Source organism: Lentzea sp. NEAU-D7 (assembly GCF_026242055.1).
Lineage (GTDB): Bacteria > Actinomycetota > Actinomycetes > Mycobacteriales > Pseudonocardiaceae > Lentzea.
The window spans coordinates 1-56067 of sequence record NZ_JAPJDL010000005.1; the positions used below are offsets into that span (position 1 = coordinate 1).

At 71.0% G+C, this 56067-nt stretch carries 58 protein-coding genes and 1 pseudogene (1 of these 59 only partly in view); 28 read left to right on the forward strand and 31 right to left on the reverse strand.

Annotation, left to right across the window (positions count from 1 at the left end):
- The first annotated feature begins 235 nt into the window (after positions 1-235).
- Positions 236-1084: an SGNH/GDSL hydrolase family protein gene (locus ORI60_RS12440; RefSeq protein WP_266037297.1), complete on the forward strand. Its 849-nt coding sequence runs from the start codon at positions 236-238 to the stop codon at positions 1082-1084.
- 160 nt (positions 1085-1244) lie between these two features.
- Complete coding sequence (locus ORI60_RS12445) at positions 1245-2198, forward strand: class I SAM-dependent methyltransferase (RefSeq protein WP_266037299.1); 954 nt, start codon at positions 1245-1247, stop codon at positions 2196-2198.
- A 24-nt stretch (positions 2199-2222) separates the two neighbouring features.
- Here ORI60_RS12445 and ORI60_RS12450 read toward each other — a convergent pair whose 3' ends face one another.
- Entirely contained in the window at positions 2223-2834 is a 612-nt protein-coding gene (locus tag ORI60_RS12450; RefSeq protein WP_266037301.1) for a TetR/AcrR family transcriptional regulator, read from the reverse strand.
- Positions 2835-2905: 71 nt separating this feature from the next.
- Between ORI60_RS12450 and ORI60_RS12455 the strand changes: the two genes are divergently transcribed.
- The 3 genes from ORI60_RS12455 to ORI60_RS12465 are packed head-to-tail and all read left to right on the forward strand — an operon-like array spanning position 2906 to position 6331.
- Positions 2906-3763 (forward strand): metal-dependent hydrolase, encoded by an 858-nt coding sequence (locus ORI60_RS12455; protein ID WP_266037303.1) that lies wholly within the window; start codon positions 2906-2908, stop codon positions 3761-3763.
- Positions 3764-3818: 55 nt separating this feature from the next.
- Entirely contained in the window at positions 3819-4715 is an 897-nt protein-coding gene (locus ORI60_RS12460) for a PDR/VanB family oxidoreductase (protein WP_266037305.1), read from the forward strand.
- 2 nt (positions 4716-4717) lie between these two features.
- Positions 4718-6331, forward strand: a complete 1614-nt coding sequence (locus ORI60_RS12465; RefSeq protein ID WP_266037307.1) for an SDR family oxidoreductase — start codon at positions 4718-4720, stop codon at positions 6329-6331.
- Here ORI60_RS12465 and ORI60_RS12470 read toward each other — a convergent pair.
- From ORI60_RS12470 to ORI60_RS12495, 6 genes are all read right to left on the reverse strand, one after another.
- Entirely contained in the window at positions 6317-6757 is a 441-nt protein-coding gene (locus tag ORI60_RS12470) for a tetratricopeptide repeat protein (protein WP_266037309.1), read from the reverse strand. The genes ORI60_RS12465 and ORI60_RS12470 overlap by 15 nt on opposite strands.
- Positions 6754-8229 carry a carboxylesterase/lipase family protein gene (locus ORI60_RS12475; protein WP_266037311.1) on the reverse strand — a complete coding sequence of 492 codons (1476 nt, stop codon included), beginning with the start codon at positions 8227-8229 and terminating at the stop codon, positions 6754-6756. Before ORI60_RS12475 ends, ORI60_RS12470 begins: the two co-directional genes overlap by 4 nt.
- A gap of 55 nt (positions 8230-8284) precedes the next feature.
- Positions 8285-9253, reverse strand: coding sequence for an NAD(P)-dependent alcohol dehydrogenase (locus tag ORI60_RS12480; RefSeq protein ID WP_266037313.1), 969 nt, complete (start codon positions 9251-9253; stop codon positions 8285-8287).
- Positions 9254-9334: 81 nt separating this feature from the next.
- Complete coding sequence (locus ORI60_RS12485; RefSeq protein ID WP_266037315.1) at positions 9335-9931, reverse strand: VOC family protein; 597 nt, start codon at positions 9929-9931, stop codon at positions 9335-9337.
- Positions 9928-11271, reverse strand: coding sequence for a dihydrolipoyl dehydrogenase family protein (locus tag ORI60_RS12490; RefSeq protein ID WP_266037317.1), 1344 nt, complete (start codon positions 11269-11271; stop codon positions 9928-9930). The genes ORI60_RS12485 and ORI60_RS12490 overlap by 4 nt, the downstream gene beginning before the upstream one ends.
- Entirely contained in the window at positions 11271-11717 is a 447-nt protein-coding gene (locus tag ORI60_RS12495) for a VOC family protein (RefSeq protein WP_266037319.1), read from the reverse strand. The genes ORI60_RS12490 and ORI60_RS12495 overlap by 1 nt, the downstream gene beginning before the upstream one ends.
- 106 nt (positions 11718-11823) lie before the next feature.
- On the opposite strand from ORI60_RS12495, the gene ORI60_RS12500 reads away from it, so the two are divergent.
- Together ORI60_RS12500 and ORI60_RS12505 are read left to right on the forward strand one after the other, a co-directional pair.
- A complete protein-coding gene (locus ORI60_RS12500; RefSeq protein ID WP_266037321.1) occupies positions 11824-14481 on the forward strand; it encodes a helix-turn-helix transcriptional regulator in 2658 nt (885 codons plus the stop codon).
- Between the two features lie 514 nt (positions 14482-14995).
- Positions 14996-16132: a S1 family peptidase gene (locus tag ORI60_RS12505; protein WP_266037323.1), complete on the forward strand. Its 1137-nt coding sequence runs from the start codon at positions 14996-14998 to the stop codon at positions 16130-16132.
- A gap of 80 nt (positions 16133-16212) precedes the next feature.
- On the opposite strand, the gene ORI60_RS12510 is transcribed toward ORI60_RS12505, so the two are convergent.
- The 3 genes from ORI60_RS12510 to ORI60_RS12520 all read right to left on the reverse strand — a co-directional run bounded on the left by ORI60_RS12510 (position 16213) and on the right by ORI60_RS12520 (position 19029).
- Positions 16213-17181, reverse strand: a complete 969-nt coding sequence (locus tag ORI60_RS12510; protein ID WP_266037324.1) for a hypothetical protein — start codon at positions 17179-17181, stop codon at positions 16213-16215.
- A 152-nt stretch (positions 17182-17333) separates the two neighbouring features.
- Complete coding sequence (locus ORI60_RS12515; protein ID WP_266037326.1) at positions 17334-18080, reverse strand: SDR family oxidoreductase; 747 nt, start codon at positions 18078-18080, stop codon at positions 17334-17336.
- Between the two features lie 82 nt (positions 18081-18162).
- Complete coding sequence (locus ORI60_RS12520; protein WP_266037328.1) at positions 18163-19029, reverse strand: RNA polymerase sigma-70 factor; 867 nt, start codon at positions 19027-19029, stop codon at positions 18163-18165.
- 177 nt (positions 19030-19206) lie between these two features.
- Here ORI60_RS12520 and ORI60_RS12525 point away from each other — a divergent pair, with 177 nt between their 5' ends.
- From ORI60_RS12525 to ORI60_RS12565, 9 genes are all read left to right on the forward strand, one after another.
- On the forward strand, positions 19207-19713 hold the full coding sequence (locus tag ORI60_RS12525) for a DinB family protein (RefSeq protein WP_266037330.1): 507 nt from the start codon (positions 19207-19209) through the stop codon (positions 19711-19713).
- 257 nt (positions 19714-19970) lie between these two features.
- On the forward strand, positions 19971-20258 hold the full coding sequence (locus ORI60_RS12530; protein WP_266037332.1) for a muconolactone Delta-isomerase: 288 nt from the start codon (positions 19971-19973) through the stop codon (positions 20256-20258).
- Between the two features lie 46 nt (positions 20259-20304).
- Positions 20305-21075 carry an LLM class flavin-dependent oxidoreductase gene (locus ORI60_RS12535; protein WP_323055907.1) on the forward strand — a complete coding sequence of 257 codons (771 nt, stop codon included), beginning with the start codon at positions 20305-20307 and terminating at the stop codon, positions 21073-21075.
- Positions 21076-21147: 72 nt separating this feature from the next.
- On the forward strand, positions 21148-21519 hold the full coding sequence (locus ORI60_RS12540; RefSeq protein WP_266037334.1) for a YciI family protein: 372 nt from the start codon (positions 21148-21150) through the stop codon (positions 21517-21519).
- Positions 21516-22709 carry an RNA polymerase sigma factor gene (locus ORI60_RS12545; protein ID WP_266037336.1) on the forward strand — a complete coding sequence of 398 codons (1194 nt, stop codon included), beginning with the start codon at positions 21516-21518 and terminating at the stop codon, positions 22707-22709. Before ORI60_RS12540 ends, ORI60_RS12545 begins: the two co-directional genes overlap by 4 nt.
- Entirely contained in the window at positions 22709-23500 is a 792-nt protein-coding gene (locus tag ORI60_RS12550) for a hypothetical protein (protein WP_266037338.1), read from the forward strand. Before ORI60_RS12545 ends, ORI60_RS12550 begins: the two co-directional genes overlap by 1 nt.
- A gap of 66 nt (positions 23501-23566) precedes the next feature.
- The gene (locus ORI60_RS12555) at positions 23567-23902 is read left to right on the forward strand and encodes a VOC family protein (RefSeq protein WP_266037340.1); all 336 of its coding nucleotides are present in this window, start codon (positions 23567-23569) and stop codon (positions 23900-23902) included.
- Between the two features lie 70 nt (positions 23903-23972).
- A complete protein-coding gene (locus ORI60_RS12560; protein ID WP_266037342.1) occupies positions 23973-24386 on the forward strand; it encodes a MarR family winged helix-turn-helix transcriptional regulator in 414 nt (137 codons plus the stop codon).
- 208 nt (positions 24387-24594) lie between these two features.
- The gene (locus ORI60_RS12565; protein ID WP_266037344.1) at positions 24595-24759 is read left to right on the forward strand and encodes a hypothetical protein; all 165 of its coding nucleotides are present in this window, start codon (positions 24595-24597) and stop codon (positions 24757-24759) included.
- 34 nt (positions 24760-24793) lie between these two features.
- Here the strand turns inward: ORI60_RS12565 and ORI60_RS12570 are convergent, their stop codons facing one another.
- Positions 24794-25177 carry a winged helix-turn-helix transcriptional regulator gene (locus ORI60_RS12570; RefSeq protein ID WP_266037345.1) on the reverse strand — a complete coding sequence of 128 codons (384 nt, stop codon included), beginning with the start codon at positions 25175-25177 and terminating at the stop codon, positions 24794-24796.
- Positions 25178-25263: 86 nt separating this feature from the next.
- On the opposite strand from ORI60_RS12570, the gene ORI60_RS12575 reads away from it, so the two are divergent.
- The gene (locus ORI60_RS12575) at positions 25264-25653 is read left to right on the forward strand and encodes a RidA family protein (protein WP_266037346.1); all 390 of its coding nucleotides are present in this window, start codon (positions 25264-25266) and stop codon (positions 25651-25653) included.
- Between the two features lie 140 nt (positions 25654-25793).
- On the opposite strand, the gene ORI60_RS12580 is transcribed toward ORI60_RS12575, so the two are convergent.
- Both ORI60_RS12580 and ORI60_RS12585 read right to left on the reverse strand, forming a co-directional pair.
- Positions 25794-26159 (reverse strand): hypothetical protein, encoded by a 366-nt coding sequence (locus ORI60_RS12580; RefSeq protein ID WP_266037347.1) that lies wholly within the window; start codon positions 26157-26159, stop codon positions 25794-25796.
- Between the two features lie 41 nt (positions 26160-26200).
- Complete coding sequence (locus ORI60_RS12585; protein ID WP_266037348.1) at positions 26201-26968, reverse strand: Tat pathway signal sequence domain protein; 768 nt, start codon at positions 26966-26968, stop codon at positions 26201-26203.
- A gap of 171 nt (positions 26969-27139) precedes the next feature.
- Here ORI60_RS12585 and ORI60_RS12590 point away from each other — a divergent pair, with 171 nt between their 5' ends.
- Together ORI60_RS12590 and ORI60_RS12595 are read left to right on the forward strand one after the other, a co-directional pair.
- On the forward strand, positions 27140-28171 hold the full coding sequence (locus tag ORI60_RS12590; RefSeq protein WP_266037349.1) for an NAD(P)/FAD-dependent oxidoreductase: 1032 nt from the start codon (positions 27140-27142) through the stop codon (positions 28169-28171).
- Between the two features lie 228 nt (positions 28172-28399).
- On the forward strand, positions 28400-30136 hold the full coding sequence (locus ORI60_RS12595; RefSeq protein ID WP_266037350.1) for an AfsR/SARP family transcriptional regulator: 1737 nt from the start codon (positions 28400-28402) through the stop codon (positions 30134-30136).
- Positions 30137-30212: 76 nt separating this feature from the next.
- Here the strand turns inward: ORI60_RS12595 and ORI60_RS12600 are convergent, their stop codons facing one another.
- From ORI60_RS12600 to ORI60_RS12635, 8 genes are all read right to left on the reverse strand, one after another.
- Positions 30213-30620, reverse strand: coding sequence for a peptidase inhibitor family I36 protein (locus ORI60_RS12600; RefSeq protein WP_266037351.1), 408 nt, complete (start codon positions 30618-30620; stop codon positions 30213-30215).
- Between the two features lie 70 nt (positions 30621-30690).
- Positions 30691-31119 carry an LIC_13387 family protein gene (locus ORI60_RS12605; protein ID WP_266037353.1) on the reverse strand — a complete coding sequence of 143 codons (429 nt, stop codon included), beginning with the start codon at positions 31117-31119 and terminating at the stop codon, positions 30691-30693.
- Positions 31120-31213: 94 nt separating this feature from the next.
- Positions 31214-31858 (reverse strand): DedA family protein, encoded by a 645-nt coding sequence (locus tag ORI60_RS12610; RefSeq protein ID WP_266037355.1) that lies wholly within the window; start codon positions 31856-31858, stop codon positions 31214-31216.
- A gap of 186 nt (positions 31859-32044) precedes the next feature.
- Positions 32045-34759: an AbfB domain-containing protein gene (locus tag ORI60_RS12615; protein WP_266037356.1), complete on the reverse strand. Its 2715-nt coding sequence runs from the start codon at positions 34757-34759 to the stop codon at positions 32045-32047.
- A gap of 7 nt (positions 34760-34766) precedes the next feature.
- Positions 34767-35738: an ABC transporter permease gene (locus ORI60_RS12620; protein WP_266037357.1), complete on the reverse strand. Its 972-nt coding sequence runs from the start codon at positions 35736-35738 to the stop codon at positions 34767-34769.
- A complete protein-coding gene (locus tag ORI60_RS12625; protein ID WP_266037358.1) occupies positions 35735-36706 on the reverse strand; it encodes an ABC transporter permease in 972 nt (323 codons plus the stop codon). Before ORI60_RS12625 ends, ORI60_RS12620 begins: the two co-directional genes overlap by 4 nt.
- Positions 36663-38177: a sugar ABC transporter ATP-binding protein gene (locus ORI60_RS12630; RefSeq protein ID WP_266037359.1), complete on the reverse strand. Its 1515-nt coding sequence runs from the start codon at positions 38175-38177 to the stop codon at positions 36663-36665. Before ORI60_RS12630 ends, ORI60_RS12625 begins: the two co-directional genes overlap by 44 nt.
- Positions 38167-39207, reverse strand: a complete 1041-nt coding sequence (locus tag ORI60_RS12635; protein WP_266037360.1) for an ABC transporter substrate-binding protein — start codon at positions 39205-39207, stop codon at positions 38167-38169. The genes ORI60_RS12630 and ORI60_RS12635 overlap by 11 nt, the downstream gene beginning before the upstream one ends.
- Before the next feature lie 123 nt (positions 39208-39330).
- On the opposite strand from ORI60_RS12635, the gene ORI60_RS12640 reads away from it, so the two are divergent.
- Positions 39331-40320: a LacI family DNA-binding transcriptional regulator gene (locus ORI60_RS12640; protein ID WP_266037361.1), complete on the forward strand. Its 990-nt coding sequence runs from the start codon at positions 39331-39333 to the stop codon at positions 40318-40320.
- Positions 40321-40390: 70 nt separating this feature from the next.
- On the opposite strand, the gene ORI60_RS12645 is transcribed toward ORI60_RS12640, so the two are convergent.
- The 5 genes from ORI60_RS12645 to ORI60_RS12665 form a co-directional block, all read right to left on the reverse strand.
- Positions 40391-40888, reverse strand: a complete 498-nt coding sequence (locus ORI60_RS12645) for an O-acetyl-ADP-ribose deacetylase (RefSeq protein WP_416234396.1) — start codon at positions 40886-40888, stop codon at positions 40391-40393.
- Between the two features lie 13 nt (positions 40889-40901).
- On the reverse strand, positions 40902-42167 hold the full coding sequence (locus tag ORI60_RS12650; protein ID WP_266037362.1) for a tannase/feruloyl esterase family alpha/beta hydrolase: 1266 nt from the start codon (positions 42165-42167) through the stop codon (positions 40902-40904).
- 11 nt (positions 42168-42178) lie between these two features.
- Positions 42179-42547, reverse strand: a complete 369-nt coding sequence (locus tag ORI60_RS12655; RefSeq protein ID WP_266037363.1) for an STAS domain-containing protein — start codon at positions 42545-42547, stop codon at positions 42179-42181.
- A 73-nt stretch (positions 42548-42620) separates the two neighbouring features.
- Entirely contained in the window at positions 42621-43529 is a 909-nt protein-coding gene (locus ORI60_RS12660) for a helix-turn-helix transcriptional regulator (RefSeq protein ID WP_266037365.1), read from the reverse strand.
- A 94-nt stretch (positions 43530-43623) separates the two neighbouring features.
- Positions 43624-44493 carry an SGNH/GDSL hydrolase family protein gene (locus tag ORI60_RS12665; RefSeq protein ID WP_266037366.1) on the reverse strand — a complete coding sequence of 290 codons (870 nt, stop codon included), beginning with the start codon at positions 44491-44493 and terminating at the stop codon, positions 43624-43626.
- 179 nt (positions 44494-44672) lie between these two features.
- On the opposite strand from ORI60_RS12665, the gene ORI60_RS12670 reads away from it, so the two are divergent.
- Positions 44673-45161: a nucleotidyltransferase domain-containing protein gene (locus ORI60_RS12670; protein ID WP_266037367.1), complete on the forward strand. Its 489-nt coding sequence runs from the start codon at positions 44673-44675 to the stop codon at positions 45159-45161.
- Between the two features lie 17 nt (positions 45162-45178).
- Entirely contained in the window at positions 45179-45901 is a 723-nt protein-coding gene (locus ORI60_RS12675; RefSeq protein ID WP_266037368.1) for a class I SAM-dependent DNA methyltransferase, read from the forward strand.
- A gap of 40 nt (positions 45902-45941) precedes the next feature.
- Here ORI60_RS12675 and ORI60_RS12680 read toward each other — a convergent pair whose 3' ends face one another.
- On the reverse strand, positions 45942-46337 hold the full coding sequence (locus ORI60_RS12680) for a nuclear transport factor 2 family protein (protein WP_266037369.1): 396 nt from the start codon (positions 46335-46337) through the stop codon (positions 45942-45944).
- Between the two features lie 58 nt (positions 46338-46395).
- Between ORI60_RS12680 and ORI60_RS12685 the strand changes: the two genes are divergently transcribed.
- Positions 46396-46968: a PadR family transcriptional regulator gene (locus ORI60_RS12685; RefSeq protein WP_266037370.1), complete on the forward strand. Its 573-nt coding sequence runs from the start codon at positions 46396-46398 to the stop codon at positions 46966-46968.
- A gap of 15 nt (positions 46969-46983) precedes the next feature.
- Entirely contained in the window at positions 46984-47292 is a 309-nt protein-coding gene (locus ORI60_RS12690; RefSeq protein ID WP_051770467.1) for a hypothetical protein, read from the forward strand.
- Here ORI60_RS12690 and ORI60_RS12695 read toward each other — a convergent pair.
- Entirely contained in the window at positions 47289-47681 is a 393-nt protein-coding gene (locus ORI60_RS12695) for a GNAT family N-acetyltransferase (RefSeq protein WP_266037371.1), read from the reverse strand. The genes ORI60_RS12690 and ORI60_RS12695 overlap by 4 nt on opposite strands.
- Before the next feature lie 72 nt (positions 47682-47753).
- Between ORI60_RS12695 and ORI60_RS12700 the strand changes: the two genes are divergently transcribed.
- From ORI60_RS12700 to ORI60_RS12715, 4 genes are all read left to right on the forward strand, one after another.
- Entirely contained in the window at positions 47754-48266 is a 513-nt protein-coding gene (locus tag ORI60_RS12700; RefSeq protein WP_266037372.1) for a hypothetical protein, read from the forward strand.
- Positions 48267-48328: 62 nt separating this feature from the next.
- Positions 48329-49624 (forward strand): PepSY-associated TM helix domain-containing protein, encoded by a 1296-nt coding sequence (locus tag ORI60_RS12705; protein WP_266037373.1) that lies wholly within the window; start codon positions 48329-48331, stop codon positions 49622-49624.
- A 129-nt stretch (positions 49625-49753) separates the two neighbouring features.
- Positions 49754-50773: a YbaB/EbfC family nucleoid-associated protein gene (locus tag ORI60_RS12710; protein WP_266037374.1), complete on the forward strand. Its 1020-nt coding sequence runs from the start codon at positions 49754-49756 to the stop codon at positions 50771-50773.
- A 54-nt stretch (positions 50774-50827) separates the two neighbouring features.
- Positions 50828-52159, forward strand: coding sequence for a M28 family peptidase (locus ORI60_RS12715; protein WP_266037375.1), 1332 nt, complete (start codon positions 50828-50830; stop codon positions 52157-52159).
- Between the two features lie 6 nt (positions 52160-52165).
- Here ORI60_RS12715 and ORI60_RS12720 read toward each other — a convergent pair.
- The 3 genes and pseudogenes from ORI60_RS12720 to ORI60_RS12730 form a co-directional block, all read right to left on the reverse strand.
- Positions 52166-53091: pseudogene (locus ORI60_RS12720) on the reverse strand (alpha/beta fold hydrolase).
- Positions 53092-53154: 63 nt separating this feature from the next.
- The gene (locus ORI60_RS12725) at positions 53155-55650 is read right to left on the reverse strand and encodes a helix-turn-helix transcriptional regulator (protein WP_266037376.1); all 2496 of its coding nucleotides are present in this window, start codon (positions 55648-55650) and stop codon (positions 53155-53157) included.
- Between the two features lie 41 nt (positions 55651-55691).
- A protein-coding gene (locus ORI60_RS12730; RefSeq protein ID WP_266037377.1) for a DUF5829 family protein crosses the window boundary here: on the reverse strand, positions 55692-56067 show its 3' end. The gene runs 485 nt beyond the window's last position; 376 of the gene's 861 nt are visible here — the last part of the coding sequence; its start codon lies beyond the right edge, outside the window; the stop codon is at positions 55692-55694.

Sequence of the window (56067 nt, forward strand, 5' to 3'; positions counted from 1 at the left end):
CTACGCAACAGGCAGCCGCCCAACGCAACAGGCGTGCCATCAACCCACGCACGGCGCGGGCCCCCTGATCAGATTGCCGGGGGTCTGGGGGCAGCGCCCCCAGGGGAAGCACGCAAGGCGACCAGGCCGCCCGCAAGGTGACCACCCGCAAGGTCGCACCCCCAGGCTGACAGCACCCTAACGACCACTTACGTACCCTCAGCACACCACTCCCCAGCCAGAAGAAGGAGCCCCCGTGCCGAGGCCAGCACTGATCCTGACGCTACTGCTGGCGTTGGGCGCGTGCTCCTCCCCCGCACCCACCCCGCTCCCAGCCCCACCCCCGACCTCAACCAAGCCCTCCACCCCACCACAAGAACAGGTCCACATCTCCATAGGCGACTCCTACGCCACAGGCTTCGGCCCGAACGGCACAGCCGAGAGCTTCGCCCAGATAGTCGCCAAGCAGTCGAACCTCAAACTGATCAACCTGGCCTGCAACGGCGCCACCTCGGCAGACCTGGCCTCCAAGCCGGCCTGCGGCCCGGACGCCGGCGGCAGGACCCAGCTGGACGCCGCCGTGGACGCGCTGCGCGGTGGAAAAGCCGGTCTGGTCACGGTGGTGATCGGCGGCAACGACCTGGCGCCGTGCGCGCTGTCGCAGGAACCGCTGGAGTGCGCGACGAGGACCGTCGCCGACATCCAGACCAACGTCGCCGGCACGCTCGCCGAGCTGCGGGAGGCGGCGCCGGACGTGAAGATCGTCGGGCTGACCTACCCGGACGTGTTCCTCGGTGCCTGGGTGAACCCGTCGTTCCCGAACGGCAAGAACCTCGCCCGGCTGTCGGTCACGATGTTCCAGGACTTCAACACCAGGATCGCGGCGCAGTACGGCAGGTTCGGCGCGAAGTTCGCCGACGTCACGAGCTCCACCGGCGGCTACGGCGCGCTGACCGAGCTGACCCAGGACCCGAAGTACGGTCAGGTCCCCGCCTCGGTGGCCAAGGTGTGCGCGCTCACCTACTTCTGCGACCGCACCGACGTGCACCCGACGCCCGCCGGTCATCAGGCGATCGCGGAGGCCGTCGCCGCGGCGAGCCGCTAGGCCGTCGTCTGCGGCGGAGGCCGGGCGTCCGGCTCTCGTGCGTCCGGGTGTTCCTCCGCGAACCGGGGCGGGGTTTTCCGCGTATTACCCGAAAGACTCTGTTGATCAGCCGCTCGGCCTGACAGTCTCTGGAACCGTTGCCGCACCGAGGAAGTGGTTGATGACCGTGCTCCCGCACAGCACCGACGTCCTGCACCGGCTGAACGACGCCGTCGACGGCTTCCTGCGCAGCGAGAAGGAGTTCGACCTCGCGGATCCGTCGGCGCACATGCTGGTCGGTGGCCGTTTCCGCACGCTCAGCGCCCAGATCGGCGCCAGCGTGCTCGCGGGCGTGCCGGACGAGGACGTCGCCGCGATCGTCCAGCCCGCGCGGTCGAAGTGTTCGCGCTCGCCCTTCACGCGCGACGAGAACGAGTGGGCGCGCGGCTACCCGAGCGACTTCCAGCTGGTCGAGCACGTGATGGCGCAGGCCAACAACTCCACGCCGGGCACGCTCGGCTGGCACGTCGAGGCGCACCTGCAGGGCTCCGCGATCGCCCAGCAGCAGCGCAACCGGGTGATGCACCAGGCGCGGCTGATCAGCGACGCCCTGACCGCGCCGCGCAACGGCCCGCGTTCGGTGCTGCTGATCGCGTCCGGCGCCGCCCCCGACCTGAGGCTCATCCCGCCCGGCATCATGCGGCCCGGTGACAGGTTCGTGCTCACCGACGTCGACCCGGACGCGCTGGAACTGGCCCAGAAGCGGCTCGGGCTGCTCAACGAGGCCACGACCGCGGTCCCCGGCAACGTGTTCCGGGCGATTCCGAAGCTCGCCGAGCTCGGGCCGTTCGACCTGGTGCTGGTCAACGGCCTGTACGACTACCTCAACGACCGGGCGGCCGTGCGGCTCACCGAGGCCGTGCTGACCAGGCTCTGCCGTCCCGGCGGCACGTTCTACTTCTCCAGCAGCACGACCGGGAACCCGTTCCGGTGGGCGCTCGAGTACCTGATGGACTGGTCGGTGGTCGAACGCGACGAGCGCGCCGTCCGGGCGTTGCTGCCGGGCTGCGACGTGTCGGCGGGGCTCGATCCGACCGGGCTGGCGCTGCTCACGCACGTCCGCACCAGGCGGTGACGACGCCCCGGACGCGGACGGTGCTCAGCGCAGGCCGTGGGCGATCCGGGTCACGAAGGCGACCAGCCGGTCCGGCGTGAACCTGTCCGGGTCGGTGAGGACGAGCCGCCCGGACATCTCGGCGAGGGCGAGCATCGCGTGGCCGAGCAGGGCCGAGTCGAGGTCGTCGAGGCGGCCGAGCTCCTTGAGGCCCAGCGCGGCCAGGTCCTCGATCTGGGCCAGCACCCCGGCGCGGACCAGTTCCACCTGGTCGCGGAACTCGTGCGGGGTGCCCTCCGGCGGCAGCAGCACGAGGCGCCAGCGGTCGGGGGCCTCGACCACGGCGTGCACGAAGACCCGGACGGCGTCGGCGAAGGCGTCGTCCGGCGAACGGGTGGCGAAGTCCGTGGGCAGGGCGGCCAGGACCTGCTCGGTGGCGCGGCCCGCCTCGCGTTCGAGCAGGGCGCCGATGAGCTCGCCCCGGTTCGCGAACAGGTCGTAGAGCACGGGCTTGGTGACCTCGGCCCGTTTCGCGACCGACTCCATCGTGACGGTGTCGAACCCGGCCGGGATCAGGCTCAGAGCGGCGTCCAGCAGCTGCTCGCGGCGCTGCTCCGGCGGCAGGCGGCGGGCGTACTTGCGACGCGTTGTGCTCACCCGACCATATTGCTACGGTGGCGTAGCTTTCACAAAGCTACGCAGGCGTAGTAATTGGCGGAGGTACTGCGATGGAGCCGGACAACCTCGTTCTGCAGCCGCGTGACGTGCAGTTCGACTGGTCGACCCTGCCGATGCACTGGGTCCCGGACGAACCGGTGGCCACGCACGTCATGAACGTCCTGCACCTGCTGCTGCCCGAGGGCGAGCGGTGGTTCGTGCGCACCTTCCAGCAGGCGGTGCCGCTGATCACCGACGACACGCTGCGCGAGGACGTGCTCGGGTTCATCGGGCAGGAGGCGATGCACGCCGAGGCGCACAGCGAGGTCCTGGACCACCTCCTCGCCAACGGGCTCGACCCGCGGCCGTTCACCCGGCAGATGGAACACGTCTTCCAGCGGATCCTCGGCCCGAAGGCCGGGCTGACGGAGGAGCAGGCACGCGAGCAGCTGATCGAACGGGTCGCGATCGTCGCCGCCGTCGAGCACTTCACGGCGTACCTGGGCGACTGGATGCTGAACGCCGGCGCGCTCGACCGGGCGGGCATCCACCCGGTGATGCTGGACCTGCTGCGCTGGCACGCCGCCGAGGAGGTCGAGCACCGCAGCGTCGCCTACGACCTGATGTGCCACCTCGACCGCCGGTACGTGCGGCGGGCGCGGACGATGCTGCTGGTCGCGCCGGTGCTGTTCTGGCTGTGGGTGCGCGGGGCGCGGTTCATGGTGCGCGCGGACAGGACCACGAGGGTGCGGCTCACCTGGCGGGAGACGATGAGGGCCGGGCGGCGCGGCCTGCTGCCGAAGCTGTCGGAGATCTTCCGCGCGTTCCTGCGCTACTTCCACCCCGCCTACCACCCGAGGCAGGAGGGGTCGACGTCGCAGGCGATCGCCTACCTCGCCTCCTCCCCCGCCGCTCGTGAGGCGCACTGATGCGCCGCGGCTCGATCGCGGCCGTCCACTCCACGCCGCACGGAGAGGCGGTTCGATGCTGCGGGGCCTGACCCGGTTCGGGAACCTCTACGACGCCGCCGTCACCCGGTTCGGCGGCCGGGCACGACCAGGTGCCGCACGCGACGCGTTGTGGCTCGACGTCGTCGACCGCTCCCAGGTCGCGGACGGCGTGGTCGCCCTCCGCTTCGGCGGCCCGGCGCTGCCCGCCTGGCAGCCCGGCTGCCACCTCGACCTGCACCTGCCGTCCGGGCTGCGCCGCCAGTACTCGCTGTGCGGTGATCCGGCCGAGAACACCTACCGGATCGCGGTCCGCGAGGTCGGCGCCGGTTCGCGCGAGGTGCAGGCGTTGCGGGTCGGCGACCGGATCCAGGTGCGGGGGCCGCGCAACGCGTTCCCGTTCGCCGGGATCGGGCCCGTCGTGTTCGTGGCGGGCGGCATCGGGATCACCGCGATCCTGCCGATGGTGCGCGCGGCCGCGCGGGCGGGCCTCGACTGGCGGCTCGTGTACTGCGGGCGGTCGATGGCGGCGATGCCGTTCCTGGACGAGCTGCCGGTCGGCCGCGTCGACGTGCGGATCGGACGCGGACCGGCGCTGCTCGCGGAGGCGACGCCGAGTGCCGCGGTGTACTGCTGCGGGCCGGCGTCGATGCTCGACCAGGTGCGGGCCGAGTTCGCGTCGCGCTGGCTGCACTTCGAACGCTTCAGCCCGCCGCCGATCGTCGGCGGCCGGCCGTTCGCGGTCGAGCTGCGGCGCAGCGGGGTGACCCTCGACGTGCCGGCCGACCGGTCGGCGCTCGACGTGATCAGGGACTTCCGGCCGTCGGTCGCCTACTCCTGCCGGCAGGGGTTCTGCGGCACGTGCGACGTCGGCGGCGTGCGGATCTGCGTGGACCGGCCCACCGGTGACCGACTCGTCTTGGAGGATCTGTGAAGGTGCGTTCCGGGGAAGTCGAACTCGCGGTGCAGGTGCGCGGCACGTCCGGGCCGACGGTGGTCCTCGTGCACGGGTATCCGGACACGCACGAGGTCTGGGACCGCGTGGCCGCCCTGCTGGAGAAGGACTTCCGCGTCGTCACGTACGACGTGCGGGGTGCCGGCGAGTCCTCGGCGCCGTCCACCGAGGACGGCTACCGGCTCGAACGGCTGGCGGCGGACCTGTTCGCGGTGATCGACGCGGTCAGCCCGGACGAGCCGGTGCACCTGGTCGGCCACGACTGGGGCTCGATCCAGTCCTGGGAGGCGGTGACCACGCCCGGCGCGCGGATCGCCACGTTCACGTCCATCTCCGGGCCGTGCCTCGACCACATGGGGCACTGGTCGCGGAAGGGGCTGTCGATCGCCCACCTCCGGCAGTTCCTCCGGTCCTGGTACATCGGCGCGTTCCACCTGCCGGTGCTCGCGCCCCTGTTCTGGCGGCTCTACCTCGGCCCGCGCTGGGGAGGCGTGCTGCGGCGGCTGGAAGGTGTGGAGGTCGAGCCCGCACGCACGATCACCTCCGACGCCGTGCGCGGGATCTCGTTGTACCGGGCTAACATCCGGCAGGTCATGCGCTCGCCGCGGCAGCGTTTCGCGCCGATGCCGGTGCAGGTGGTCCAGCCGGTCCACGACCGCTACATCCGCACCGAGCCACTCGACCTCGAACGCTGGGTGCCGTCGCTCACGCGCCGGAAGATCGCGGCCGGGCACTGGGCACCGCTGAGCCACCCGGAGCCTCTGGCCCGGATGATCAGCGAGTTCGTCGCGGACTCCACGCCGAAGCGCGAGCTCGTGGTGATCACGGGTGGTGGAAGCGGCATCGGCAGGGCGACCGCGGTGGCGTTCGCCAGGGCCGGCGCCCGCGTCGTGGTGTCCGATGTGGACTTCGCCGCGGCGGAGGAGACCGCCGGTGTGGTGGACGGTCACGCCTACGAGGTGGACGTGCGCTCCGAGGAGGCGGTGCGGGCCTGGGCTCGGCAGGTCGCGGACGAGCACGGCGTGCCGGACGTGGTCGTGAACAACGCCGGTATCGGCCACTCCGGGTCGTTCCTGTCGACCTCGACCGAGCAGTGGCGACGGGTGCTGGACGTCAACCTGTGGGGTGTCGTGCACGGCTGCCGGGCGTTCGGCGAGCTGATGGTCGAACGCGGAGAGGGCGGCCACATCGTGAACCTGTCCTCGGCGGCGGCATACCTGCCGTCGAAGATCCTCTCCGCGTACGCCACCAGCAAGGCCGCGGTGTTCATGCTGTCGGACTGCCTGCGGGCGGAGCTCGCGCCGCACGCCATCGGCGTCAGCGCCATCTGCCCAGGGGTCGTGAACACCAACATCACCGCCACCACGACGTTCTCCGGCGTGAGCCCCGAGGAGGAACGCCGCAAGCAGGACCGCGCGTCCCGCCTCTACGCCCGGCGCGGCTTCGGCCCGGAGGGCGTCGCCACGGAGATCGTGCGCGCGGTGCGCCGCAACAAGCCCGTCGTGCCGGTGACCGCGGAGGCCAAGGCGGCCCGGCTCGCCGGCCGGGTCGCACCGGGCCTCCTGCGCACGTTCGCCAAGCTAGACCTCGGCTAGCTCCCCACCGAACGCGGCGGCGAGGCGGAGCCAGGGCGCGGCCTCCTCCGGCCGGCCCTGCCGCTCCAGCGTGCGGCCGAGCAGCAGGTGGGCGTAGTGCTCGACCGGGTCGCGGTCCACGATCACGCGGAGCCGCGCCTCGGCCTTGTTCAGCTGCGCCGAGTGGTAGTAGGCGCGGGCCAGCAACAGGTGGAGGTCCGTCTGGAACGGCACCTCGTCGGCGACGGCGGCCAGCAGCTCCGCGGCCTTGACGTAGTCGCGGGACTCGAACAGCAGCTGCCCGCGCTCCCACTTCTCCGCGGGAGTCTCGACGTGGCCGGCGTCGAACAGGCGCCTCGCCGTCACCCAACGATCTGCCGCCACCTCACCGCCGGGCTGGTAGGCGTTGAACATCGTGCTGTCGTGCACCGAGAGTTCGTTGTTCATCGAACCTCCCTTCCGGCGCGTACAACGCCTTCCAGGGGCAGGTATTCCCAGGTGTGGTCCTGCCAGATCAGGCGCGACGTCTCCTCCGGGTAGGCGGTCACCTCGTCCTGGACGTCGAACACGCGTGTCACGCGGCCGGTGAGGTCGTAGGCGGGCCAGCCGGGATCTCCGTGCACCGCGAACCCCGTCCACGCCGCCCGCATCCGATCGGACACCTGCCGCACCTCCGGGGTGATCTCGCCGAGCACCGCGGCCGCCTGTCCGCGGTCGAGGTTGCCGAACACCAGCGGCACGTCCAGCCCGTGGCACGCGCGGAACGCCTCGGTCGGCTCGAAGGCCACCACGTACACGTGTGCCCGGCCGCCCGCCGCCACCTGTGCCTCCGCGAGGTGCAGCGACGGCATCCGGAACAGCCAGTCCGAGCAGACCAGCTCGAACAACTCCTCCGGCTCCCCGGCCGGATACGCGAGGCCGGGGGCGAACACCTCAAGCGCCTCCGCCGCCTGCTCCGGCGTCACGCTGCCCGCCAGGCCCTCCAGCACCGACAGCAGCCGCTGTTCGTGGCGCGTGTGCCCGGCGATCAGCTCGACGTCGCGCGCCGCACCCGACTTCAGCGCCTCCCACGGCGTCGTCGGCAGGACGTCGCCGTCGACCACGGGCGCGAACGGGATCTGCTTGTGCGCGGCCCGGCCCCAGCGGCCGAACCGCCGGATCTTCGCCATGACCTCGTCGCCCGCGACCGGCAGCAGTTCCGGGTCCACAGTGGACAGATCGGCGGCGGTCGGGCGCAACCCGAGCTCGGCGGCGCACGCGGTGGCGACGTCCGCGGCCAGTTCCGGCGAGAAGAACGTGCCGGGCACGCTGCTCGCGATCGCGCGGTGGAACAGTCCCGCGGCACGGGGCATCGCGAGCAGCGCCGCCACCGAGCCGCCGCCCGCGGACTGGCCGAAGACCGTCACGCGGGCCGGGTCGCCGCCGAACGCGCGGATGTTGTCGCGCACCCACTCCAGCGCCGCGACCTGGTCCAGCAGCCCGCGGTTCGCGGGGGCACCCTCGATCAGCGCGAACCCCTCGACGCCGACGCGGTAGTTCAACGTCACCACGACGACACCGCCCGACGCGAGCCGCGCGCCGTCGTACTCGGGCAGGCCGGACATGCCGACCGTGTAGGCACCGCCCTGGATCCACACCATCACCGGCAGGTCGCCGGTGATGCCGGGCGACCAGATGTTCACCGTCAGCCACTCGTCACCGGCCGCGCCCATGCCGTCCATGCCGAACACCGCGGCCTGCGGTGGCGGCGGCCCGAACTCCAGCGCCTCCCGCACTCCGTCCCACGCCTCGACCGGCTGCGGCGCGGCGAAGCGCAGCTCCCCGACCGGTGGCGCGGCGAACGGGATGCCGCGGAACACCGCCATCCCCTGTTCAGCGGTGCCGCGCACCGTGCCGCCGGTGACTCGAACCTCGACCATGGCGGAATGGTCGGCGCAACACCCGTGCAAAAGCCAGGGAATTACCGCCGGGCGGTCAGGCCGTGACGACGACCTTCGCCCGCGCGTGCTCCGACTCGACGTGCCGGATGGCGTCGGCCGCGTCGGCCAGCGGGTAGGTCCGCTCGATCACCGGCACCAGCCGTCCCGACTCCGCGAGCTCCGCCAGCGCGGCCAGGTTCTCCCCGCTGGGCTTGGCCTCCAGCACCACGAGCCGCCGCCGGGAGAACGACGCGAGCAGCTTGCCCTGGACGAGCAGCCGGTACGGGCCGAACAGCACGCCACCGGTGAAGCTGCCACCGCCGGAGAGCACCAGCGTGCCGTCGTCGGTGAGCAGCGCCCGCAACTCGCCCATCGACCTGTTCCCGACCAGGTCGAAGACGAGGTCGTAGCGCTGCCCGGAGCGGGTGAAGTCCGTCGTCCGGTAGTCGACGACGTGGTCGGCGCCGACCGAACGGACCTGCTCGACGTTGCGCGTGCTGCACACCGCGGTCACGATCGCCTTGCGCGCCTTGGCGATCTGCACCGCCATCAGCCCGACCCCGCCGGACGCACCGTTGATGAGCACCTTCTGCCCGGCCCGCAGGTCCTTCAGGCCCGTCCACGCGGTGTTGCCCGCCAGCGGCAGCGTCGCCGCCTGCTCGAACGTGAGGTTCGACGGCTTGTGCCGCACCAGGTTCGCGGGTACCCGGACGTACTCGGCGAAGGATCCCTCGACCTCGCCGAACACCTCGTCCCCGACCTGCACCATGCCGCCCACGCCCGGCCCGGTCTCCTCGACCACGCCCGCGAAGTCCATCCCCCGGATCCGCGCCTTCGGGCCCTTCCACCCCAGGAACAGCCGCGCGAAGTACGGGTCGCCGCGCATGATGTGCCAGTCGGCGGCGTTCACCGACGACGCCCGCACCCGCACCAGCACCTCGCCGGCGGCGGGCACCGGCCGTTCGACCTCCCGCAGCTCCAACACGTCCGCGGAGCCGTACCTGTCCTGGACGATCGCCTTCATCGCGGCCTCCCCTCGCTTGGGGAGGAAGGTAAGCGGCGGCAACGCCCCGCACATCAGGGACGACCCCTAAGGTCCCGCGGCCTACAGCGGAAGCTGTTGGCCCGTCTGCTCCTTGACCATGTACTCGGCGTACCAGTCGGGCCAGTTCTCGTCGTACTCGCCGCCGTTGCGCTTCTCGTGCTCGCCGTGGGCCACCGCGGCCCTGCGCAACGCCGCGGCCAGGTCGGTGATCGAGGCGTAGGAGGTGTCGTCGGCGTCGACGCGGCCGGGCAGGCGGGTCGTGACCTCCTGCAGGATCCACGTGTTGCCGTCCGGGTCGGCGAGCTCGGCGCGGGTGACGTAGCTGCGGCGCCCAGGGTCCGCGCCCTCGACGGGACCGTCCGGGCCGCCGTGGAACAGCGGGCCGACCTCGATCCCGGCCGCCAGCAGGGCCTCGTGGGTCTCGACGACGTCCGCGACGACCAGGAAGTGCCTGCCGGAGCCGGGTTCCGCGGTCGTGACGCCCTCTCCGAAGTGGACGGACGCGCTGGAACCGCGCGGGGTGAACTGCACGACCTGCGACGGGGTCACGTCCTGGCGCCAGCCGAGGCGGGCGTAGAACTCCTTGGCGCGCTCCACGTCCGTGACGGGGACGACGGTGACTTCGAGCTTCATGTCGATCTCTTCGAGGTTCTTCACTTCGCTACTTCCTTCGCGAGGTCGCGGAGTGCGTTGAGGAACGCCTCCGAGAAGGTGGGGAACGGCTGGATGACGTCGAGCAGCACGGAGAGCGGGACCTTCGCGCGGATCGCGACGGTGGCCTGTTGCAACCACTCACCCGCCTCCGGGCCCACGGCGTAGGCACCGGTGAGGACCTCGCCGTCGGACACAACGGTCAGGAAACCGGGCTTCGTGGCGTACTCACGGGTGTAGGTGGCGGTGCGCGCGACGCCGGACAGGTGGGCGGTCGCGGTGTACTTCCCTTCCGCCGCACCGACCGCGGCGACTTCCGGCGAGGTGAACACGACGCGGGGAACGGCGCTGTAGTCGACCTCGGCCGGTGTGCCGAGGATGTTCGCGGCGGCGACGCGGCCCTGGTACTTGCCGACGTGGGTCAGGTTCCACTGGCCCGTGACGTCGCCGACCGCCCAGATGCCGTCCGCCACGTTCATCCGGGCGTCGGTGGCGATGCCGCGCGGATCCGGTTCGACACCGACGTTCTCCAGCCCGATGCCGTCGACGCGCGGGCGGCGGCCGGTGGCGACGAGGAGCTTGTCGCCGCGCAACCGGGTGCCGTCCGGGAGGTCGAGCACGTACTCGTCGTTCTCGAACCGCGCCGCGGTGGCGTGCACGCCGAGGTGCAGTTCGACGCCGTCCGCGGCCAGCGCCTCGGTGAGTGCCCGGCCGGCCGCCTCCGGTTCGCGGGGCAGCAGCCGGTCGGCGCCCTCGACCAGGGCGACCTCGGCGCCGAGGCCCAGGAACGCCTGCGCCATCTCGACGCCCACGGGTCCGCCGCCCAGGACCAGCAGCCGGCGCGGGATCTCCCGGACGCCGGTGGCCTCGCGGTTCGTCCACACGTCCAGGTCGCTCAGGCCCGGGATCGGCGGGAGGAAGGCGGCCGACCCGGTGGCGATCACGATGTGGTCGGCGCTGTAGGTCTGGTCGCCGACCGCGACGGTCCGAGGCCCGGCGATCTTGCCGTGGCCGCGCAGCACGTCGATTCCGGCGCTCTCGGCCCACTTCTCGCCGCCTGAGTCGTCGTAGGACGACACCATGAAGTCACGCCAGTCGAGCACGGCCTCCACGTCGATCTCGCCGGTGACCGCCTCGCGGGCGCCGGGGACCTGCTTGGCGGCCGCCACGGCCTCACCGGCACGCAGCAGGGTCTTGGACGGCACGCACGCCCAGAAGGAGCACTCGCCGCCGAGCAGTTCGCGTTCGACCAGCGCCACCCGCAGGCCGCCCTCGGCGACGGCGGCGGCGAAGTGCTCGCCGGGAGACCCGCCGCCGAGGACGATCACGTCGTAGTGCGAGGTCATCAGACACGTCCCGGCAGGCGCGTCGTGACTTCCTGCAGCACCCAGCCGTTGCCGTCCGGGTCGCTGAACGACGCGAACGAGCCGTAGCTGGTGCGGGCGGGGTCCGGACCGGCGACCCGGCCGGTGGTGCCGGCGTGGTGGAAGACGCCGGTCTTGTCGTGGAAGATCTCGCTGACCCGCACACCGCGGCCGATCAGGTCCTCGCGGGCGGCCTCGACGTCGTCGACGACCAGGTGCAGGCCCTCGACGCTGCCGGGGGTGGCGTCCGAGACGCCGTTGCCGAAGACGATCGACGCGGGTGAGCCGGGCGGCGTGAACTGGACCAGGCGGTAGCCCTCGTCGTCGGCGAACTCGGCGTCGAAGCGCCAGCCCAGCGCCTGGTAGAAGTGGACGGCCCGGTCGACGTCGCCGACCGGGATGACGGTCACCTCGAACTTGTAGTCCATCGGAATTCCTCTTCCTCGTTGTCGATGACACGAGACTGCTCCCGCCAGGGGGCCGCTCGAACCCGTGGAACACCCTGGTCGTCCCCCGGCCCGTAGGCTCGGACCCGTGTCGGACAAAGGTCTGCTCGGCAGACGCACCGAGGCCGAGGCGCTGGATCGACTGCTCACCCTGGCGCGGTCCGGCGCCGGTCAGGTGCTGGTCCTGCGGGGTGAGGCCGGGATCGGCAAGACCGCGCTGCTCGACCAGGCGTCGGCGCGCGCCGCGGGGTTCCGGGTGGCACGGGCCGCCGGCGTCGAGGCCGAGAGCGCGTTCCCGTACGCGGGGCTGCACCAGCTGTGCGCGCCGTTCCTCGACCGGCTGGACCGGCTGCCCGCACCGCAGCGCGAGGCGCTCGGCACGGCGTTCGGGATGGCCGCCGGGCCCCGGCCGACGCGGTTCATGGTCGGCCTGGCGGTGCTGACGCTGCTCGCCGAGGTCGCCGACGAGCAGCCGCTGGCGTGCCTGGTGGACGACGCGCAGTGGCTCGACGCGATGTCGTCGGCGGTGCTCGGGTTCGTCGCCCGCAGGCTGCTCGCTGAACGGATCGCGCTCGTCTTCGTGCTGCGCGAGGGCAACGACCACCTCGACGGACTGCCCGAGCTGCTCGTGCGCGGCCTGGACGACGCCGACGCCCGCGCGCTGCTGGAGTCGGTGATCAAGGGACCGGTCGACGGCCGGGTGCGCGACCGGATCGTCGCCGAGGCCCGCGGCAACCCGCTGGCGTTGCTGGAACTGCCGCGCGAGGTGGCGGACGGGCTCGACCCCGGCCCGCTGACCAGCCGCATCGAGCAGAGCTTCGTCCGGCAGATCGCCACGCTGCCCGCCGACACCCGGCTGCTGATGCTGACCGCCGCGGCCGAGCCGCTCGGGGACGCGACCCTGCTGTGGCGGGCGGCGGGCCTGCTCGGGCTGGGCGCCGACCCGGCAGCCGCCGCGCTGGGCACCGGGCTGATCGAGTTCGGCGCCCGCGTCCAGTTCCGGCACCCGCTCGTGCGCTCCGCCGTCTACCGCTCGGCGTCCGCCGCGGACCGGCTGCGCGTGCACCGGGCGCTGGCCGACGTGACGGATCCCGCCATCGACCCGGACCGGCGCGCGTGGCACCGGGCGCAGGGCACCGCGGCACCGGACGAGGAGGTCGCCGCCGACCTGGAGAACTCGGCGGGTCGCGCCCAGGCGCGTGGCGGGCTGCTGGCCGCCGCCGCGTTCCTCGAACAGGCCGCTGTGCTGACGCCGGAACCCGGCCGCCGGGCCTCCCGCGAGCTCGCCGCCGCGCGGGCCAAGCGCGACGCGGGCGCGCTGGACGCCTCGTCGCGGCTGCTGTCCGCGGTCGAGGCCGGGCCGCCGGACGAGCTGCGCGGTGCCCAGGTCGAGCACCTGCGCGGGCACATCGCGTTCGACCGGCGCCGGTTCGCCGACGCCGCGCCGCTGCTGTTCGGCGCGGCCCGCCGGCTCGCGCCGTTCGACGCCGACCTGGCACGCGAGACGCACCTCGAAGCCCTCTCAGCAGCGATCTGGGCAGGCGCGCCACTGGCCGACGCCGCCCGGAGCGCTCCCCCGGCCCGCGTCCCGCCCTGCGCCCTGGACCTGGTGCTCGACGCGCTCACGACCCGCATCACCGCCGGCTACGCGGCGGCCGTCGCGCCCATGACCCGTGCGCTGGACGACCTGCGCGCGCTGAAGGTCGGGGCCGACGACATCAGCCGCGTGCCGTGGCTGTTCGGCAACCGCGCGGGCGGGATCGTCGCGACCGAGATGTGGGACTTCGACACGCGCCGGGCGTTCGCACAGCAGCAGGTCCGCCTGTCCCGCGAGGCCGGTGCGCTGGTGCAGCTGCAGTTCGCGCTGAACTTCCTGGCGGACAACGAGCTCCTGGCCGGCGAACCCGCCGCCGCGCAGGCGTTGATCGAGGAGGACCAGCGCATCTCGGAGGTCACCGGCACCCCGGCGGTCGGCTACGCGGTGCTGCTGCGCGCCGCCTACCGGGGCGAGGACCTTGCGACCGCGATGCGCGCGGAGGCGTCGGCCGCCGGCCAGGGCCGGCTGGCCGTGATCGCCGACTGGACCCTCGCGATCCTCCACAACGGACTGGGCCGTCACGACCTGGCCCGCGACGCCGCGCTGCGGGTGTGGGCGTCCGACACCCTGGCCTACAGCGGCCTGATCGCGTCCGAACTGGCCGAGGCCGCCTCCCGCACCGGCGACACCGCGTTGGTCGCCGAGGCTCTGGACCGTTCCTCGGACTGGGTCGACACGCGGTGGTCGCTGGGCGTCAAGGCCCGCCTGCGCGCGCTGAACGGGGACTCACCGGCGTTCGCCGAGTCGATCGCCTGCTTCGAGCAGACGGCGCTGCGCGGCGAACTGGGCCGCGCGCACCTGCTGTACGGCGAGTGGTTGCGACGCGAGGGCCAGCGGGTCGAGGCCCGCGAACACCTCCGCACCGCGCACGAGACGTTGACGGCGTGCGGGATGCCGACGTTCGCGGACCGGGCGATGCGGGAGCTCCAGGCGACCGGGGAGACGGCGCGCAAGCGCACCGCCGACCCCACCGACGAGCTGACCGCGCAGGAGTACCAGATCGCCCGGCTGGCGCGGGAGGGCTACTCGAACCCGGAGATCGGCACGCGGCTGTTCATCAGCCCGCGCACCGTGGAATGGCACCTGCGCAAGGTGTTCGGCAAGGTCGGGGTGACTTCGCGCCGCCAGCTGCGCGACGCGAAGTTCTGAGCGTCCCCCAAGACCGCATCTCATTTGAGGCTGTTGTGGGTGAGCAGGTCCAGCTTGATGGCTCGGCGCTAGCAGGTCACTGCGCAGGCCGGCTGGGCGAATGCCACTGGTGGCGTTGCGGCGCATCGGGCAACAGCGGCTGCGCCAGCAGCCACTACGGCTCCGGGCACCACTTCTCCACATCGCCCGCCTCGGGCGAGGCGGGCGACCTACTCGGCGGCGGTGGCGAACGCGACCCGCTGACCGGCCCGGCAGGCCCGGATCCCGCGTCCAACGATGCAGCGTGCCGAGATGCGCGATGGCCTCTGGGGCTGACCAGGCGACTCAAGAGCTGCCAAAGCATCACCACTGTCGCGCCCGGCACTCTCGTCACTCGGTGACGAGGGACCTCAACAGGCACTTCGACCGGGTCGCGGGCCACTACACCGACGCACACGACGTGACATCCGCAGCGCCCGCCCGAGTTCACCTCGTCGACCAGTCTCGTTCGAAGTCGACCGCATGGAGGAGCGACGTGTCCACCTCTCGCCGAGGCGCGATAGCCGGTTTGTTGGCGATCATGGTCCTGCTACCTGGAGGAATTCCGGCGTCTGCGGACGGTTCAGCACGGGGCAGCGCAATCTCCGCCACCGAAAGCCGCCTCCAGGAGCTGGTCGAGGACAAGGCGGCTCTGGGCTTCTACTACGACGAGCGGCGTGACGACTACGTCGTGGTGCTGCCGGCCACCGGCCCCGGCAGCGTCGGCGTTGCCGCCGACTTCACCCTCAACGGTTCCGCGCCCACCGTGAAACGCAGCGGCACCACCCAGGCCGCGATCGACGAGTTCAACTGGCGAATCCGCGCCGAAGCGCAGCGGGACGGAGTCGCTGGTCACGTGTTCGGCTCGGCCTTCGACCTCGTTCGCGACGTCATGGTGGTGACCACTGACGCACCACAGGACGTCGTCCGCTCGCTGTCCGCCGGCCTGCCGATCACGGTGGAACACCGGCACGGCACTGGAGGCAGGAACTCCAGGCAGTACGACTCGATCCCGTTCCGGGGAGGCGCGGCCATCACCGTCGGGACCGCACAGTGCAGCAGCGGGTTCACCGTCAAATCACCGCAAGGGGACCGTTACCTGCTCACCGCGGGGCACTGCGGTTACGTGCAGGGGGTGCCGATGGGTCGACCGGTGTCGAACACCGGCAGTGGCGAGAACATGGGCTACTTCTACAACTGGAACTACCCCGCGCGGGACATCGGCCTGATCAGCCGCCTCGATTCCGCCGGCGCCTACGGCCATCACATCTACGTCGGCAACGCGACCGGCACCGTGAAACGGGTGAGCGGCGCTTCGGACCCCGTCGTGGGCGGTACCGGCTACTGCCGCAGTGGGGTCTTCAGCTTCGAGCAGTGCGGGAACCGCGTCGTCGGCACGAGCGGCCAACTGTGCGACGCCGCCGGTTGCACCCAGAACCTCGTCACCTACAACCAGGGCGCGGCGTCGTTGAGCGGTGACTCCGGCGCACCGCTCTACACCTACAACTCCGACCGGAGCGCGGTCGTCGTCCGCGGCATCCACATCGGGATCGTCGGCACCACTTACTACGCCGAGAAGTGGAGCCTCATCGCGAGCAGCCAGGGCGTCAGCATCGTGACCTCGACGCCGTAGATCCACGCGCCCGGCGGCAGGTCGAGTCCGCCGGGCGCCAGACCGTCACCCCACGACATCCGAACAGATGCGGTCCGAGGTCAGCCGACGGTCCACTTCACCGCGCGATCGCCGGCGGATCCCACGACCACGCCGTTGTTGTTGATGTCCCACGCACCGGCACTGGTGACACCGGCCGGGAAACCGAGCTCGACCCGCCCGCCGTTCTTCTCGAAGAGGACCGGAACCTGGTTGCTTCCGGCCAGGGTGGAGCCGACCACCGCGCCGCTGTCGTTGATGCCCTTCGGGCCGAACCCCTGCTCGTACTTGTTCAGCGAGCCGTCGGCGTTCCACCGCACACCCCACGACTTGAAGTCGCTGTCCACCGCGGCGCCGGCCACCTCGCCGAGCTGGTTCACCGCCGTGGCAGCGGTCGTGAAGTCGACTGCCAGCGCGTCGAGCACGGTGACGCTGCCGTCCGGGCTCCAGCGCACCGCCGCGGACCCGATGTCCGGGCCGGAGACGTTGCCGACCACGTAACCGTTCGCCGAAGCGCTCGTCAGGTGGGCCGTGGAGGCGCCGGCCGGTAGCGCCAGCGTCGTCACGACTCCGCCCGGGCTCCAGCTCACCGGGACCTGGCGGCGGGTGACGTCGGTGGCGACACCGTAGACCGTGCCGGAGTCGCTGATCGCCTGGCCGATCGCGCCGGTGAAACCGGACGGCACGGGCAGCACGACGTACGTCCCGTCCGCGTTGAACCGGAGGGCGCTCGTGTCGGTCCGGGTGCTGCCGGTGGCGGTGCCCACAGCGCTTCCGCTGCTGTTGATCGCCTCCACGGTCGTGCTCTTGCCGGCCGGCCCGACGAGTTCGGTCGCGGTGCCGTTGCCGTCGTAGCGCACCCCGCGGCTCGGAAGACCGCCGTTGTGAGCACCTCCGACCGCGACACCGGCGTCGTTGACCGACGTGGCCACGTGGGCCCCGCCGGACGGCAGCACACCGAGATCGGTGATCGTCGTGGCCGCGTGCGCCGGTGTCGTGATGACCGCGGTGGCCAGAAGTGCTGCGGACAAGGCAAAGGAAGCTCTTCGACTCATCTTGTTCCCCCAGGATTTGGTGAGTCCAGCGGGCAGCAACCTAGCGACAAGGAGTGCAAGTCGGCCAACGAGGACGTCCGCAGATGAACAGGGTGCGGACCGCACCCCGTCCATCGCACCGGAACCGGTCAGTTGCCCGCGGCCAGCCACTCCCGCAGGCTGGTCGGCTGCAGCTGCGCGCCCGCGTTCGGCACGAGCTGCTTGCCGGTCAGGAGCGTTCCGAAGTACTTGGCCTGAGGGTCGCCGACGACCTCGCGCGGGTCCTCGCGCTGCGTCAGCACCGTGCGGATCCAGCCGTCCATCGTGAGCTCCTCCGGCCCGCCGATCTCCAGCACGCCGCCGACCGGCTCGGTCGCCGCGGTCCGCGCGACCACCGCGGCCACGTCGGACGCGGCGACCGGCTGGACGCCACCGTGCGGGAGGTGCACGACGCCGTCCACCTCGGCGGAGTTCGCGATGGCACCCGCGAACTCGAAGAACTGGGTGGCGCGGATGATCGAGTACGTGAGACCCGACTCCCTGATGAGCCTCTCCTGCGCCACCTTCGCGCGCAGGTAGCCGGACTCGGGCAGCTCGTCCGTGCCGACGATCGACAACGCGACGTAGTGGCCGACGCCCGCGTCCGCGGCGGCCTTGGTCAGGTTCGTCGTGGCGGTGGTGAAGAAGTTCATGACGTCGTCGTCGGCGAACGACGGCGAGTTCGACACGTCGACCAACACGTCGGCGCCCTTCAGCACCTCCTCGACGCCCTCTCCGGTCAGCGTGTTCACGCCGCTGTTCGGGGACGCGGGCACGGCGTCGTGGCCGTGCTCACCGAGCCGCTTCACGACCTGGCTGCCGATCAACCCGGTGCCGCCGATGACAACGATCCTCATGGGTCCGTCCCTCTCGTGATCCCCCGCCCCGTGCGGGGTGTTCACGAGCTAAGACAGGACAGGCTCCGCCGTTGTGACAGGCCTACTGGAACGCGGCCAGCTTCTCCGGGTTGACCAGCCACAACACCTGGTCGATGCCTTCCGCGGACGCCGTCACGGTGATCACGGCGTAGGTGCCGTCGTCCTTGCGCAGCCGTACGGCGGCGAGCCCGTTCGCTTCGACGTACGACGCCTCCGCGCCCGCCCAGAACGAGGGCGCCCACCCCGAGATGATCTTCGCCAGGGTGGCCGCGCCGACCAGCGGGCGACCGGCCGCCCGGATCGCGCCGTTGCTGTCGGACCAGCTCACGACGTCCTGCGCGAACAGCTCCTCGAGCGCCGCCAGGTCTCCGGCCCGCGCCGCCGCCACGAACGCCTCCAGCAGCCTGCGCTGGTCCGCGCGCTCGACGGGCACCCGGCGTTCGTCCGCGAGGTGCTTGCGCGCCCGGCTGACCAGCTGCCGCGTCGCGACCTCGCTGGTCTGCACGATCTCGGCGATCTCCCGGTACGGGTAGCCGAACGCCTCGCGCAGCACGTACGCGGCGCGTTCGGTCGGGGTCAGCTTCTCCAGCAGCATCAGCACCGCGAGTTCGAGCACCGCGCCCTGCTCGGCCCCGACCTGCGGGTCCGCGGAGGTGTCGACGGGTTCGGGCAGCCACGGCCCGACGTAGGTCTCGCGGCGGGCCCGGGCGGTCTGCGACTCGTTGATGGCGAGCCGGGTGATCGCGGTGGCGAGGTACGCCTCGGGGTTCAGCACGGCGGCGCGGTCCGCGAGCTGCCAGCGCACCCAGACCTCCTGCACCAGGTCCTCGGCGTCGGCCACGCTGCCGGTCATGCGGTAGGCGATGCCGAACAGCCTCGGCCGGGCCGCCGCGAACACCGACTCGGCCTCGTCCAGCTGTCTCGTCATCAGCCACCCCTCTCCTCACGGCAACGGTAGCGCCGATCGGAGGGGGTGCTGATGTGGCGCCTCACACGGGCCGCGCGCCCGTCGGGGCAAGGCAGCCGGCCCAGCGAGGTGTCCGGCCATTGTGGACTGTTCTCACCGGTGACACCCCATCCGAACGGGCCGAGGCAGACTGATCACGTGACCACCGAACGCCCCAGCCCTCCGATGCGCGCCGGCGAACGCGAGACGCTGCGCGCGTTCCTCGACTTCCACCGCGCCACCCTCGCGATGAAGTGCGACGGCCTGTCCGACGACGACCTGCGCCGCCGCTCGATGCCCCCGTCCACGCTCACACTGCTCGGTCTCGTCCGGCACATGGCGGAGGTGGAGCGCACCTGGTTCCGCAAGGTCATCAACGGCGAGGACATCCCGCTGGTGTGGTCGGACGCGGGCGACTACCAGGTGGCCTACGACGCGTCGGACTCGACGAAGTCCGAGGCGTTCGAGGCGTGGCAGGCGGAGGTCGAGCACGCGCGCCGGATCGAGCGCGAGGCCGAGTCGCTGGACGTCACGGGCTACCAGCCACGCTGGGGCGAGCACGTGTCGCTGCGGCTGGTGATGAACCACCTCTGCCACGAGTACGCGCGGCACAACGGCCACGCGGACTTCCTGCGCGAGGGCATCGACGGCGTCACCGGGGCGTGAGGCCGCGGCCGTCGCTTCGATCGCGGCCGAGGCGGGTACTCCCCGCCACGGCGGCACCTCGATCGAAAGCCCGGTCGGCGTCGTTGCACCTCGCCCGCGCCACACCGGCCGTGACGTGGGGCAGCGAGCTGGTCAGGCCGTTGTTCCCGTGCGAGGAGCCGCAGGCCACGCCGCCGCGGCGGCACCCTGCCGGTCGGCCCGGGACTCGGCGACGAGCTGGAGCCCGCGGCCGTCACGGCCCTCACCAGGAGGTGACCGTGCTCTTCCACGTCCGGATCGACGTTTCCCTGCCCCACGACATGGACCCCAACGACCGCGCCGAGCTGGTGCGCGCCGAGAAGGAACGGGAGCTGGAGCTGCAGAAACTGGGCGTCTGGCCCCACCTGTGGCGCGTCGTCGGGCAGCTCAGCGACATCGGCGTCTTCGACGTGCCGTCCAACGACGAGCTGCACGCCTTCCTGTCTTCGTTACCGCTGTGGGAGTACATGCGCGTGGAGGTGACACCGCTGGCGACCCACCCGTCGGACGTCGCGGCGCAACCATGACGGCGTCCGCTGGGGACAGACTCCAAGTCCCTTAGTGTGCGGGGACATGGAGCTGCGGTCGGTGCTGGACACGTCTCCGATCGTGCAGGGGTCGGCGCCGCGCGAGGCGCTGCGCAACACCGTCGACCTCGCGGAGCTGGCGGAGGAGCTGGGGTTCCACCGGTACTGGGGGCCGGAGCACCACGGCATGCGCGGGGTGGCCGGGGCCGTGCTCGTCGCGCACCTGGCGGCCGTCACCGAACACCTGCGCGTCGGCGCGGGCGGCGTGCTGCTGCCGAACCACCCGCCTCTCGTGGTGGCACGCTCGCGGCCCTGCGCCCCGGCCGGATCGATCTCGGCCTCGGCCGCGCGCCGGGCGGTCCGCCGTCCGCGGTCTTGGCACTGCGCCGCACCGACCGGCCGGACCGCGAGCAGCTGGAGCAACTGCGGGCCCTGCTCACCTCCCCCGGCACCGCGGCCGTGCCGGTGCGGGGCGGCAACGTGCCGGAGCTGTGGCTGCTCGTCCCCGAGCACCTCGGAGCTGGCCGCGGAACTCGACATGCGGTTCGCCGGGCCGATCAGGACGAAGGTGCGCCGCCGCCAGGAGGGTGACCGGATCCCGCTGCCGAACCCCCGGGACGCGGCCGTGCTCCCCGACGACGGCCGTGTGCTGACCGGAGGTCCCGAGACGATCACGCGCGGGCTCCAGGCCGTGCTCGACGACACGGGCACGTCCGAGCTGATGATCACCTCGCCGGTCCACCACCACGCGGACCGCCGCCGCGGTTACGAGCTCATCTCCGCGATCAGCGGATCGTTGACACCCGTCGCGCCGTGAGGAACGAAGCATGCTCGAATGTCGAGTTCCAGAGGTCTCGTTCGTCCTCGGACTGACGACTGGAGGACAGGCATGCACTACATGTTCTTGATCTACAACTGCGAAGACCGCCCGCGCCCCGGTGACCCGCGGTTCGAGGAGATCCTCACGCGGGTGAACGCGTTCGCCGACGAGTGCCGGCGGCGGGGCGCGTTCGTGGCCGGTGACCCGCTGAAACCCGTCACCACCGCGACCACGCTGCGGGTGCGCGACGGCAAGGCGCTGCTGACCGACGGGCCGTTCGCCGAGACCCACGAGCACCTCGGCGGCTACTACCTGCTCGACTGCCGCGACCTCGACGAGGCGCTGGAACTGGCCGCGATGGTCCCGCAGGCGCACTTCGGCTCGACGATCGAGGTGCGCCCCGTCGACCACATCCCCGGCCTGAACCACGGGGTGGCATGAGCGACCTCGCGTCGGCGGCGGTCGAGCGGGTCTACCGCGAGCACCGGACCCGGATGCTCGCGGCGCTGGTGCGGGCGCTGGGCGACTTCGAGCTGGCCGAGGACGCGCTGCAGGAGGCGTGCTCGCAGGCGTTGCGGAAGTGGCCGCGTTCCCAGGTGCCGGACGACCCGTTCGCCTGGCTGCTCACCGTCGCCCGCAACCACGCGCTCGACCGGCTGCGGCACGCCCAGATGGCCCGCACGAAGCTGCCCGCGCCGCCCGCGCCGATCACGATGACGGAGAAGCAGCTCGTCGACCTCGGCGACGAGCGCCTGAGCCTGATCTTCACCTGCTGCCACCCCGCACTCGCCGAGGACGCACGGCTGGCGCTCACGCTCCAGGCGGTGGCGGGGTTCACGGCGGCGCAGATCGCGCGGACGTTCCTCGTCGCCGAACCCGCGCTGGCCCAGCGGCTGGTCAGGGCCAAGCGCAAGATCCGCGACGCCGGGATCACCTTCGAGGTGCCCGCCGACCACCTGCTGCCCGAACGGCTGCAGGGCGTCCTCGGAGTGCTCTACCTGATCTTCACACGGGGGTACACGACGGCCGACGCCTCGCTGCGGCAGGAGGCGTTGCGGCTGGGCAGGCTCGTGGCCGCGCTGATGCCCGACGAACCGGAGGCGCACGGCCTGGTGGCGTTGATGCTGCTGCACGACTCGCGCAGCGCCGCGCGGCTCACCGCCGACGGCGACCTCGTGCTGTTCGAGGACCAGGACCGGACGCTCTGGAACGCCGACGAGATCTCGGAGGGCATGGCGCTGCTGGACCGTGCGCTGCGCTTCGGCTCGCCCGGCCCGTACGTGCTGCACGCCGTGATCGCCGCCCTGCACGTGCAGGATCCGGTCGACTGGGCCCGCGTGGCCGCCCTGTACGCCGAACTCCTCGCGGTGGCACCGACTCCGGTGGTCGAGCTCAACCACGCCGTCGCCGTCGCGATGACCGAAGGCCCGCCGGCGGGGCTCGAGCTGATCGACCGCATCACCGGGCTCGACTCCTACCACCTGCTGCACTCCACCCGCGCCGACCTGTTGCGCCGCCTCGGTAGGCGGTCCGAAGCCGTTGAGGCGTACCGGCTGGCCCACGACCTGGCGACGACCCCGGCCGACCGCCGGTTCCTCGCCGGACGCCTGCGTTCCCTGGAGGTCTCCTGATGCGGCTCAGCGTGCTCGACCGCGGTCACCGGCTACCGGCCCGGATGTTCTTCGGGCTGACCGCCCTGGTGTCGCGCGTCCCGATGTCCGACGTGCCGAAGACCCTGTTGTACCGCCCGGACTTCTTCGGCGCGGTGTTCCTCGACCTGAGCGCCGCGGCGATGCGCGGACCGTCGTTCTGGACGGCGGGCGAACGCGAGTACATGGCGCGGCGCACCGCCGAACGACTGCGCTGCCCGTACTGCGCCGTCACGCACACCGAACTGGTCAAGATCGCCGGTGATCCCACGCCGCTGCGCCCGGAACTCGTTGCGGCACTGGAGTTCCTGGAGACCCTGGCGCCTCCGCGCGGCGTGCCTCACGAGGCGCTGGTGCACGCGCTGGAGGTCAGCCTCGTCTGGCAGGTGGTGAACCGGCTCGCGAACGCGTTCGGGTTCGCGTTGCTGCCGGGCCAGCTGGAGTCGGGCACCCGTTCGCTGCACAGGTTCGGCTACCGGTTCCCGCGGTTCCTCACCGGGCCCGGCACCGGCTCCCCCGCCGAGCTCCGCCGGGCCGTGCTGGAGGCTCCGGCCCGCACGGCACCGGCGCTGCGGCGGGCGGCAGCGGCCGGTGACGCGTGGGGTGCTTACGCGGCAACGGTTCGCTCGGCCTCCCACCGCCTCACCGACGACGACCTCGAGCGCCTGCGGCAGGACCACACCGAGGACGAGATCTTCGAGGTGACCGTCGCGGCCGCCGTCGGCGCCGCTCTGGACCACCACGACCAGGGCCGGAGAAATCTCGGCGACTGATGTCGAGTTCCGGCGCGCTCGCTCGTCCTTCGTTCGTCAGTCACGGCAACCGAAGGAGCGATCGAGATGTCCGGACAGGTCAACTGGTTCGAACTGCCCGCCGAGGACACCGCGCGGGCACGGGCGTTCTACGCGGGCGTGTTCGGCTGGGAAACCAGCCTGATGGGCGAGGACTACCACGTGGTCACGAACGGCGCGGCCGGCGCGATCGCCGTGCGGGACGCCCAGCTCACCCAGCCGCGGATCTACTTCCACACCACGGACATCGACGCGTCCGTGCGCAAGGTCGCCGAGCTCGGCGGCAAGAGCGACGACGTGCAGACCGTGCCGGAGGTCGGCCGCATCGCCCACTGCACGGACGACCAGGGCACGCCGTTCAGCCTGTACGAGCCCCAGGCCTGACCCGACGGGCAGCGCGCCGAGTCCGTCCGTCCTCTTCGGACTCGGCCGCCGCCGGGCTACCATCGTGCCCATGCCCGACGTCGGCGTCCTGTCCGCACACCTGTTCTCGGGGTTCCAGAAGGAGCTCTTCACCCGCCTTGCCGAGGCGGGCCACGAGCACCTGCGCCCGCGGCACGGCGCCGTCATGGCCTACATCGCCACCTCGGGCACGCGCGCGAGCGAGCTGTCCGAACGCTCCGGTCAGCACAAGCAGGTCATCGGCACGCTGATCGACGAGCTCGAACGCCTCGGCTACGTCACCCGTCAGCCCGATCCCGCGGACCGCAGGGCGAAGCTGGTCGTGCCCACCGAAGCGGGCCGCGACCAGATGGCCCAGGCCAGGAGGATCGTCTCCGACATCGAGGCCCGGCTCGCCGACCGCGTCGGCCAGGAGCGGTTCGCCGAGTTCAAGAACGTGTTCGAGGAGATCGCGCGCGGCTGCTAGCCGATCACGACGTCCTCGCGGTGTGTGCTCGTCGGTTCGACGTCGCTGCCATCAGACGAAGACGACGCCCTGCGCCGGGCAGATTGCTGTTCTACCCCAACGAGAACCGGTAGGTACCGGGCTGCCGGCCGAGTCGATCGGTGGTGTCGGCGGCGTCTTCAGCGGGAAAACGATCAGCGAGCTCGTTTGACCGACCACGAGGAGCGAGATGGATCCCAGGAGTCGCAACGGCATCGTGGGCATGTCCCTGGCGGCCTGCGCCACGGTGGCCACCCTGCTGCTCGAACTGCCGTTGGTCGTGCCGATCCTGCTGTTCCTCGGCGGATGCCTGCTGGGGGTCTACGTGGTGAGGCGGTCCCTGCGTCGCCGCTGACGCGAGACCGGAAGGGGCCGCTCGAAACCGACCATCAGGTCGAGTGACCGAAGCGACTGCGCGCCTCCTCGATCTCGCTCAGATACCGCGTGGTCCACGCGCACATCGCGTCCACGGTCGCCCGCAGCCCCTGCCCCGGCTCGGTGAGCGTGTAGTCGACGCGCGGCGGCACGGTCGGGTGCACGACGCGCGACACGAGGCCGTTGCGTTCGAGCAGCCGCAGGTTCTGGGTCAGCATCTTGTGGCTGATGCCGTCGACCTCGTTCTTCAGCTCGGTGAAGCGCTTCGTGCCGTCACCGATGGTCTCGACGATCAGCAGCGCCCACTTGTTGGCGATGTCGGAGAAGATCTCGCGCGCCAGCGAGTCCGCGCGGGCCAGATCGCCGCTGAGCTGCTTGCTCACCTCGGGGTGCCTCACTCTCGAAAAAGTGCGTTCTTCCAGGTCGGCTTTCACTCTCCTACGGTGAGTGAGTAACCGCAAGAGAGCCAAACAGGAGAACCGAAATGACCGTCACGCTCATCAACTCCGACGAGCTGCCGCAGCTCGACGTCTACCACCACGTGGCTGTCGCGAGCGGATCCAAGACGATCTACCTGGCCGGGCAGGTGGCCTGGGACGCCGCGCCCGACCTCGCCACCCAGACCGAGCAGGCCTACGTGAACGTGCACACCGCGCTGAAGGCCGCCGGGGCGTCGTTCCAGGACCTGGCCAGGGTGCGGATGTACGTCGTGGACTGGACGCCGGACAAGATGCCGGCGCTCCTCGAGGGCATCGAGAACGCCATGAAGCGGGTCGGCGAGACCGCCCGGCCGCCCGCCACGCTGATCGGCGTGGCCGCGCTGGACGTGCCGGAGCACCTGGTCGAGATCGAGGCCACGGCCGTGATCGACTGAGTCACCGAACTCCGCGAGCCCGTCGGCCACCCCGATGGTGACGGTGGCGTGCCCGGCCGGACTGTGCCGGTCGGGCAGGTGGAAGCCGAGCGCGACCGGCCGCCGACCCGAGCAGATCAGGCAGCGGTCCGGCCCGCCCCTCATCTGCGCAGACTGGTCAACAACGCCAGCGCGGCCGACAGCGCCACGAGAGCGCCCACCACGAGCTGGTTGAGCCAGACGGCCTCAGCGCCACCGTCCGCTCGCATCAACGCGACGACGATGAGCCCCACCGCCAGCGCGATGGTCACCGGCTGGATGAGCGGCACGTCCAGCGGTGCCATCGCGCGCACCATGCCGAGCAGCATGATCACGACGGCGAGGCCCATCGACACCCAGTACGGGCGGAAGGCGTGCAGCGACGCGCCGAAGTGCAGGACCGGTGGCGCGGCGATCAGCCACACGCCCGCCAGGAAGGCGGCCACACCGGCCCTGCTCTCGACGGTTCGTCCGTGTAAGTCCCCCACGCGAGCAATTCTCACCTCTGGACGGCCTCCTGGGAACACCTCTATTCGTTCCGGTACGCCTTCATGTTGCGCAGCAACAGGTAGGTGTCCTGCAGTTGCGCGGAGTCGTTGACGCTGCGGTAGATGCCCCACTTCGGATGCGCCTGGTCACCGCCCAGCCACGTGTCGAAGCCGGAGCGCGACGCGGAGACCACGGTCGTGCCGCCGTCCTTCAACGAGAAGCGCAGGCTGCCGGAGTCGGCGACCTTGATCTCGATCTCGACGTCGATCCACCTGGTGCGCAGCGGCGCCAGCGGCGTGCTGCCGAGCTTCGCCTGGCCCGCGCCGAACAGTCGCATCTCGACGGTCTCCAGCGACCCCGAGCGGAACAGCGACATGGTGACCACGGGCGAGTCCACGCCGGTGTGCTTGACCTGGAAGATGTGCGAGAAGCTGGTGGTGCCCTTCAACGACGCGGGGAGGTACATCTGGTAGGTGTAGCGCCAGGTCTCGCCCTTCTTCATGTCGTGCCGGGTGCTGCCGGTCCGGATCCCGCGCACCTCGTTGCGCTGCCGGTCGGCACCGTCCCGATCGGACTTGTGCATCACGAACCGGTACTGGTTGCTCTCGGCGAAGATGTGCGTGGCCGAGGGATGCGAGTTCGAGCGGTCGTCCTCGATGCCGGCGAACGCGCCGAGGCCCGCCGAGCCGGGGTCCGGGGCCCACTTCTGCACGAACGCCATAGCACCCACATCAGCGGACGCCGAACCTACGGCCAGTGGCGTGGCCGCGATGGCGAGCATCGCGGTGCGGCGGTTGAACGACTCCATCGGTGTTCCTCCTCGAACCAGGGCGGCGATTCGAGGCAGCGGTAGGCACACGATCTGCGACAGGTCCGCGACGTGTCAAGGGCTCGCATTTGTGGAGAAACCGTGCAGGTCCGGTGAAGGTGTTGCCGGGAAACGGGAAGTGGGCCGGTGATCGGCTCTAGCGTCGGCGGCATGGACACCGTGGACGTGCTCGTCGTCGGCGCCGGACTGGCCGGCCTCAACACCGCGCGCCTGCTCGCCGAAGCAGGCCTCGACGTGGCCGTTTGTGAACGCAGGACCAGTCTGGAGACCGGCATCCGCACGACCGGGATCTTCGTCCGGCGCACCCTCGACGACTACGACCTCCCGCACCTGGGCCCGGCGGTCCGGCGCGTGCTGCTCTACCCGCCGTCCGGCGAAAATCCGGTGGAGCTCGTGAGCGCGCGCGACGAGTTCCGCGTCGGCGACATGGAGGGGATCTACACCGCGGCGGTCAGGGACGCCGAACGGGCGGGCGCCCGCGTCAGCCTGAACTCCAGCTATCCGGCGAAGTCCACCAAGGCCCGCTTCACGATCGGCGCCGACGGCGCCCGGTCCACCGTCGCGAAGGCCCTCGGTCTCGACGTCAACCGGCGGCTGATCACCGGCATCGAGGAGGTCTACCCGGTCGCCACCGGCTCGACGCCGACGTTCCACTGCGTGGTCGACCCGCGGCTCGCACCCGGTTACATCGCCTGGGTCATCGACGACGGCGAGCACGCGCACGTCGGCCTGGCGGGACGCGCCGACCGGTTCACCGCGCCCCTCCCCCGCCTGCTGCAACGGTTCCGCGACAGCTTCCCCACGCCGGAGCCCACCGGCCCGGTGAAGCGCAGGGGCGGGCCCATCCCGGTCGGCGGGCTGCTGCGCCGGATCGTGTCGCCGCAGGGCCTGCTGGTGGGCGACGCGGCGGGCGCGGTCTCGCCGCTCACGGCGGGCGGGCTCGACCCGTGCATGCGGATGTCCGAGCTCGCGGCCTCGGTCACGTTCGACTACCTGCGCAGCGGCAACAGGTACGTGCTGGAGCACTACGACGCCGCGGCGATGCGGCGCCGGTACCTGCTGCGGTCGCAGCTGCGGCGCGGGCTGTCGCTCGTCCGGAGCGCGAACGTCGCCGAGCTCGCGTTCGCCGCGCTGCGCACACCGCCCGGAAAGGCCGTGGCCAAGAAGATCCTGTTCAACTAGTGATCGCGCCCGATCTTCGGCGCTGACCGGCGGCGGTGCGTCCGAAGAACCCGGAGCACCGACGTCGCGATCAGCCGGCTCGAGACCGGATTCGCCACCGGCTCACCGATTCCACACGAGTGCGCCACATCCGACGAACCGGTGATCGGCCGAACAGCGCGCGGCGAGTCCACCCGCTGTGCCACCCTGAGCGACGGGGGAGGTACTGGGGGTATGTGGTGCTTCAGGTTGCTGGGTTCGTTCCGGGTGGAACGAGAGGGCGTCGAGATCGCGATCGGCACACCGCAGACGCGGACGGTGCTCGCGCTGCTGGTGTGGCGCGCGAACGAGATCGTGCCGGTCGGCCGGATGTTCGACGAGCTGTGGCGCGACGCGCCGCCCTCGTCGGCGAAGGTGCAGCTGCAGGGCATCATCTCGCGGCTGAGACGGTTGCTCGGCAGGGAACGGATCGAGACCGCGGCCACCGGCTACGTCCTGCGCGCCGATGCCGCGGAGCTCGACGTCGAGCTGGTGCGCGAGGACCTGGCCAGGGCGCGGGAGCTCATCGCGAACGGCGACGTGGCGCTCGGCGTGACGAGACTGCGGGAGGCGCTCCGCCGCTGGGACGGACCCGCTGACCTGGAGCTGGCCGAACCGGTCGCCGAACAGCTCGCCGAGCTGCGCATGACCGTGCTGGAGGAACGCGTCGCCGCCGACATCCAGCTCGGCAGCAGCGCCGACCTGATCGGCGAGCTGACCGCGCTGGTGGCGGAACACCCTCTGCGCGAACGGTTGCGTGCTCAGCTGATGACCGCGCTGGCCCGCGGCGGTCGCGTTCCCGAGTCACTGGAAGTGTTCCACGCGTTCCGCCGCGCGATGATCGACGAGCTGGGTGTCGAGCCGTCGGCGCAGCTGCACGCGTTGCACGCCAGGATCCTGCGTGGAGAGCGGGACGTGCGGCCGTCGTTCCCGGTGCAGCGCAGGACACAACGGCCGAAGCAGCTACCGCCGGCGCTGCCGGACTTCGTGAGCCACGCCGATCTGCTCACCGAACTGGCGATCCTCCTCACCGCGCCGGAGCGCGCCTGGCCACCACTCGTGGCGGTCACCGGTGCGCCGGGACTCGGCAAGACGTCGTTCGCGGTGCAGCTCGCTCACCGCGTGCGCGCACGGTTCCCCGATGGCCAGCTCTTCGCGACGCTGCAGGGCGAGGACACGACTCCTGTGCTGCAGCAGTTCCTGCGCGCGCTCGGCGTACCGGCGGACCTCGTGCCCGGCGGAGGAGAGGAGTGCTCCGCCCTGCTGCGCGACCTGGTGACCGACCGCAGGGTCCTGCTGGTCGTCGACAACGCCGCCGACGCGAGCCAGGTCCGCCCGTTCGTACCGGTCGAACCCGGCTGCGCGGTCCTGGTGACGAGCAGGCGCGCGCTCGGTGAACTGGAAGGCGCCAGGCTGGTCCGGCTCGGGCTCCTCGACGCCGGCGACTCGGTCGAGCTGATCACCAGGATCGCCGGTGTGCCGCCGGGAGACGCGTTGGTCGCACGCTGCGGCGGTCTGCCACTGGCCTTGCGGATCGCCGGCGCCCTTCTCCTGATACATCCACATTGGACCAGCGACGACCTGGCCGAGCGGCTGGCCGACGACCGCACCCGGCTCGACTGGCTCGAAGCAGGTGACCTGGACGTGCGGGCGTGCTTCGCCGTGTACTACGACCAACTGCCGCCTGAGCACCAGACGTTGTTCCGCCGCATCGGCCTGCTGCCCGCGACCTCGGTACCCGCCCAGGTGGCCGCCGCGCTTCTGGGCACCAGGCGCGACCACGCGGAGCGGGTGCTGGAAGATCTCGTCAGCTGGCACCTGGTGGACGTGGTCGGACGCAACGCCACCACTCACTACGGCATGCACGACCTGTTGCGGTGTTTCGCCGCCGAACAACCAGAACCAGAACGGGACGAGGTCGTCACCCGTGCGTTGGACGCCTGGTGAGCGACCAGCGGAAGGCGGGGCCGCCGCGAGCAGCGGCCCCGCTGTCAGCGATCAGCGTCGCCGTTCACCCGCCGTGTCAGGGACACACGCGCAACGAGGTGACCTTGTTGCGCTTGGTGGGGTGCCAGTTGTACCGCTCGCCGGGAGCCATCGTGCCCAGCAACGAGCTGTAGCTGGTCCCGTCGTAGAAGCACCACGTCTGACCGGTGCGGTTCCAGCCGCTCTCCGTGGCGTTGTTGAGGCCACGCGGACCGGACGAGTCGCCGAGGTCGCCATCGCCCAGCTGGAAGATGCCGATGCCACCGTTGCCGTCGAGCCCGGTCCAGATGCACATCCGTGCCGCCGGACAGGCGCTCCACGCGGCGGCGCCGACCTCGGCCTGCTCCCCCATGGGCGAGGCAGGCGCGGCGGCGCTCGCCGGCAGGGCCACCAGCGACGCGGCGAACGCGGCGCCCGCCAGAACCGTCATCGTTTTGCGGATCAAGAGAACTCCCCCTTCTCTGCGAGGTGGTCTCACCTCGACGCCAAGACTGGGGAATCCCGCTGTGCGAGCGCTAACCGCGACTAACCGTCGCGACTCCCGTTCGTCCAGAGGTGACGAACGCGTGCCCGAAAGCCAGTGCGGCCAAAGCGAACAGCACGATCGGCGGCGACGGCAGCAACAGCACCGCCACCGCGAGCAGCGCCAGTGACGTGGCGAACCCGAGCCCGGCGAGCGCTCGCGGCACCGGCCCCGCCTTCACCGCGACCAGGCAGGCCAGCCCGCCGAAGACGAGGGCGATCGACATCACGAAGTTGATCCCCAGGTCGACCTCGTGGAGCGTGCGGTTGATCCCGCCCAGCGCGAACTCGACCTCCTTGGCCGCCGCAGCCCGCTCGCCGGCCGGACCCCCGTCGCCGAGCGCCATGGCCCCCATGATCGCCAGATGGCCCACCCCGGTCGCGATCCACGCCCACGAGCCGATCCGAAACGTACGCGGCATTGCACCTACCCCCTCCACGCGAAACATACGCCAACGTACGTTTCGCGCACCGGGCAGGCGTGTCAACTTTCGCTGACGGGACAACGCTTTCCCCTCAGCTGACTTCCTCCAGCTCGACCGCCTTCACCGCGGCGGCCTGCCTGCGGCGGCGCAACCACACGACCAGGCAGATCACCGCCACGACACCCAGCAGGACCGACATCGCTCCGTTGAAGACGGACTCGACGTACTTCGCCGAGGCCCCGGCAGTCGCGCCGATGCCGATGTGCAGCGCCGACCAGCAGACCGCGCCCGCGATCGAGGCGGGCAGGAACCGCCGGTACTCGAGTTTCGACGCACCCGCCGACGCCGGGACCAGGGTCCGCACGACGGGCATGAACCGGGCGGCGAACACCGCCCACGCGCCGCGGCGCCGCAACAGCTCGCCCGCCTTGTCCCAGTGCTGCTGTCCCACCTTGCGGACGATCCTGCTGTCGCGCAGACGATCGCCGTAGCGGCGGCCGAGGTAGTAGCCGATGCTGTCACCGGCGATCGCGCACACCGTGACCACGAGCCACATGACCAGGAACCGGGGCACGGTCGTCACCGTCGTCGAGGCCAGCAGCAGGGCGCTCTCGCCCGGCGCCAGGAAGCCGACGCCGAGCGTGCACTCCGCCAGCGTCAAAGCACCCGTGACCGCCAGGACGGCGGGCTGCGGCAGACCGGCGAGCCCTTCGAGGGCATCGGTCAGGAACGACATGAACTCTCCCCAGCGGAACGTCAGAACGTCCGGGACAGTTCACAAGATCGGGCTCTGGTCGCACATCGGCCCAGGGTCTGACCTGTCGGTAGACCTTAGACGTAGGGGAGAACCCCCACGGGTGGACGATCTCCCTTGGTCAGCGCCTGCGGCCGGGGCGATCCCCCGGCCGCGGCACGTTCTCTCCTACGGTGTCCAAGGTGAGCTCACGGCCCAGCTCACGTCCTGGTTGTACGAGGCGGGATTGTCGTACACGTGTGCGCCGCCGTTCGAGGCGACCCAGACCTCCTCCTGGTAGTGCCGGATGCTGGTGCCGAGCTCGTTGACCGACTCCAGCCGCACGCCGCCACTGCCCTGCTGCGCGCAGAAGGTGGCGTCGCGGCGGAACAGGTCGGTGTTGTCGTTGGTACCGAGCCGCACGCGGAAGTCGGCGTGCCGCAGGAACTGGTTCGGGAGGTTGCGGGACTCGAGCGAGTAGCAGGTCGGGTCGGCGAGCCCGCGCCGGACGACGAACGTCGCGTCCGCCTTGGTCAGGCCGTCGCTCGCACCGGTCACGACGTCCGTGCGCGCCAGCGAGTCCCGGTGCCGCAGGTAGCGGTCCGTGAAGCCCGGCGTGGTCACGCGGAACGAGCGGGCCTGGTCCAGCGGCAGGTCCGCACCGCTGCGCCACAACCCGGTCCCGACCGCCCACGTGGAGTCCGCGGCGAAGGAGTTGGCGGTGTCCCAGGGGTTCGGGCCACCCGAGCGCGCCAGGTAGACGCCCTCGTTGTAGTGCCGCACGAAGGAACCGCGCACGTTGTACGACTCCAGCGCGGTGCCGCCCGCACCCTCACGTGCGCAGAACGTCGCGTCGGCCGCGATCGTGCCGTTGTTCACGTCCGTGCGGATGCGTCCGTTGCTGTGCCTGAGGAACTGGCCCGGGAAGTTCCGCGACTCGAACGAGAGGCAGGCCGCGTCGGCGAGTCCGGGACGCACGTGGAACGTGGCGTCCAGCCTGCCCAGGTCCGTGCTGATCACGTCGGTGCGGGCCAGGGAGCCCTGGTGGCGCAGGTAGCGGTTGGTGTAGCCGGTCGTGGTGACGCGCAAGGACACCACGTCGTCCGGGCTGACCGCGGTGCCGCGCGCGACCGCGAGCACCCTCTGGTTGACGTCGCGCACCCGCGACTCGGTCATCTTCAGCACGCGCCGGTCGTAGGTGTAGAAGCCGTTGACCTCGTTCTCCACGTCGTACGGCTCGGTGTAGACCATCGCGGACAGTCCCCGCGTGTGGATCAGCCGCTGGACCTGCTTGATGACCTCCTCGTAGCGCTTGGTCAGCGACTGCTCGTCCGGGTACAGGGCGCCGTAGGCGAATCCGGCGCCCGGCTGGTACTCGTGGCCGGTGACCCTGCGGCCCAGGCCGCCGAACTCGCCGAGCATCGCGACCCGGTTCGCGTCGGGCTGCCGGGTGTCGGCGGAGATCTGGTAGTGGTGGTCGTCGATCACGTCGCCGTTGCCGGGGTCGGGATCCGAGACGCAGCAGTTGGAGCCCGAGTTGTGGTTGATCAGCCGGGTGTTGTCGATCGAGCGGATCAGGTTCACGATCCGTCCGGCGTCGTACTCGCCCCAGCCCTCGTTGAACGGCACCCACTGCACGATCGACGTGATGCCCTTGAGCTGGTCGATCATCCGGCGCAGCTCGGACTCGTAGTTCGCGTGCGAGTTCGGCGCCTCGTCGATCGAGTCGACCGACGGCATGTCCTGCCAGACCATCAGGCCGAGCCTGTCGGCGTGGTAGAACCAGCGCGCGGGTTCGACCTTGATGTGCTTGCGGACCATGTTGAACCCCAGCGCCTTCTGGCGTTCGAGTTCGAAGCGCAACGCCTCGTCGGTCGGCGCGGTGTAGATGCCGTCCGGCCAGTAGCCCTGGTCCAGGGTGCCGCTCTGGAAGACGAACTTCCCGTTCAGCAACGGCCGCATGACGCCGCCGACCATCGCCTTGCCGAGCGAGCGCATGCCGAAGTAGCCCGTCACGGCGTCCCCGCCGGACAGCGTCACGCGCAGGTCGTAGAGGAACGGGTCGTCGGGCGACCACAGCCGGGCGTTCGGCACCGGCACCCGCAGCGCGCTGCCGGTCGTGCCGGTCTGCCGGCCGACCACCTGCCCGCCGCTGAGCACCTCGGCCGTGACGGTCTGGCCCGCGGTGCCCTGCACGACCAGGTCGAGCGCGCCGGCCCCGACGTTCGGGGTGGTGTCGAGACGCGTGATGTGGGCCTGCCGCACCGGTTCCAGCCAGACCGTCTGCCAGATTCCGGACGCCGCGGTGTAGAAGATCCCGCTCGGGGTGCGGCGTTGCTTGCCGATCGGGTAGCGGCTGCCGTCGACCGTCGAGGTGACGCCGACGACGATCTCGTTCGTCCCGGCCGTGAGCGCCGAGGTGATGTCGAACGAGAACGCGTCGAAGCCGCCGGTGTGCGTGCCCACCTGCCTGCCGTTGACCCAGACCCGCGTCTCCCAGGTCACCGCGCCGAAGTTGAGCTTGATCTGGCGTCCGTTCCACGTGGACGGAACGGTGAAGGTGCGGCGGTAGAACATGTTGTCCTCGTGCCGCTTGATCCCCGACAGAGCGGACTCGATCGGGTACGGCACGAGGACGCCTTCGGCCAGCGGGCGGCCGATGGGCGGACTGGTGAGGTTCGGTGCCCCGGCGAACTCCCAGACACCGTTGAGGTTCTGCCACTCGGTGCGCACCAGCTGCGGTCGCGGGTACTCGGGCAGGGCGTTCGCCGGCGACACCTGGGAGGTCCAGGGTGTCGAGAGCGGAGGGACTTTCGGCACCCACTCCACCGCGTGCGCCGGTGGCGCCAGGAAGGTCGCTGTGATCAGGATCGAGACCAACACGCCCAGGACGCGTCTGGTCATGGCTCTCCTATCTTCGCAGTATTCGTTGCAGGACGACGACGATGAGCAGGAAGACGCCGCTGACCACCGACTGGTAGTTGCTGTCGAGCGTGCCGATCTGGTTGATGACGTTCTGGATGACCTTGATCAGGCCGACGCCGATCACGGTGCCGAGGATCGTGCCCATGCCACCGGTCAGCAGGGTTCCGCCGATGACGACGACCGCGATGGCGTCCAGTTCGAGGCCCACGCCGATGACCGTGACGCCCGACTGCAGGTAGGCGGCGGTCAGGGCGCCCGCGAGACCCGCCAGCGTGCCGCTCATCGTGTAGACGAGGACCTTCGTCTTCGCGACCGGCACACCCAGCAGGACCGCCGACTGTTCGGCGCCGCCCGTGGCGAACACGTTCTGGCCGAAGCCGGTGCGGTTCAGGACCACGCCGCCCAGGACCGCGAGCACGGCCGCGATGAAGATCGGGTAGCCGAAGCCGAAGACCGTGCCGCGGCCCAGTTCGACGAACGCGCTGTCCGCCGGGATCTGGTAGGTGTTGGCGCCCTCGTCGGTGATCGCCAGCAGAAGACCTCGGGCGAACAGCAGCGACGCCAGCGTGACGATGAACGGTGCCATGTTCGTGCGGGCGATCAGCAGGCCGTTGATCAGGCCGATCACCCCGCACACCACGAGCGGCAGTGCCAGCGCCACCAGGAACCCGTATTGCGAGCCCCAGGCCGCGAGCACGCCGCCGAGGGCGTAGAGCGAGCCGACGGACAGGTCGATGCCGCCTGTGATGATCACGAACGTCATGCCGATCGCGATCACGGCGAGGAACGAGCCCTGCAGGGCGAGGTCGCGCAGGTTGTCCGGGCTGCCGAAGCGCGGGAAGACCAGCCAGGACACCGCGACCACCAGCACGAGCGCGACGGCCGCGCCCTGGCGTTGCAGGACCTTGGTCCTCGCGGCCGCCCTCGGCACGGCGGGAGGGGTCGTGGTGGTGGTCATTTGCGCTCCCGTGCCACGTACACGGCCGCGATGATGATCGCGGCCTGGATCATCTGCGCGATCGAGTCCGGCAGGTTGTGCTTGATCAGCGTGGCCCGGACGAGCTGCATGAGGATCACGCCGAACACCGTGCCGAGCACGCGGACCTTGCCGCCGGTGAGCGGGGTGCCGCCGACGACCACCGCCGTGATCGCGGACAGTTCCATGAGCAGGCCCATGTCCGCCGGGTCGCTGGCGGCGAGCCGGGACGTGGCCAGCACGCCGGCGATCGCCGCGAGCACCCCGGTGATGGCGTAGACGCCGATCAGCACCCGGTCGACCGGCAGTCCCGCGAGCGTGGCCGCCTTGCGGTTGCCGCCGATCGCGACGAGCTGGCGCCCGAACGTCGTGCGGTTCGTGACGCCCGCGACGACGAGCGCCAGCACACCCGCGACCAGCACGCTGATCGGGATGCCGAGCACGTCGCCGGTGCCGAGCTCCAGGAAGGTCTCGTCGTGCAGCTGGACGAGTTGCCCGTCCGCGATGACCAGCGCGAGGCCGCGTCCGCCCACCAGCAGCGCGAGCGTGGCGACGATCGGCTGGATGCCGACCTTGGCGACGAGGAAACCGTTGAACGCCCCCGCCAGCACGCCGACGGCGAGCGCCATCGTGATGGCCATGAGCGGACCGGCGCCGAGGTAGAGCGGGATGATCGCGGCGGCCAGCGCCATCACCGCGCCGACGCTCAGGTCGACGCCCTCGGTGCCGATCACCAGTGCCATGCCGAGCGCGACGATCAGCACGGGCGCGGCCTGCACGAGCTGGGTCGTGAAGTTGCCCAGCGTCAGGAAGTTGGCCGTGAACAGGGCGTTGAACAGCAGCAGAACACCGACGGCGACGTAGACACCGTTGTCCTGCAACCAGCGCGTCCGCGCGGCCGCGGTGCTAGCGGCTGTCCTGGTGGCTGCCCGCGTGGTCGCCTGAGTCATCCGTCACCTCCGCCGCGATGGCCGCGAGCACGTGCTCACGGGTGAGCCGGTCGCCTTCGAGCTCGCCCGCGACCGCGCCGTCGCGCAGCACGACGAGCCGGTCCGCGCCGTCGAGCAGTTCGTCCAGTTCGGAGCTGATCAGCAGCACCGCCAGGCCTTCCCGCGCGAGTTCGTCGATCAGCTCCTGCACCTCGGCCTTGGCGCCGACGTCGATGCCGCGCGTCGGTTCGTCGAGGAGCAGGATCTTGGGTTCCGTGCACAGCCACCTGGCCAGCAACACCTTCTGCTGGTTGCCGCCGGAGAGCTCCGCGACCTTCTGCTCGGGGCTGGACACCTTGATGCGCAGGCGTTCGATGAACGTGTCCACGATCCGGTCCTGCCGGGACCTGCTGGTCACGCCGAACCTGCCGAGCCGCGGCAGCGCGGCCAGCACGATGTTCTCGCGCACGGACAGGTTCGGGATGATGCCCTCGGTCTTGCGGTCCTCGGCGAGCATGCTGATGCCCGCCTTCATCGACGCCTTCACGGTGTGCGGCACCGCCTTGCCGGCGACGAGCACCGTGCCGCTGTCGAGCGGGAGCGCGCCGATGATCGCCTTCGCGGTCTCGGTGCGGCCCGATCCGAGCAGACCGGCGAGGCCGACGACCTCACCGGGCCGGACCGACACGCTGACGCCGCCGACGCGCGGCCTGCTCACGAGGTCGACCGCCTCCAGCACCGGCCGCGTGTCGGCCTGGTGGCCCTCGCCGAACGCCGTGGTGCCGTGCTTCTCGATCTCCTTGACCGACCTGCCGAGCATCAGCGAGACCAGTTCGATGCGCGGGAGGTCCCCGAGGGGACCGCTGTGGACGTTCACCCCGTCCCGCAGGACCGTGACGGTGTCGCAGATCCGGTACAGCTCGTCCATGCGGTGGCTGACGTAGATGATCGCGATGCCCGCCTCGTGCAGTTTCCGCACGACGCCGAGCAACGTCTCGACCTCGCGCGGTTCCAGCGACGACGTGGGCTCGTCCATGATCACGACGTCCGCGTCCGCCGCGACCGCCCTGGCGAGCGCGACCATTTGCTGCTCGCCGACCGCGAGCGTCCCGAGTGGACTGCTCACGTCGGCCGTGATGCCGTAGCCCCGCAGCAGTTCCGCCGCCTCGGCGTCGCGGCGGGCGCGGTCGATCAGGCCGAACCGGGTGCGCGGCTCGCGGCCGAGGAACAGGTTGGCGGACACGCTCATCAGCGGAACGAGGTTCACCTCCTGGTAGATCGTGGAGATGTGCCCGTTGCGGGTGACGGAACCGGCGTCCGGCGTGTGGATGCCGGTCAGCACCTTGATCAGCGTCGACTTGCCGGCGCCGTTCTCCCCCACCAACGCGTGGATCTCGCCCCGCTGGAGCGTGAAGTCCACGTCGCCGAGTGCCCGGACGCCGGCGAACGTCTTCGTCACGCCGGCGACCTCGATCACCGGATCAGTAGGCATTGCCGAGCTTCTGCGCCGCGTTCGCCGAGTCGTACTCGTCGTCGGAGATCACGATGTTCTGCGGGATCTCCTCGCCCTTGCCGAACTTCTCCAGCGTGTCGAACGCGAGCGGGCCGAAGCGCGGGTTGGACTCGACCACGGCGGTGTAGCTGCCGTCCGCGATGAGCTGCACGGCGTTGCGCGTGCCGTCGACGGAGACGATCTTGACGTCCTTGCCCGGCTGCTTGCCGGCGGCCTTGAGAGCGGTGACGGCGCCGATGCCCATCTCGTCGTTCTCGGCGTAGACCGCGGTGATGTCCGGGTTGCTCTGGATCAGCTGCTCCATCACGGCCTGACCCTTGGACCTGTCGAACTCGCCGGTCTGCTCGGCGACGACGGTGAGGCCCGGGGTGCCGGCGATGCCGTCCTTGAAGCCCTTCGTGCGGTCGACCGTGACGTTGTTGCCCGAGGCGCCGAGCAGGATCGCGACCTTGCCGGTGCCGCCGGTCGCCTTGATCATCTGCTGGGCGGCGCGCTTGCCCTGTTCGACGAAGTCCGAACCGATGAACGTGAGGTAGTCGGTGCAGGGCTTCGACGTCACCTTGCGGTCGATCGTGATGACCGGGACCTGCTTGGCCTTCGCCGCGTCGAACGCGGGCTGCAGGCCGTCGGAGTTGAGCGGCGCCACGATCAGCAGCTTCGCCCCGCGGTCGATCAGCGACTTGATGTCGCTGATCTGCTTGTTCAGGTCGCTCTGCGCGTTGGTGTAGAGCAGCTCGGCCCCCCGCTTCGCGGCCTCGTCCCTGATCGACTGGGTCTCCGCGGTGCGGAACGGGTTGGCCTCCTTCTCCGACTGGGAGAAGCCCACCACCGCGCCCTTGACGTCGACCTGCGGGTATCCGGTCGTGGACCGCGCGCAGCCGGGGCCCGCGCTCTGGTTCTGCGCGGCACTCGCGGCGGGCCCGCCGGTCGTGGGGCCCTGTTGGCCCTCTCTGGCGGTACAACCCGTCACGAGCAAGGCGGCGGCTGCGATGAGCAGGATGCGAGACATCTTTGGCTCCTACACCGGGACTGTGCGTGGACGCGCTCTCAGGCGCTAGATTTGCATCGTTGTTCCAACGTTGTAAAGACTGAGAACTTCCCGGTACTTTTCCCGGTACTTCTTCTGGAGGCTGTGTTGGCCACGCTCAAGGACGTCGCCCGGCTGGCGGGCGTCTCGGTGAAGACCGTGTCGAACGTGGTCAACGGCTACTCGTTCGTGAAACCGGACAACCGCCGCCGCGTCGAGGAGGCGCTGGAGGCGACCGGCTACCGCCCGAACCTCGGCGCCCGCAACCTGCGCCGCGGCCGCACCGGTTTCATCGCCCTGGTCCTGCCCGAGCTCTCGATCCCGTACTTCGCCGAGCTCGCCGGCCTCGTCATCGCCGCCGCCCAGGACCACGAGTGGAACGTGCTCATCGAGCAGACGTTCGGCACCCTGGCCGGCGAAAGGTCCGCGCTGGCCTCCCTGGGCCCGCACCTGGTCGACGCCGCGATCCTCAGCCCGGAAGCCCTGCAGGTCGACGACTTCCAGCTGCCCGTCCCCGCCGTCCTGCTCGGCGAGCACGCCGTCGACGTCCCGATCTCCCGCGTGGGCATCGACAACGTGGCCGCGGCCCAGGCCGCCGTCCGCCACCTGGTCTCGCTGGGCCACCAGCGCATCGCCGCGATCGGCGCCCACCCCCACCGCGGCACCGCCGCGCTGCGCCTGGAGGGCTACCGCCGCGCCCTGGCCGAAGCCTCGCTACCGCTGGTGGACGAACTCGTCGTACCCGCGCTGAACTACCACCGCGCGGACGGCGCCGCCGCGATGAGGTCGTTGCTGGACCTGCGCACCCCGCCGGACGCCGTGTTCTGCTTCAACGACCTCCTGGCCATCGGCGCCATGCGGGCGGCGGGCGAACGTTTCGTGCGCGTCCCCCAGGACCTCGCCGTCGTCGGCTTCGACAACAACGAGGAAAGCGTCTACAGCTCGCCGTCCCTCACGTCCGTCGCCCCCGACAAGGCGGCCATCGCCCAGGCCGCCGTCGACCTGCTGCACCGCCGCGTCGAGTCCGGCGACGCCCTCGAGAACGTCGAGACGCCGTTCTCCTTGCAGGTGAGGGAAAGCACCGTGGCGCGATGACGGTGACGTCCGGCCACGAGCACCTCGTTTTCACGGCCTACGAGTTCCCGTGGGCCGTGGAGATCGCGGACTACGGGCGCGCGAAAGCGTCGTAGGTGCGCTGGTCGAACAGGACGAACCTGACCAGCTCGACCGGGGCGTCCTCGACGGCGGCGCGGGCGATCCGGGCCGCGTCCTCGACCGGCCAGCGGTAGATGCCGGTGGAGATCGCCGGGAACGCGATGGTGCGTGCCTGGAGTCCGGCCGCCACGCGCAGGGCGTTGTGGTGGCAGTCGGCCAGGAGCTGCGAGCGGTCCTCGGTGGCCGACCAGACCGGGCCGACGGTGTGCACGACCCACCGCGCACGCAGCCGGCCCGCCGTCGTGGCCACGGCCTGGCCCGTCTTGAGTCCGCCGCCGTAGTGGCCGGCACGCAGCGCGCGGCAGGCGGCGAGGATCTCGGGGCCGCCCTTGCGGTGGATCGCGCCGTCCACTCCTCCCCCGCCCAGGAGGGAGGAGTTGGCGGCGTTGACGATCACGTCGACTTCCTGTTCCGTGATGTCGCCGAGGACGTACTCGATGGTGGCCACGTTCCCGATTGGATCACGACAACGGACAGGTCGCCACGTCGTCCGGCCGCGGCAACGTGGCCGAACGAGGCGGCTGCACCCCGTCCAGCCACCCCTCCAAGGCGACGAACGCCGCACGGTGGCAAGGCGCAAGGGGCCGCAACCGATCCGGATAGGCGTCCACGAGCCCGTCCACGTGCGTCCCCTGCTCCACCCGGTAGTACCGGTGCAACCGATCAGGCGTCATACCCGCGTACACGTCTGAATCCTGGCTGATCGGCAGCAGCACGTCGTAGGTCCCGTGCACGGTCAGCAGGGGCCGCTTCACCTTCCCGGTCAACGCGACCTTGGACACCGCGGGCCCGGCAACGCGCCGCCGTGCCGCGTACGAGTAGTCGGCGTCGCAAGAAGGCGTGCCGGGAGCGCAGAACGGCACTCCGGCCTCGAGGTCGCCGTCGAAACCCGGATCGAACTCCTCGCGGTAGATGCGTTGCGTCAGGTCCCAGTAGTAGCGGTGGTGGTAGTCCCACAGGAATTCCGTGCCGGCCGGAAAACCGGCCGCGACCATCGCCTCGTGCGCGCCCGGTTCGCCTGCCAGGTAGGCCGGGTAGGCGCGGAGGACGGGCGGCAGGAACGTCAGGGGGTTCGGACCCTTAACCGTCCACAGTGTCCCCTCCCAGTCGACGCCGCCGTCGTAGAGGTGCGGGCGGTTCTCCAGCTGCCAGCGGACCAGGTAGCCGCCGTTGGAGATGCCGGTGGCGATGGTCCGGCGCGGGGTGCGGCCGTAGCGTTGGGAGACAACGGACTTCGCCGCGATGGTGAGCTGGGTGAAGCGCTCGTTCCACTCCTCCACCGCGCGGCCGTCGCGGTAGAACCCGGCCCCGGTGTTGCCCTTGTCGGTGGAGGCGAAGGCGTAGCCGCGGGAGAGGACCCAGTCGGAGATCGCGCGGTCGTTGGCGTACTGCTCGCGGACGCCCGGTGCGCCGGTGACGACGAGGCCGCCGTTCCAGCGGTCGGGAAGTCTGACCACGAACTGGGAGTCGTGCCCGTCGTGGTTGGTGTTGGTGCGCGAGGTGTCCGGGAAGTGGCCGTCGATCTGGATGCCCGGGACGGCGGAGGGGACGGGCAGGGCGGCGCTCGTGAGGCCCGCCCAGTCGGCCGGGTCGGTGTGGCCGGTGGCGACGAGGCCGGTCGTGGTGAGGTCGGTGAGGCGGGCGAGTCGCTGGTGTTCCGCGCCGGGGACCGTCATCGCGGAGGTCGGCGGGGTCAGCGCGAGCACCAGTACCAGCGGGAGCAACATAGCTGGTCAAGCTAGTTGTGGCGGTCCCCCGGCGACATGGTTGCCTCCCACACAAGGCCCGCCTTGAAGGTGGTGAAGCCGAACAGGTCGAGCACCCGGCGGACCTGGGGCTGGGTGTGGTGCACGGTGAACGACTTGCCGTTGTGGTGGGCCGCGCAGAGCAGGAGCAGCAACGTGCGCAGGCCGCTTCCGGCCAGGAACGTCACCCCGGCCAGGTCGACCGAGACGCGGTCGGTGACGGTGTCGGTGATGCCGGGCAGCACGGCGGCGAAGAACAGGTCGCAGTTGGTCATGTCCATCTCGCCTTGGCAAGTGGCCACGAAGCGGGTGCCGGAACGTTCCGTCCGCACGGTGAACGGGCTGGTCTCGCAGGCGGTCATGAACCACTTGACCGCACCCCGAGCACGGACGATAGCAGTGGAAACGAAGTCCGCGACCGGAAAGCGAAGCGCCTCAACCTGACCGCAGGGTCTTCGACGGCGAGACGTCGTACGCGGCGCGGTAGTGCGCGGCGAAGACACTCGGACGGGCGTAACCCCAACGGGCCGCGATCTCGGTGACGGAACCCCTGCCCGCCCTCAGGTCCTCGTGGGCGCACGAAAGACGCACACCCCGGAGGTACGCCATCGGTGTGGTGGCCAGGTGGCGCCGGAAAGCGAGCTGCAACGCCCGGATGGACACGCGCGCCGCACGCGCTATGTCCGCGGCGGAGATGGCCACTTCGGCGTGGTCCTCGATGAACGCGATCGCACGGCGCAGGCTTCTCGGATGCGCGTCACGCCGGTCGAAGTACGTCGGCGGGGCGTGCGTGGTGTTCGGGAACGTGGCGAGGGTGGTGGCCACCATCAGCCGGGTCGCGTTCGCCGCCACCAGCGGGTTGTCGCCGAAGTGCGGCAGCACCTCGTCACGCAGGTTCACGCAGGTGGACCACCACACCGCCGCGAACCGGGACGAGACCGGCCGGAACCCGGCGAACCGAACACCCTCGGCCACTTCGTCGATCACCGACTGGGACAGCGTGACCGTCGACAGGCGCGGGTTGAAGATCGCGCCGATGAAAGGGCTTTCGGGCGGCGCGCACAGGAACACGTCGCCAGGCGTCCAGAAGCGGTCCTCGCCGCCCGAACGGTAGTAGACCATCCCGGCGCCCAGGTGCCCGAAGACGAAGTTGTTCATCGGGTCGACGCTGACCTCCAGCGCGACGCGCCCGTGCATCTCGTCGAACCGGATGTGCTCGTGTATTCGCGACGACATCCACATGTGGGAGTGCTTCACACCGGTGTTGAGACGCATCTGGCCGTAAGCCGCGTTCAACACCTCGTGCACCGCGTCCAAGTCCGCCATTTCGACGACCTGTTCCACGTGCTGCACGATCCTCGTCCGCCCAGCCGGTGTCCATCGCCAAGACGGTTGCTTCCGCTCACCCGGTGGGAGGGCGGAAGCAACCGTCACCTGGCTAGACCCGGACGAGCGAGGCCAGCGCGGCCTGCCCCTGCTGGTTCGGGTGGAACACGGCCTCCGGCCCCTCCTGACCCGGTGCCAGCGCGTCGAACCCCCGCAGGAACGGGGTGCCCGACTCGCACAGCGCGTGACCCTCGAACGTGCCGGGACGGGAGAACGGGCTGGCGTACGTGGCGTTGACGCCCTGGTACCTCGCCTCGGCCACGGCCGAGCGGAGCGTGGCGTCGATGCCGTCGGCCACCTGGTTGCCCTGGCTGCGTTCCGCGGTGGTCAGGACGCCCTCGCCGCAGATCGGGTCGAGCGCGACGCCGGGCGGGTTGTCCGAAGCGGACACCTGGCGGCCGTAGCCCACGACGACCACTCGCGCGTACGGGCTGCGCTTGCGGATCTCGGTGAGCAGGGCGGTGACGTTGCCGCCCATCTGCGGCAGCCTGGCCAGGATCGCCTCGGTCGGGGCGCCCGTGCAGTCCGCCTGGACGCAGATGCCGCCGTACGTCGCGTAGTCGACGTCGTTGGTGCCGACGGTGAGCAGCACCAGGTCGGTGCCGCGCCGCAGGGCGTCCAGCTGGGCCGGACGGTCCTTGAACGGACGGGAGAGGTCGGCGGTGGCGGCACCGCTGCAGCTCACGTTGGTGAACGAGCCGAGCCTGCCGGCCGCCCGCAGACCGGCGGCCACCTGCTCACCGTAGGAGTTGTTGCTGCGCCAGCAGTTGCCGGCGGTTCCGTCCTGGTAGGACCCCGCGCCGGTGCCGGAGGCGTAGGAGTCACCGAGCACCACGAGCGAGGTGGAGCGGGTCGCGCCGGCCGCGGGAGCGATTCCCAGCGCGGCCAGAACAGCTGTGAGTACGACGATCGTTCTTTTCACAGGACCCCCGATGTCGATGCGATTGCACCGCCATACTGCCCGAACCGCCACGTCGTGCGCCGCCAAACGAGATGCGCTTCGTCTTCAGCCGATCGCGGCCAGGACGTCCGCGATCTCCTTGAGCAGCACCGGCACAAATGCGGTGGCGGCTCTTCCGCCCCGGTTGCACGATGTGGTGCGTGACCGGCGAGGACGTGCTTGAGATCTTGGCGGCGTTGCGGGACTTCGACGTCTGGGTGGGCGGTGGCTGGGGCGTCGACGCGCTGGCCGGCGAGCAGACCCGGCCACACGCCGACCTCGACCTCATGCACCGCGAGGAGCAGGAACCCCGGGTCGTCGCCGCGCTCGCCGCGCGCGGGTTCGCGGAAACCCTGTCGTGGCGGCCGGTGCGGTTCGTGCTCACCGATCCCGGTGGCCGCGAGATCGACCTGCACCCGTTGCGGTTCGCGGAGGACGGCAGTGCCGAGCAGTCATCGTTGACGCCCGGCGAGCCGTTCCGCTACCCGGCGGAGTGCTTCGTCACCGGCGCGATCCTCGGCACGGAGGTGCGGTGCCTGTCGGCCGAGCAGCAGCTGTTCTTCCACCAGGGTTACGAACCGCGGGAGGAGGACCTGCACGACCTGGCCTTGCTGCGCTCACTTCCGGTGGCGAAAACTCGGTGGCGGTGAGGACTAGCGTGGGGTCGGTGAAGGGATTCAACCCGAGCTTCAGTCCCGAAACTGCCGAGAACTACGACAACTCACCCCGCGGCGACGAGGCCGAGACGGTCCGCTTCCTGGCGGCGTTCGGCACGAGCGCCCTGGAGTTCGCGATCGGCACGGGCCGCATCGCTTTGCCCCTCAAGGAATCCGGCGTCGAGGTGGACGGTGTCGAGCTCTCCCCCGCCATGGTCGCGCGCATGCGGGCCAAACCCGGCGGCGACGAGATCGACGTGGTCATGGGCGACATGTCCGCGGCCGGCACCGGCCGCACGTATCCGTTGGTGTACCTGGTCTACAACACGATCACGAACCTGCTCACCCAGGACGACCAGGTGCGGTGCTTCGAGAACGCCGCGCGCCACCTCACCCCGGACGGCGTGTTCGTGATCGAGTGCGGCGTGCCGAGCTGGGCGGCGCGGCAACGCCACCAGTTCATCGACGTGGAGGCCGTCGAGGTCGACCACGTCGAGCTGGACGTCAACCGCTACGACCCGGTCACCCAGCTGCTCGACGAGAACCACGTGCACATCGGCGCGGACGGCATCCGGTTCGGCGCGATCCGGCAACGGCTGTCCTACCCGTCCGAGTTCGACCTCATGGCGCGGATCGCGGGGCTGCGGCTGCGCGAGCGGCACGGCGGCTGGAACGGCGAGCCGTTCGTCGCGGACAGCAAGCGGCACGTGAGCGTGTACGAGAGAGCCGCGTGACTTCACCCCCTAGCACCGGTGCCGGAATCCCGGCCACGCCCTAGGAGTTGAACGCTTCCAGCGCCTCGGCCTTGATCTGCTCGAACTGGGCGGCCATCGCCTCGGACAGGGCCTGGGCGCCGGACAGCGGGCGCACCATGACGGTGAACTCGTCGATCAGCCCGTTCTCGTCGAGGTGCAGGAAGTCGCAGCCCTGGATCTCCTTGCCGCCCACCTCGGTCCGGAACACCAGCGCGTGGTTCGGGCCGTCGACGATCTCGCGCTCGTAGCGGAAGTTCTCGAACACCCGCATCACGCCGCGCAGGATCGCCGCGGTGATCGGCTTGCCGGGGTACGGCGTGAACGCGACAGGGCTGGTGAACACGACGTTGTCGGCGAGGCACGCCGCCATCGCGTCGGTGTCCCGTGCTTCGACCGCCTTGCGGAATGCGTTCACAGCGACACCCTCACATACTCAACTTGTTGACTAGGTCGATGCACCGTAACCTGCTGCTATGTCGCTGCGCAACGCCGTGATGGCCGCACTGCTCGACGGGGAGTCGTCCGGCTACGACCTGGCCAAGGCGTTCGACGCGTCGGTGGCGAACTTCTGGATCTGCACGCCGCAACAGCTCTACCGGGAGCTGGACCGCATGGAGGCGGACGGGCTGATCAGCGCGAGGACGGTCGAGCAGGAACGCCGGCCGAACAAGCGCCTGTTCTCGCTCACCGAACGCGGCCGCGAGGAGCTGACGGGGTTCACGTCAGGGCCGCACAAGCCCACCGCGATCCGCGACGAGCTGCTGGTGGCCGTGCTGGCGGCGGATCGCGGTGACGTCGAGGGGGTCCTGGCCTCGATCCGCGAACGCAAGCAGTGGGCCGAGGCGAAGGTCGCGCGCTACGAACGACTCCGGGCCAAGTTGCTCGACGGCCGTTCCGAGGAGGACTTCCTGGCCACCGCCGAACGGGTCGGGCCGTACCTGACGTTGTTGCGCGGCCTGTCGTTCGAGCGGGACAACGTGCGGTGGTGTGCCAGGAGCCTCACCGTGCTGGAGCGGCGTGGTGCCCGCCTCGACGCGCCGGGGTGAGGTTGAATCGGGTTCATGAACGGCATTTCGCTCTTGCAGGAGGCACTCAGCGCACCCGCGGCAGAGGCGCGCAACCGGTTCGCGGGGCGGCTCAACGGCTACCTCGACGGGTCCGACGTCGTGCACGCCGTGCGGTTGCAGGGCTGGCTAGGGCTGGAGGTGCCGGGCCCCGGCTGCCACGTCGGCACCGGCAGCTGGGACTTCACCCGCTTCAAGGCGACCACGTCACCGGTCACGTGCGGGCGCTGCCGTTCCGCCGGGCTGCTCACCAGCTCGTTCACCGGGGGCCCGCACCAGCAGACCCTGGACCTCGAAGGCATCTAGAGCACAGTGCGGTTGCGCAGCCCCATTCCCGTCAACGCGACCATGCCCAGGCGTTCGTAGTACGGCCGCAACTCGTCGTCGCACGTGAGATCCACCGAGTACAGATGCGCGGCTTCGGCGATGACGCGCCGCATCAGCTCCGTGCCGATGCCCTGGCCCTGGAACTCCGGCCGCACCTCCAGCCACGGGACGAACGCGGTCAGCACGCCGTCGCTGATCATGTTCACGAAGCCGACAACGTCGTCCTGGGAACGCGCGATCACCACGCGATAGCTCCCGCGCAGCACGGCGAGGTGCTGGGCGGGTGACGGCGGCGTGGGCCAGCCCACGAAGAAGCCGGCGAGATCGGTCTCGGTCAGGTCGTCGAGATCCGTGCGGTAAGTGATCACGGTCGCATTGAACCGTTTCCGCACAACATCCGTAGGGTGGTTTCTCCCGATTCGGCCGCTAAGCTGCTGGTCGTGACCCTGCCGACTGCTCCGCTGCGCCGTGCGCGCTGTGCGGCCGTCGGCGTCGTCAACGGGACGCTCGCGGTTCTCGCGCACTCCAGCGCGGACGGCCACCTGCCCGACGCCGGGCTCGTCTTCTCGCTGGTCGCGCTGCTCACGTGGGCGACGGCCGGGTTCGCCCGGCACGAGCTGACGTGGCGGAAGCTGCTCCTGCTGATCGGCGGCGGACAGCTCGCGATGCACGTCCTCGTGTCGCTCGCGGCGTTCCGGCACGCGCACGAAGCCGACCCGGCGAGCATGATCACCTCGCACGTCGTGGCCACGGCACTGACCGTCGTCGTGCTCACCGTCGCGGAACGGTCAGTCCTCGCGCTCGCCCGCGCGGTCACGGCCGCACTCCCCCGCAGGCTCGGCGTCCTCCCCGCCACCGCACCCCTGGTCGTCGCGACGCCTTCGCTCGCGCCGACCACGATCGTCCTCCTGGACGTGCTGTCGTGGCGCGGTCCCCCGGCTGAACAGGTCTGAACCCCCTTCACAGGGCCGCTCATCGAGCGGTCCTGCCCCTGTTCACGCCCATTGGGAGCACCATGACCACCACAGCCGTTCCGCCACGCACGTCTTTCGCGTGGCGGGGACTCTTCCTGCGCCTGCACTTCTACGCCGGCGTGCTCGTCGGCCCGTTCGTCCTGATCGCCTCGCTGACCGGCGTGCTCTACGCCCTGACACCACAACTGGAGTCCTGGGTCTACTCCGACCAGCTCCGCGTTCCCGCGACCGCACAACAACTTCCGCTGTCCCAGCAGGTCGACGCCGCGCTCGCGACCTCACCGCAGGGCTCGCTCGTCGCGGTCCGGCCCGCCCCCGAACCCGGTGCCACCACCCGCGTCCTGTTCTCCGAGAACGGCCTGGGCGAGTCCGAACGACGAGCGGTCTTCGTCGACCCCGGCACCGGCCGCGTCACCGGTGATCTCGTGGTCTACGGGTCGAGCGGTGTACTGCCGCTGCGCACCACACTGGACCAGTTGCACCGCAACCTGATGCTCGGCGAACCCGGCCGCCTCTACAGCGAGCTCGCCGCCTCCTGGCTGTGGGTCGTCGCCCTGGGCGGCCTGGTCCTGTGGATCTCCCGGGCGCGCAACAGCAAGCGCATCCGGACGCACGGGCTGATCGGCGTGTGGGTCCTCGCCGGAGCGTTGTTCCTGTCCGCCACCGGCCTCACGTGGTCGGCCTACGCGGGCGAGAACGTCGCCATGCTGCGCACAGCGGTCGGCTGGTCCACGCCGGCGCTGAAGATGCCCGGAGCCGGCGAGAGCCACGGCGACCACGGTTCGAGCACCTCGTCCGCCGGTGGTCACGGCGAGATCGACACCGTGTTCCGCGCCGCGAAGCAGGCCGGCATCGACGCGAAGGCGGTCGAGATCGGCCTGCCCGCCACCCCCGGCGGCGCCTGGAAGGTGGCCGAGATCGAGAAGGGCCTGCCCACCCAGAACGACTCCGTCGCGGTCCACGGCAACGAGGTGGTCAGCGCGCTGAAGTTCGCCGACTTCCCGCTGGGCGCGAAGCTGACCAGGTGGGGCATCGACGCGCACATGGGTGTGCTCTTCGGCTGGCCCAACCAGCTGCTGCTGTTGCTCATCGGCGGTGGTCTGGTCGCCTCGGTCGTGCTCGGTTACCGCATGTGGTGGAAGCGCAGGCCCACGAGCGGATTCGGCCGCCCGACCCCGCGAGGACAGTGGCGCAAGGCCCCGCGCGGAGCCCTGATCGCGCTCGGTCTCGGCGCGCTGCTCGTGGGGTGGTTCGTGCCGCTGCTCGGGATCAGCCTGCTGATCTTCCTGGCGGTCGACGTGCTGCTCGGCAGGCGGGTGAAACCAGCGGCGTCCTGACCGTCCACTGTGGACGAGGCTTGCCTGATCTGGACATTTACGGCATATTAATGCCCAGGTGAGCCGGGAAGTCTGGTCGGCCCGCCCGTCACACCAGGTGGCGGCGGCGAGCTGACGAGGGGCGCCCACATGACGCTGATCCCCCACGCCATCCCTCTGATCAACGATCCCCAGGTCGTCCACGCGCTCGCCGCCCGATGGCGGCGCACCAGGACATTGCTGCTGCTCTCGGCCGGTGTCCTGCCCGTCGCCATCGGCATCGTGTGCGTCGTGCTGGCCGGGATGACGTCGGCCGGGCAGCGCATCATGCCGTGGTGGTCGGCGATTCCGGCCGTCGCCGCGGCGGCGTGCGCGTGGGCGTTGCTGACCTGGTTGCGGCGCAACGGTTTGAGCGATCCGCACTCGTGGCTGCCCGCCACCACCCTGATGACGGGCGCGCAGCTCGTGCTCGGCGTCCTGCCGGGCTCGGGCATCGCGCTGCGGCTCAGCCCCGGCGCGGCACTCGCGGTGAAGGCGCTGTGCGCGGCCGGGGTGCTCGGCGCCGGTTCCGCCAGCGCGCTCGCCCGGATGGCCCACCGCTCACTGCTCTCGGCCCCCGTCCTCGAACTCGGGTCGACGGCGTTCCCGCTCGTGCTCGACAGCAGCGGCGCGCGGGTGGTGATCGGCACAGATCGTGTCGACTGGACCACCCGCACGGGTGCGCGGGTCGACGCCGGGCTCTCCTTCGCCCGGATCCTCCGCGTGACGGCGCAGGCGCACTCGATCAAGCTGCACACCGCGTCCGGCTCGTGGACGGTGCCCGTGGCGGATCCGGCCACCGCGCAGGCGTTGCTGCTCCGCCGGATCACCTGGTGGGAGGAGCTCCGCGACGCGGCCGCGGAACGGGAGCAGCGCCGCTACCTCGACCTGGTCGGGCTGCTCGCGGCCGTCAGCGGAGAGGCCACCCGCGGCGGCATCAGCGTGACGGTCGACTCGAACGGTCTCACGACGGGCATCACGCTGAGCCCTGCCGTGCGCGAACTCGAACCTGAGGTGCTCGCGGCACAGCTGATGGCGTGCGTGCAGAAGGCGCGTGCGGACGCGCGCAGGCAGGTCCAGGACCTGGTGCTCGACCACGCGGATGGCCAGCTGGTGAAAGCCAGCCACTAGTCGGTTGTCCAGGAGATGTCGTCCTGCCTACGTTCGCCCGGACAACTTCGGGAGATGGGGGACGACTTGCGCAGACGTGACTTCTTCGCAGCGGCGGCCGGCGTGGCCGCTGTCGTGGCCAATCCCGCGAGCGCGCTCGCGGCCAACGAGCAGCGGCCGGGCGCCTCGCACCTGCCGGACCTCGACCTCGGCGACTTCCCCGTCGTGGCAAGGGTCCGTGCTCGCCGCGCGCTCGAGCACCTCGAGGTCCTGAGCGACGAGATCGGGCCGCGCATCGGCGGCACCGCGTCGGAGCACCGGGCGCGCGACTACCTCGTCCGCGAGCTCAAGGCGCTGCGGTACCAGGTGACGACGCAGCCGTTCACCGTGCCGGACAAGTACCTCGCCGACGTCAACGGCGGGTGGCAGGCCGGCGCGTCGCGCTTCGGCTCCCTCGGCGTCACCGTCAAGGCACCGTTCGTCGAGGTGACCGACGGCGCGCTGCCCGATCTCACCGGCAAGATCGCGTTCTACGTCAACGCCCCCGCCGGCTCCGCGCCGACGCACGCGGCGATCGAACGCGGCGCGGTGGCGGTGGTCCTCGGCCGGATCTCCGCGACGGCGAACAAGTCGAGCGCCTTCTCCCCCGCACTCGACCGCAACGTCACCGTGCCGGTCATCGGCCTCGCCCAGGTGCACACCGAGAAGCTGCGCGCGCAGGGCTCGGGCGAGCTGACGATCAGCACCGTCCACCACCCGAACCTCACGTCCTACAACGTGATCGCGGACCGGCCGGCGACGTTCCCGTGGCGTGACAACGGGGTCGTCATGGTCACCGCGCACTACGACAGCGTGCCGGGCTCACCGGGCGCGAACGACGACGGCAGCGGCACGGTCCTCTGCCTCGAACTGGCCCGCGTGCTGCGGTACCTGCCCACGCACAAGGCGCTGCGGTTCGCGCTGTGGGGTTCGGAGGAGCAGGGCCTGCTCGGGTCGCGGCACTACGTCTCCCAGCTCCCGCCCGAGGAGATCGCGCGGATCAAGGGCGTCTTCCAGAACGACATGGTCGCCACCAGCCACGACCCGGCCACCGCGTACTGGCTGCTGTCGGTGGACGGCGCCGACAACGCCACGACGGCCGGAGTCCGCGCCGCGGCACAGAGGCTCGGCTACGACCCGAGGGTGCACGGACCAGTGGCGCGCGGGTCGAGCGACCACGTGCCGTTCCACGAGAAGGGCATGGCGTCGGCGAACTTCAGCTGGCGCGGCGAGGGCGGGCCGGCGCAGCTGGAGCCGATCTACCACACCCCGGAGGACACGATCCGCGACAACATCAGCCTGGAACGGCTGCAGGTGTCGCTGGAGCTGATCGGGGCGGCGGCGTACCGGCTCGCTGCTCAGAAGTAGGTCGGCTCACGTCCCGGAGCTGATGTCGAGGACCGCCTTGGTGAACGCCTGCGGGGCTTCCTGCGGCACGTTGTGCCCGATGCCGTCGAGGACGCGGTGCTCGTAGCGGCCGCTGAACTGCTTGCGGTACGCCGTGCCGTCCTTGTTGGGGCCGTCGAAGTCGCTCGCGATGGTGATCGCGGGCACCTCGATCACCGGCCTGGCCTGCGGTAGTTGTGGATGACGATCGCGACGTGGTCGGGGTTCTTCCACGCCGTGGCGCTCTGGGCGTAGGTGGCCTCGTCGAAGTTCCACCGGGGCGACGCCAGCTTCCAGATGAGCTTGTTGAACTCGTAGGAGTTCTGCTCGTAGCCCTTCACGCCGCGGTCCGTCGCGAAGTAGTACTGGTACCACCAGCCGAGCTCGGCCTGCGGGGACAGCGGCTCCTGGTTCTGCTCCAGGTTGACGATCAGGTAGCCGCTGACCGACACGAGCGCCTTGACGCGTTCCGGCCAGAGCGCCGCGGTGACGCACGCCGTCCGCGCACCCCAGTCGAACCCGGCGATGGTCGCCCTGCGGATCTTCAGGGCGTCCATGAACGCGATGACGTCACTCGCCAGCGCCGACTGCTGGCCGTTGCGCTTCGTGCGCGCGTGCAGGAACCGCGTGGGCCCGTAGCCCCTGAGGTACGGGATGAGGACGCGCTGCCCTTGTGCCGCCAACGCCGGTGCCACGTCGACGAAGCTGTGGATGTCGTACGGCCAGCCGTGCAGCAGGATCGTGACCGGGCCGTCCGCCGGGCCCACCTCCGCGTAGCCGACGTCGAGCAGACCGGCCCTGACCTGCTTGACCGGGCCCCAGGACGGCTGCGAGGCGTGGGCGGTCGCGGTGACGAGGGGTGCCGCGAGACCGGCCACGGCCAGTGCCTGCGAGAACTGTCGCCTGCTGATCATGGCGTCGACGGTAGGAGGCGGGCGTGGCGGCTCGCGAGCGTCAGGTGACGGTGCGGGAGTACGTCATCCGGAGTCGGCCAGCGCCTCCCGCAGCTCGGCCCTCGCCGTGACCCCGAGCTTGGGGAAGATCCGGTGCAGGTGGGTGCTGACCGTCCGGTGCGACAGGTGCAGCCGCTCCCCGATCTCCTTGTTGGTCAGCCCGTCCGCCGCCATCCGCGCGATGGTCAGCTCGTGCTCGGTCAGCTCGCCGTTGCCACCCCGCGACTCGCCCGACGCCCGCAGCTCCTCGCGCGCCCGTTCCGCCCAGTCCCTGGTGCCGAACGCCTCGAACGCCTCCGCGGCCGCCTTCAGGTGCGGGCGGGCCTTCGCCGCACGGCGCTGTCTGCGCAGCCACGCGCCGAACGCCAGCTGCACGCGCGCCCGGTCCCACGGCGAGCAGTCGGCGTCGAGTGCCGCCTCGAACAGCGCTTCGGCCTCGTCATCCGCTGCCAGGAGGGCGCGCGCGTACCTCAGGCCGGACGCCAGGGCGGGCGAGCGGGTGGTGGTGTCGAGTTCCTCGACGAGCTTGCGGGCCTCGTCGACGTTGCCGCTGCGGGTCGCGGACTCGACCAGCTCGGGCAGCACGTACCGGCGCAGGGCCAGTTGGTGGGCGGGGTCGGCCGGGTCGTGCACGCGGCGGACGGCGGCGAACGCGTCGGCGTAGCGGCCCTCTCCCAGCGCGGCAAGGCTTCTGGCCAGCTGGACGGTGGCCAGGACCGGGCGTGCGCCCGCCGCCAGACCGATGCGTTCGGCTTCGGCGGCCAGTTCGGCGGAGCGTTCGTGCGCACCGCGCAGGGCGGCGATCTCGGCCTGGACGGCGGCGGCCAGGCCGCGCATGTACGGCTGGCCGGTCTCCTCGGCGAGGCGGGCGGCTTCCCGGGCCACCGGTTCCGCGGCGGCGATGTCGCCCAGGCGGGTGCGGCTCCACGCTTCGACGGCCAAGGCGCGGGCGAGGAGCCCGAACTGGCCCTGTGCCCGGAAACCCGGTTGCGCGGCAAGGGAGAAGCGCACGGAGTCGGCGAACGCGCCGACCTGGAGGGCGGCGCTGCCGAGCAGGCGGAGGGTGGCGGGGTCGTCGGTCACGGCACCGCCGCGCAGCCCGGCCACCACCGCGTCGCCCTGCTGCACCGGGCACACGTACGCGGTCATCGCCAGCATGCGCGGATCGCCGGGGTCGATCGGCAGCCGGCGCGCGACGGCGGCGATCCGGTCCCGGACCGCGGCGCCCGGCTCGACCCAGAAGCACCGCATCGCGACGCTCCAGAAGATCCGCATGCCCAGGTCGACGTCACCGCCCGCCACCACGGACTCGGCCAGCCCGACCAGTTCGCCGGGCCCCGCCACGCCCTCCCTCACCCCGTCGTCGAACGCCGTGGGCAACCACGTCACGAGCGCGCGCTCCCCTGCGGTGAGGTCCAAACCGCGCACGTCCAGCAGGATCCGCTCCACGTCGTCACGCCGCCCCGCCTCCGCCGCGAGCTCGGCCGCCCGCAACAACCGCCGGGCCCGCTCGCCGCCGTCGCCCAGCTCCGCGGCCCGTTCCAGCGCGCTCACCGCGGCCGCGGCGCCACCGCGCCGGAGCGCCCGGTCCGCCGTCTTCTCCAGCAGGCAGGCCACGTTCTCGTCGGGACCGGTCGTCGCGCCGGCCAGGTGCCACGCGCGCCGGTCCGGCTCGCCGGTCGCGAAGGCGAGACGGCGGTGGGTGTCGCGGAGCTCCGAGGCGTCGGCCGCGCGGACGACCGCGGACCTGATCAACGGATGCCGGAACGCACCGCCGGAGTCGACCAGTCTGGCCTCGACCGCGGGTGTCAGGTCCGTGTCGCACGCACCGCCGAGGGCCAGCACGAGCAACGCCGACCGGACCTCGGCGGGCAACGCCGAGGCACGCGCGGCGAACGTCTCCTCCAGGGAGTCGCCGCCGAACGGCAGTTCGGTGAGCGCCAGCGGGTTCCCGGCCGCCCGCGCGAGCACCCGCGAGCGGCGGCCGGCGTCCAGGCCGGGCGCGACGGCGTCCAGGACCGCGGCGGCCTCCGCGCCGGCCAGCGGTTCCAGGACCAGCGTGGGCACGCCCGCGAACACCGGGGTCCGGGCGGCCACGACCAGGGCGGTGCCGGTCAGGCGGCGGGCCACGAACCCGAGCACGTCCTGGCTCGCCCGGTCCAGCCAGTGCGCGTCGTCGACCAGCACGACGGACCGCGCCGCGCCCAGCACGTCCAGCGCGGCGAGTCCGACGAGGTGCACGGCCGGCGCCGGGCCCTCGGACAGTCCGAAGACGACTTCCAGCGCCCCGCGCCGTGCACCGGGCAAAGTGGACAGGTCGAGGAACGGGTGCAGCACCTGGTGCAGTCCGGCGTAGGGCAGGTCCTGCTCGGCCTCGACACCCACGACCACGTGACCGTCGAGCGAGGCGAGCAACGCCGACTTGCCCACGCCGGGCTCACCGACGACCAGCAGCGACCCGCCGGAGTCCGCCAGCGCGGCCAGCCTCTCCCGTTCCCGATCCCGCCCGACCAGCGACACCAGCCCGACACCCCGTTCGTCGATCCGTCCGGACCAGGGTGTCAGAAAGTCCAGACCGCGCGCTTGCCCGGACCCACCACCAGCGTGGACGTGCCCAGCTTCTCGACGTGCGGCGCGGCCGCGCGGTTCAGCTCGAACTCGACGCGCTTGAGCCCGGTCCGTCCCGGCCGCACCTCGTCGAACCGCATCGTCGTGCCGCCCCGCGTGGCGACGACCGCGCCGGGTTCGGTCCACAGCGAGAACCCGCCCGCCCGCAGCAGCGGCACGGTGGCCGCCAGGTCGGCCCTGGTGACCGCGAGGCGGACGAACGTGATGTCGCGCATCACCCTGTTCTCGTACGCGTCGGGCAGGTAGCGCTCCCGCGTGACGTCGCCGGGGAACCGCGCGGGCCCCACCTTGCTGCGCGGGTCGTTCATG

Coding starts and splice junctions, on each gene's coding strand:
- ORI60_RS12445 (WP_266037299.1), top strand. CDS start 1,245: ATGACCGTGCTCCCGCACAGCACCGACGTCCTGCACCGGCTGAACGAC.
- ORI60_RS12455 (WP_266037303.1), top strand. CDS start 2,906: ATGGAGCCGGACAACCTCGTTCTGCAGCCGCGTGACGTGCAGTTCGAC.
- ORI60_RS12460 (WP_266037305.1), top strand. CDS start 3,819: ATGCTGCGGGGCCTGACCCGGTTCGGGAACCTCTACGACGCCGCCGTC.
- ORI60_RS12470 (WP_266037309.1), bottom strand. CDS start 6,757: ATGAACAACGAACTCTCGGTGCACGACAGCACGATGTTCAACGCCTAC.
- ORI60_RS12475 (WP_266037311.1), bottom strand. CDS start 8,229: ATGGTCGAGGTTCGAGTCACCGGCGGCACGGTGCGCGGCACCGCTGAA.
- ORI60_RS12480 (WP_266037313.1), bottom strand. CDS start 9,253: ATGAAGGCGATCGTCCAGGACAGGTACGGCTCCGCGGACGTGTTGGAG.
- ORI60_RS12490 (WP_266037317.1), bottom strand. CDS start 11,271: ATGACCTCGCACTACGACGTGATCGTCCTCGGCGGCGGGTCTCCCGGC.
- ORI60_RS12495 (WP_266037319.1), bottom strand. CDS start 11,717: ATGGACTACAAGTTCGAGGTGACCGTCATCCCGGTCGGCGACGTCGAC.
- ORI60_RS12515 (WP_266037326.1), bottom strand. CDS start 18,080: ATGAGGATCGTTGTCATCGGCGGCACCGGGTTGATCGGCAGCCAGGTC.
- ORI60_RS12520 (WP_266037328.1), bottom strand. CDS start 19,029: ATGACGAGACAGCTGGACGAGGCCGAGTCGGTGTTCGCGGCGGCCCGG.
- ORI60_RS12535 (WP_323055907.1), top strand. CDS start 20,305: ATGGAGCTGCGGTCGGTGCTGGACACGTCTCCGATCGTGCAGGGGTCG.
- ORI60_RS12540 (WP_266037334.1), top strand. CDS start 21,148: ATGCACTACATGTTCTTGATCTACAACTGCGAAGACCGCCCGCGCCCC.
- ORI60_RS12545 (WP_266037336.1), top strand. CDS start 21,516: ATGAGCGACCTCGCGTCGGCGGCGGTCGAGCGGGTCTACCGCGAGCAC.
- ORI60_RS12550 (WP_266037338.1), top strand. CDS start 22,709: ATGCGGCTCAGCGTGCTCGACCGCGGTCACCGGCTACCGGCCCGGATG.
- ORI60_RS12555 (WP_266037340.1), top strand. CDS start 23,567: ATGTCCGGACAGGTCAACTGGTTCGAACTGCCCGCCGAGGACACCGCG.
- ORI60_RS12560 (WP_266037342.1), top strand. CDS start 23,973: ATGCCCGACGTCGGCGTCCTGTCCGCACACCTGTTCTCGGGGTTCCAG.
- ORI60_RS12565 (WP_266037344.1), top strand. CDS start 24,595: ATGGATCCCAGGAGTCGCAACGGCATCGTGGGCATGTCCCTGGCGGCC.
- ORI60_RS12575 (WP_266037346.1), top strand. CDS start 25,264: ATGACCGTCACGCTCATCAACTCCGACGAGCTGCCGCAGCTCGACGTC.
- ORI60_RS12585 (WP_266037348.1), bottom strand. CDS start 26,968: ATGGAGTCGTTCAACCGCCGCACCGCGATGCTCGCCATCGCGGCCACG.
- ORI60_RS12590 (WP_266037349.1), top strand. CDS start 27,140: ATGGACACCGTGGACGTGCTCGTCGTCGGCGCCGGACTGGCCGGCCTC.
- ORI60_RS12605 (WP_266037353.1), bottom strand. CDS start 31,119: ATGCCGCGTACGTTTCGGATCGGCTCGTGGGCGTGGATCGCGACCGGG.
- ORI60_RS12610 (WP_266037355.1), bottom strand. CDS start 31,858: ATGTCGTTCCTGACCGATGCCCTCGAAGGGCTCGCCGGTCTGCCGCAG.
- ORI60_RS12615 (WP_266037356.1), bottom strand. CDS start 34,759: ATGACCAGACGCGTCCTGGGCGTGTTGGTCTCGATCCTGATCACAGCG.
- ORI60_RS12620 (WP_266037357.1), bottom strand. CDS start 35,738: ATGACCACCACCACGACCCCTCCCGCCGTGCCGAGGGCGGCCGCGAGG.
- ORI60_RS12625 (WP_266037358.1), bottom strand. CDS start 36,706: ATGACTCAGGCGACCACGCGGGCAGCCACCAGGACAGCCGCTAGCACC.
- ORI60_RS12630 (WP_266037359.1), bottom strand. CDS start 38,177: ATGCCTACTGATCCGGTGATCGAGGTCGCCGGCGTGACGAAGACGTTC.
- ORI60_RS12635 (WP_266037360.1), bottom strand. CDS start 39,207: ATGTCTCGCATCCTGCTCATCGCAGCCGCCGCCTTGCTCGTGACGGGT.
- ORI60_RS12650 (WP_266037362.1), bottom strand. CDS start 42,167: ATGTTGCTCCCGCTGGTACTGGTGCTCGCGCTGACCCCGCCGACCTCC.
- ORI60_RS12655 (WP_266037363.1), bottom strand. CDS start 42,547: ATGACCGCCTGCGAGACCAGCCCGTTCACCGTGCGGACGGAACGTTCC.
- ORI60_RS12685 (WP_266037370.1), top strand. CDS start 46,396: ATGTCGCTGCGCAACGCCGTGATGGCCGCACTGCTCGACGGGGAGTCG.
- ORI60_RS12690 (WP_051770467.1), top strand. CDS start 46,984: ATGAACGGCATTTCGCTCTTGCAGGAGGCACTCAGCGCACCCGCGGCA.
- ORI60_RS12705 (WP_266037373.1), top strand. CDS start 48,329: ATGACCACCACAGCCGTTCCGCCACGCACGTCTTTCGCGTGGCGGGGA.
- ORI60_RS12710 (WP_266037374.1), top strand. CDS start 49,754: ATGACGCTGATCCCCCACGCCATCCCTCTGATCAACGATCCCCAGGTC.
- ORI60_RS12715 (WP_266037375.1), top strand. CDS start 50,828: ATGGGGGACGACTTGCGCAGACGTGACTTCTTCGCAGCGGCGGCCGGC.